Source organism: Candidatus Eremiobacterota bacterium (assembly GCA_031082125.1).
Lineage (GTDB): Bacteria > Vulcanimicrobiota > CADAWZ01 > CADAWZ01 > Ess09-12 > Ess09-12.
In genome coordinates this window covers 249,042-291,813 of the sequence record JAVHLM010000004.1, presented here as the reverse complement: position 1 = coordinate 291,813, position 42,772 = coordinate 249,042, and the positions used below count along the sequence as shown (strand labels likewise).

At 56.2% G+C, this 42,772-nt stretch carries 39 protein-coding genes; 13 read left to right on the top strand and 26 right to left on the bottom strand.

Translation table 11 applies throughout. The features are described 5' to 3' along the window. Positions 1–101 precede the first annotated feature (101 nt). The 4 genes from RDV48_06895 to RDV48_06880 all read left to right on the top strand — a co-directional run bounded on the left by RDV48_06895 (position 102) and on the right by RDV48_06880 (position 4,651). Positions 102–2,168 (top strand): serine/threonine-protein kinase, encoded by a 2,067-nt coding sequence (locus tag RDV48_06895; GenBank protein MDQ7822507.1) that lies wholly within the window; start codon positions 102–104, stop codon positions 2,166–2,168. Beyond that, complete coding sequence (locus RDV48_06890; GenBank protein MDQ7822506.1) at positions 2,169–3,518, top strand: serine/threonine-protein kinase; 1,350 nt, start codon at positions 2,169–2,171, stop codon at positions 3,516–3,518. Positions 3,519–3,535: 17 nt separating this feature from the next. Next, complete coding sequence (locus RDV48_06885; GenBank protein ID MDQ7822505.1) at positions 3,536–4,063, top strand: biotin transporter BioY; 528 nt, start codon at positions 3,536–3,538, stop codon at positions 4,061–4,063. Positions 4,064–4,129: 66 nt separating this feature from the next. Next, positions 4,130–4,651, top strand: a complete 522-nt coding sequence (locus tag RDV48_06880) for a hypothetical protein (GenBank protein MDQ7822504.1) — start codon at positions 4,130–4,132, stop codon at positions 4,649–4,651. A 556-nt stretch (positions 4,652–5,207) separates the two neighbouring features. On the opposite strand, the gene RDV48_06875 is transcribed toward RDV48_06880, so the two are convergent. From RDV48_06875 to RDV48_06855, 5 genes are all read right to left on the bottom strand, one after another. Next, on the bottom strand, positions 5,208–7,565 hold the full coding sequence (locus RDV48_06875) for an HNH endonuclease signature motif containing protein (protein ID MDQ7822503.1): 2,358 nt from the start codon (positions 7,563–7,565) through the stop codon (positions 5,208–5,210). A 315-nt stretch (positions 7,566–7,880) separates the two neighbouring features. Next, the gene (locus RDV48_06870) at positions 7,881–8,552 is read right to left on the bottom strand and encodes a hypothetical protein (GenBank protein MDQ7822502.1); all 672 of its coding nucleotides are present in this window, start codon (positions 8,550–8,552) and stop codon (positions 7,881–7,883) included. Positions 8,553–8,686: 134 nt separating this feature from the next. Beyond that, positions 8,687–9,010 (bottom strand): hypothetical protein, encoded by a 324-nt coding sequence (locus RDV48_06865; GenBank protein ID MDQ7822501.1) that lies wholly within the window; start codon positions 9,008–9,010, stop codon positions 8,687–8,689. A gap of 213 nt (positions 9,011–9,223) precedes the next feature. Then, complete coding sequence (locus RDV48_06860; GenBank protein ID MDQ7822500.1) at positions 9,224–11,275, bottom strand: hypothetical protein; 2,052 nt, start codon at positions 11,273–11,275, stop codon at positions 9,224–9,226. A 241-nt stretch (positions 11,276–11,516) separates the two neighbouring features. Continuing rightward, a complete protein-coding gene (locus tag RDV48_06855; GenBank protein ID MDQ7822499.1) occupies positions 11,517–13,184 on the bottom strand; it encodes an ATPase, T2SS/T4P/T4SS family in 1,668 nt (555 codons plus the stop codon). Between the two features lie 252 nt (positions 13,185–13,436). On the opposite strand from RDV48_06855, the gene RDV48_06850 reads away from it, so the two are divergent. From RDV48_06850 to RDV48_06830, 5 genes are all read left to right on the top strand, one after another. Beyond that, on the top strand, positions 13,437–14,804 hold the full coding sequence (locus tag RDV48_06850; GenBank protein ID MDQ7822498.1) for a clostripain-related cysteine peptidase: 1,368 nt from the start codon (positions 13,437–13,439) through the stop codon (positions 14,802–14,804). A gap of 158 nt (positions 14,805–14,962) precedes the next feature. Beyond that, positions 14,963–15,232: a hypothetical protein gene (locus RDV48_06845; protein MDQ7822497.1), complete on the top strand. Its 270-nt coding sequence runs from the start codon at positions 14,963–14,965 to the stop codon at positions 15,230–15,232. Between the two features lie 16 nt (positions 15,233–15,248). Continuing rightward, on the top strand, positions 15,249–15,425 hold the full coding sequence (locus RDV48_06840; protein MDQ7822496.1) for a hypothetical protein: 177 nt from the start codon (positions 15,249–15,251) through the stop codon (positions 15,423–15,425). A 360-nt stretch (positions 15,426–15,785) separates the two neighbouring features. Beyond that, complete coding sequence (locus RDV48_06835) at positions 15,786–16,613, top strand: formylglycine-generating enzyme family protein (GenBank protein MDQ7822495.1); 828 nt, start codon at positions 15,786–15,788, stop codon at positions 16,611–16,613. Positions 16,614–16,800: 187 nt separating this feature from the next. After that, positions 16,801–17,472: an NUDIX domain-containing protein gene (locus RDV48_06830; protein MDQ7822494.1), complete on the top strand. Its 672-nt coding sequence runs from the start codon at positions 16,801–16,803 to the stop codon at positions 17,470–17,472. 29 nt (positions 17,473–17,501) lie between these two features. Here the strand turns inward: RDV48_06830 and ruvB are convergent, their stop codons facing one another. The 10 genes from ruvB to RDV48_06780 all read right to left on the bottom strand — a co-directional run bounded on the left by ruvB (position 17,502) and on the right by RDV48_06780 (position 26,431). After that, the gene (gene ruvB, locus RDV48_06825; protein ID MDQ7822493.1) at positions 17,502–18,518 is read right to left on the bottom strand and encodes a Holliday junction branch migration DNA helicase RuvB; all 1,017 of its coding nucleotides are present in this window, start codon (positions 18,516–18,518) and stop codon (positions 17,502–17,504) included. After that, complete coding sequence (gene ruvA, locus RDV48_06820; protein ID MDQ7822492.1) at positions 18,515–19,114, bottom strand: Holliday junction branch migration protein RuvA; 600 nt, start codon at positions 19,112–19,114, stop codon at positions 18,515–18,517. Before ruvA ends, ruvB begins: the two co-directional genes overlap by 4 nt. Continuing rightward, a complete protein-coding gene (gene ruvC / locus RDV48_06815) occupies positions 19,111–19,596 on the bottom strand; it encodes a crossover junction endodeoxyribonuclease RuvC (protein MDQ7822491.1) in 486 nt (161 codons plus the stop codon). The genes ruvA and ruvC overlap by 4 nt, the downstream gene beginning before the upstream one ends. A gap of 3 nt (positions 19,597–19,599) precedes the next feature. Further along, the gene (locus RDV48_06810) at positions 19,600–20,346 is read right to left on the bottom strand and encodes a YebC/PmpR family DNA-binding transcriptional regulator (GenBank protein MDQ7822490.1); all 747 of its coding nucleotides are present in this window, start codon (positions 20,344–20,346) and stop codon (positions 19,600–19,602) included. Between the two features lie 33 nt (positions 20,347–20,379). Next, a complete protein-coding gene (locus tag RDV48_06805) occupies positions 20,380–21,081 on the bottom strand; it encodes a hypothetical protein (GenBank protein ID MDQ7822489.1) in 702 nt (233 codons plus the stop codon). A 27-nt stretch (positions 21,082–21,108) separates the two neighbouring features. Continuing rightward, positions 21,109–22,395, bottom strand: coding sequence for an asparagine--tRNA ligase (gene asnS / locus RDV48_06800; protein ID MDQ7822488.1), 1,287 nt, complete (start codon positions 22,393–22,395; stop codon positions 21,109–21,111). Positions 22,396–22,469: 74 nt separating this feature from the next. Beyond that, a complete protein-coding gene (locus tag RDV48_06795; GenBank protein ID MDQ7822487.1) occupies positions 22,470–23,699 on the bottom strand; it encodes a tetratricopeptide repeat protein in 1,230 nt (409 codons plus the stop codon). Between the two features lie 10 nt (positions 23,700–23,709). Further along, entirely contained in the window at positions 23,710–25,116 is a 1,407-nt protein-coding gene (gene rimO, locus RDV48_06790) for a 30S ribosomal protein S12 methylthiotransferase RimO (protein ID MDQ7822486.1), read from the bottom strand. Between the two features lie 25 nt (positions 25,117–25,141). Then, a complete protein-coding gene (locus RDV48_06785) occupies positions 25,142–25,783 on the bottom strand; it encodes a hypothetical protein (GenBank protein MDQ7822485.1) in 642 nt (213 codons plus the stop codon). Between the two features lie 24 nt (positions 25,784–25,807). Continuing rightward, positions 25,808–26,431 carry a site-2 protease family protein gene (locus RDV48_06780; GenBank protein MDQ7822484.1) on the bottom strand — a complete coding sequence of 208 codons (624 nt, stop codon included), beginning with the start codon at positions 26,429–26,431 and terminating at the stop codon, positions 25,808–25,810. 123 nt (positions 26,432–26,554) lie between these two features. On the opposite strand from RDV48_06780, the gene RDV48_06775 reads away from it, so the two are divergent. Beyond that, on the top strand, positions 26,555–27,607 hold the full coding sequence (locus RDV48_06775) for a radical SAM protein (protein ID MDQ7822483.1): 1,053 nt from the start codon (positions 26,555–26,557) through the stop codon (positions 27,605–27,607). A 27-nt stretch (positions 27,608–27,634) separates the two neighbouring features. Beyond that, positions 27,635–28,114, top strand: a complete 480-nt coding sequence (locus tag RDV48_06770) for a prepilin-type N-terminal cleavage/methylation domain-containing protein (GenBank protein MDQ7822482.1) — start codon at positions 27,635–27,637, stop codon at positions 28,112–28,114. Positions 28,115–28,121: 7 nt separating this feature from the next. On the opposite strand, the gene RDV48_06765 is transcribed toward RDV48_06770, so the two are convergent. Next, positions 28,122–29,924 carry a serine/threonine-protein kinase gene (locus RDV48_06765; GenBank protein MDQ7822481.1) on the bottom strand — a complete coding sequence of 601 codons (1,803 nt, stop codon included), beginning with the start codon at positions 29,922–29,924 and terminating at the stop codon, positions 28,122–28,124. Positions 29,925–30,095: 171 nt separating this feature from the next. On the opposite strand from RDV48_06765, the gene RDV48_06760 reads away from it, so the two are divergent. Further along, a complete protein-coding gene (locus RDV48_06760; GenBank protein MDQ7822480.1) occupies positions 30,096–30,923 on the top strand; it encodes a hypothetical protein in 828 nt (275 codons plus the stop codon). Here the strand turns inward: RDV48_06760 and uvrC are convergent. The 8 genes from uvrC to csaB form a co-directional block, all read right to left on the bottom strand. After that, positions 30,910–32,607 (bottom strand): excinuclease ABC subunit UvrC, encoded by a 1,698-nt coding sequence (gene uvrC, locus RDV48_06755; protein MDQ7822479.1) that lies wholly within the window; start codon positions 32,605–32,607, stop codon positions 30,910–30,912. The two genes, RDV48_06760 and uvrC, sit on opposite strands and share 14 nt — an antisense overlap. Before the next feature lie 8 nt (positions 32,608–32,615). Further along, positions 32,616–34,064, bottom strand: a complete 1,449-nt coding sequence (locus tag RDV48_06750) for a S41 family peptidase (protein ID MDQ7822478.1) — start codon at positions 34,062–34,064, stop codon at positions 32,616–32,618. Between the two features lie 40 nt (positions 34,065–34,104). Further along, the gene (locus RDV48_06745; GenBank protein ID MDQ7822477.1) at positions 34,105–35,670 is read right to left on the bottom strand and encodes a S41 family peptidase; all 1,566 of its coding nucleotides are present in this window, start codon (positions 35,668–35,670) and stop codon (positions 34,105–34,107) included. A gap of 115 nt (positions 35,671–35,785) precedes the next feature. Continuing rightward, complete coding sequence (locus RDV48_06740; protein MDQ7822476.1) at positions 35,786–37,015, bottom strand: peptidoglycan DD-metalloendopeptidase family protein; 1,230 nt, start codon at positions 37,013–37,015, stop codon at positions 35,786–35,788. Continuing rightward, on the bottom strand, positions 37,015–37,893 hold the full coding sequence (ftsX, locus tag RDV48_06735; protein MDQ7822475.1) for a permease-like cell division protein FtsX: 879 nt from the start codon (positions 37,891–37,893) through the stop codon (positions 37,015–37,017). The genes RDV48_06740 and ftsX overlap by 1 nt, the downstream gene beginning before the upstream one ends. Positions 37,894–37,896: 3 nt before the next feature. Beyond that, a complete protein-coding gene (gene ftsE / locus RDV48_06730; GenBank protein ID MDQ7822474.1) occupies positions 37,897–38,604 on the bottom strand; it encodes a cell division ATP-binding protein FtsE in 708 nt (235 codons plus the stop codon). Positions 38,605–38,671: 67 nt separating this feature from the next. Beyond that, the gene (locus tag RDV48_06725) at positions 38,672–39,349 is read right to left on the bottom strand and encodes a hypothetical protein (protein ID MDQ7822473.1); all 678 of its coding nucleotides are present in this window, start codon (positions 39,347–39,349) and stop codon (positions 38,672–38,674) included. A 71-nt stretch (positions 39,350–39,420) separates the two neighbouring features. Then, positions 39,421–40,551 (bottom strand): polysaccharide pyruvyl transferase CsaB, encoded by a 1,131-nt coding sequence (gene csaB / locus RDV48_06720; GenBank protein ID MDQ7822472.1) that lies wholly within the window; start codon positions 40,549–40,551, stop codon positions 39,421–39,423. A 148-nt stretch (positions 40,552–40,699) separates the two neighbouring features. Between csaB and RDV48_06715 the strand changes: the two genes are divergently transcribed. Continuing rightward, positions 40,700–41,011 (top strand): Ada metal-binding domain-containing protein, encoded by a 312-nt coding sequence (locus RDV48_06715; GenBank protein ID MDQ7822471.1) that lies wholly within the window; start codon positions 40,700–40,702, stop codon positions 41,009–41,011. Between the two features lie 8 nt (positions 41,012–41,019). On the opposite strand, the gene RDV48_06710 is transcribed toward RDV48_06715, so the two are convergent. Beyond that, positions 41,020–42,042, bottom strand: a complete 1,023-nt coding sequence (locus RDV48_06710; GenBank protein MDQ7822470.1) for a YCF48-related protein — start codon at positions 42,040–42,042, stop codon at positions 41,020–41,022. Between the two features lie 18 nt (positions 42,043–42,060). After that, on the bottom strand, positions 42,061–42,772 hold a 712-nt coding region (locus tag RDV48_06705; protein MDQ7822469.1), incomplete at its 5' end, for a hypothetical protein.

Below are 42,772 nucleotides of genomic sequence, written 5' to 3'. Positions count from 1 at the left end.
AAGTAGGCGCTTGGAGCAAAGCTGACAGATTGCATTTCATTGTGCAGGGGTCTCTGAAGGAATGGAGCATGGCAAAATGTAATGTATCGGGGGAGGGTCCTATGGCAGAACCGGAACAGGATGGCGCACTATTGAGGAACCGCTACCGCCTTGCCAGAGTTCTCGGCAAAGGCGGGTGGTCAAAGGTTTACCTGGCAGAGGATCTCAACCTTGGCGGGGCAAATAGGGCCGTGAAGGAAGTCTCTTTCGCCCAGGCGCCGCCGGGGGACCATGAGGCGCTCCTCTCCCAGCTCTCCAATGAAGTGGAGATCCTCTCGAAGATTACCCATCAGCGCCTGCCCCGCATTTATGACCATTTCACCGAAGGCCCCGTTCATTACCTCGTGAGGGACTATCTCGAGGGCGAGACCCTCGATGAGCTCATGAGAAGGAAGGGCGGCCCTCTTGATGAGGCATTCGTGAGGGAGTGCGCCCTGCAGCTCCTGGAGCTGCTTGTGTTTCTTCATGGCCAGGAGCACGGCTCCCTTATAGTCCGCGACATCAAGCCGGGAAACCTGCTGATGACCCAGAACGGCTCATTGCGGATCATAGACGTGGGAATCGCGAGGAAATTCGTGATGGGCAAGGGCCGCGACACTCTCATGATGGGCACACCGGGCTTTGCCGCTCCCGAGCAGTACGGAAGCGCCCAGTCTGACGAGCGCACCGATATTTACGCCTTCGGCGCCACCCTCCACTGCCTTCTCACCGCCCGTGACCCGGGCGAGGCGCCCTTCTCATTCCCGCCCGTGAGATCCCTCAATCCCTCCGTATCAGAGAAACTCGAGGCCCTCATCGCGAAATGCGTGGAGCTCTCGCCGCAGGCCAGGTTCCACAATGCCTCGACAGTCATGAAGGTTCTGCTGGGGGAGATCTCCCTGGAAGACGCAGGAGAGGCTCTCCCCCGCCCTGCCACCGATCTCAAGGAGATCGAGCTCTCCGATCTTCCCCGCAGCGGAAAGAAAGAAGCGGCATTGCGCCTTTACAACGCCGGAGGCGGGACCCTCAAGGCCAGGGTCCATTCATCGGCGCCGTGGCTTTCTGTCTCGCCCGGGGAGGTAGAGGGTAATGACACGGCCCTCTCGCTTGTGATTGATCTTGCCGCCCTGGTCCAGTCCAAAGAGGAGGAGGCGGCAGTCACCGTCACCACTGACCGGGAAAAGCGCTCAATTCCCGTAAGGGCACGGCTCACCCTTCCCTGGTATCACCGCATCTCCGACGGGGCGGTGGCATCAATCATCCTGGCTCTCCCCCTTGCGATCCTGGGGCTCAACATCGTATTCTTCAGCTTTTTCAACCAGACAGCGGGCCTTGGATACAGCACCTTCATGCAGCTCCTGGATCTCTCGATCTTTCCCACGATGTTTATTCCCTTTCTGCTTTACCAGACCATGCTCAACTTCTTCACGGACCTCCCGGGGCGGCAGAAGAAAACCCTTTTCCTCATACCCCACGTCTCTTTCTTTCTCTTCGCCATCATAATGGCCGTCTTCTGGCCTATCATCCTGAACGGCTACCTGAGCGGGCCTGCAGTCTGGGGACCCAATTTCATGGTGTCGGGTGCCGTCTTCATGGTGGGAAAAATGGCCTTCCCCCTGATACTCGCCCTTCTTTACGGCAGGCTTTTCCTCCCCTCCCAGAGGCGCTATGGCTTTCTCCTTGTAGGGCTGCTGATGCTTGCAATTCTCCCGGCTTTTCTTGGAGCTATACGCTCTCCTGATACGATGTATTTGCCGCCTCAGCACAAGGTGTACCAGGTAGCGGTGAATCTGCCTGCATATTTTGCCCTGCCCCTGCTCTTTCTCGTGTTTCACTTTCTTGTGACCTGCATGCTTCCCCGTCTTGCCGAGACGCAGAGCGATCTCAAAGGCGGCTTTCTGATCTTCACACTTTATAGCCTTCTCTCAGAGGGATGCGCCGACTTTTTTCTCACGCGCTCCCTGCCGTGCACAAACCAGTATCCCTCGTGGAGCATGGTTACCATGCTTCCCGAGGATTATTCTGCCTGCCTCAAGGTGGTCGTCATGCTTGCGCTCTTCTCCTTTCTTATCGCCCTGGCGCCTCTCTCCCTGATCAAGGACAAACTGCTGCTCCTCGCGGCAAAAAGCCGGAACAAGGAGCCTGCCTAAATGACGTCGCCCCTTGATGCAGGAGCGCTCCTGCAGGAAAGATACGAGGTGGTCTCAACCCTGGGCCAGGGCGGCATGGCCTCGGTGTACCGCGTGAAAGACCGGCGCCTCGAGGGCACCACCTGGGCCCTCAAGGAGATGAACTGTTATTTCACTGACCGTGAAGACCTGGAGAGGGCAGTGGAGCAGTTCAGGTTCGAGGCGAGCCTTCTCACCAGGCTCTCCCATGCCAACCTCCCCAGGGTGGCCGACTTTTTCGAAGAGAAGGGACGCTACTACCTCGTGATGGAGCTTATCGAAGGCGATACCCTTGACGAGGCCATCGGGAAGAGCCCCGGATTTCTGGACCTTGAAAAGGTGAAGGGCTGGGTCTTTGCCCTCTGCGACTGCCTCCATTACCTTCACAGCCAGAACCCTCCCATCATATTCAGGGATCTCAAGCCGGGCAACATCATCGTCACGGCGGGAGGGCACCTGAAGCTCATAGATTTCGGGATAGCGCGCCTCTTCACCCAGGGCAAGCAGAAGGACACCCTGATCCTCGGCACGCCGGGCTTCGCGCCGCCTGAGCAGTACGGCAGGGGCCAGACGGACATGCGGTCTGATATCTACAGCCTGGGAGCCACCATCTATTATCTTGTCACGAAGGATGACCCCTCGATGACGCCCCTCTCCTTCAGGATGCCGTCAAGCATAAACCATGCGCTCCCGCCGCTGTGGGACTCGGTGGTCCTCAAGGCCCTCTCGCTCGATCCTGAAAAAAGGTTCCAGAGCACCCTGGATTTGAGGAAAGCTCTCCAGTCAGGGGCGACGGCCCTCCTCTCCCACGAGTCAGTGCCCTCGACGGTGACTGCCAATCCCGTCGTCACGCCTGACAGGATAGATCTGGCCCTCAATGCGGTGCGCGATCCCGTGACAATACTATTCAAGGTGGAAAACAGGGGCGGCGGGACATTGGCGGCGTCCCTCTCTTCGAACAGGGACTGGGTGAAGCTGCTGCCGGCCCACTTCACCAGCAATCACCAGGTAATAGAGATAACAGTGGACGTGGGTGGCCAGAAAAAGGCCTTCAGCTACCTTGGCGATATCTTCCTTGAGTGGGAGGGCGATACGGTGCAGGTGCCCCTCAGGGTGAGGGTGGAGAGGAAATGGTGGGAGTTTGCCCTTCCCCGGGATGCCATGGCCTATTCCATGGTATCCATCGGCGTCATCCCCTTTGTGGGCATACCGGGCACGCTCGTCACCTATTTCCTGCTTTCCGACGACGAGCGCCACGAGCAGAAAAATTCCCTGGCGGCCTCGGTGGGCCTGGGTGTCGTCTCGAGCCTCCTCACGTGGTTTTTCCTGTAGCGTTCCTTGAGGCACAAATGAAGCTTTCCGCAAGAGATATCATCCGCACGGCACTTTTTGCGAGCCTCACGGCGCTCGGGGGATTTCTTTCGGTCCCTCTCCCCTTCGGCCTGGTGCCCCTCACCCTCCAGTCCCTCTTCACGATGCTGTCGGGCCTCCTGCTGGGGCCTTTTCTGGGGCCGCTCTCGCAGGCTCTCTACGTGGTGATGGGCGCCTTCAATTTCCCTGTTTTCTCGGGGGGCGCCGCGGGGCTTGCAGTGCTCTTCGGCCCTACAGGCGGCTATCTCTGGGGCTTCATTGCGGGGAGCCTTATCATAGGAGTCATCGCCGGCAGCAAAAATGACATTCCACGGCTTTTAGCGGCACTCATTGCGGGCACTGCGGCAATCTATGCATGCGGTGTGGCGCAGCTCGCCTTCGTGACCCACATGAGCTTCTCTGCGGCGCTGATGACGGGCCTTGTGCCCTTTCTCCCCGGCGATGCAGTGAAGATTGCCCTGGCCCTCGTGGTGGTGCGCCGCATCCCGGAGAATCTCAGGCGGTAATAAATGGTTTTACCCCCTGGCCGGAGAATCAGGATACTCCGTCTGCATGCAGAGACAGGAAAAGTGATGGATCGGATTGTGAGCGACAGGGACTTTGATCTGATAAGGAAAAGTTATTTTGAAGCGGGCCCGGATCATATCCCGCTTTTTCAGGCCGTCCTCTCCGCGGCGGAAAAAAAGGGGCTGGACAGCGCGCTCATGTATCTTGAGGAGTGCGTGACAGAGAAGAGGCTCTCATGGCTGGAAAAGAATCTGCCCCACCTTGAAAGAACAGGGGATCCTCTCGGTGACGGCTTCAGGATCTTTTACGAGTCATACCTGGGCGCCTCTCTCAGCGAGGAAGGTGAGGTTGTGGAAATGACGGCTGCGAGGCTCTGCTCGCGGTGGCGGAACCGCTGCCCCACCCTCGAGGCCTGTATAGCCCTGGGCCTTGATACAAGGGAGATCTGCAGGAAAGTTTATCACCGGCCGGTCCAGGCCTTCCTCTCAAAAGTTGACCCAAGGCTCAGGTTTGACAGGAATTACGAGGCCATAAGGCCCTATGCACCATATTGCGAGGAGAGCATATCGCTTCAGGAGATCGGCTGACGGCAGGGAGCCTGCCTGAGTTCTTGCACTCACGGCAGGCTTTTATGATGAGGCTGCTTGTTTTCCATGTAGGTCCTCCGGGTGGGGGCAACGCGTTTGCGTGCAGGTTCGGAGGACCATATCTCGACTTTTTTGTTACCCTTCTCATTCCCTTTCTCTGGTTTTATTATACCTCATCCCGGCCCGTTGTTCTGTGCCGGGGAGCACAGAGGGAATAGAGATTTTCCCTGAAAGGCGCAGAAAGGAGTTTCCCACACTCCGTCGCATATAATAAAATTGGTAATCTGAATAGTTACAAACGCTGCGCTTCCCCGGCCGGTATTTGCCCAGAGCATCATAAGGCCTGCCTAGGCCCCTGAGGGTGGGGGCTGGACCACGCAGGTCTGGGAGAACGGCGGCTTTGCCCTGTGTATGCCGCTCCTGCGGGATGGCACTCAGTCCAGAATATCCCTGTCCAAAAGAGGCTTACTGCGTGAATCCCTGTTGACGCTCGCCATATCTGGCCGTTATCGGCTCAGGATCGGTGTCCCTGTCTCTGACCTTTATCACCGGGAGCTTATGGAATCGCCGGAATCCGCGTCAGGAGCCCCTTTTCATAGACCAGGAAAGGGGTGCCTTCCGAGAGAGAGCCGAAGGTGAAGGTGAGGCAGTCGGGCGCCCTGCCCTTCACGGTGAGGGTCCGAAGTCCGTGGAGGAGGTGCAGATGGCAGGCTTCACAGAGCACGATGAGGTTCCACTCGTCATCGGTGCCGCCCTGGGAGCGCCTGATGATATGATGAACGTGGAGGCCCCGCCTGCAGCGGCAGCCCGGGATCTGGCAGCGGAACCGGTCCCTTTTCAGGATTTTGTGATGATGGGCCGCTTTTTTCAAGGTTCCCTCGGTCTTGAGATAGTCGGCAAGGAGCGCCGCAAGGAAATTTTCTTCAGGGCTCTTGAGGCTCTCGGCGCCTTCCGCCAGGGCAAGACGAGCGAGAAAGGCATGGGCTGCCAGGTTCCAGACCCTCTCAAGCTCCCGGGGGAGAAAGAATTTTATCATCATGGAGCCCCCTGCCGCCTGCGAGGGATTTCCCGCCGAGAGGATATCCACAAGGAAAGTCTCCTCGGGGCCCTCGCCCCGGGGCATGGTGCAGAGCTCCCGGGCCTTTTCAGCTGCACAGAGGGCTGACTCAGAATCCTGCCCCTGGTTCTGAGGTGCTGCGAGCCCCGCACACAGGCGCGAATTTCTTTCAATTTCATGGGAAGCCTCGGAGGCCCTCATCTCATCAACATCGTTGAAATACTTCCAGGGCGCATCAAAGCGCCTGTCGCGGGAAGCGACGAGCTCCTCGTCATCTGACTCAAGAGGCCACGAAGGATTGAGGGAAGGGCCTGTATACCAGGACCCGCTCCTTATGAGGACCTGCACCTCCTCCGGCAGGTCGTGAAACCTCTCGTCAGTGACATAGCGGAAGCCGGGAAGAATCATAAAATTGTGTGAAGCAAGGCAGTCATATTCCAGGATTCTCCCGATGCGCCGGGCTTCTTCCCTGAGGTCAACAGTGGGCACGCTTGCCGCATAGGCGATCCATTGCGATTCATTCCTGGAGTCAACAAGAGGCAGAATGAGGCGGGCCTGCTCCCTGGTGATGGTGCCCTCTTTAAAGGCCTTATCGGTGAGGGAGTGGCGGTGGAAGCCCTCGGCGAGCCTTATGAGCTGGCGGGTCTGGGCCATCGAGAAGCCGCAGCGCTCCCCGGCGTAGTCCTCGATGAACTGATAGCCGAGAAGGCAATGGAGCCGCCTCTCGTCCATTGCCCGCAGGAGCATCCCTGTCGCCACGTCGAGCCTCTGTCGGATTGAAGCGGCCCTGATGAGGCGATTCGCAATCGCCCTGGCGGAGCCCCCGGCCTCTCTTTCCGTCCGGACCTCTTCCAGCCACGATGGGAAATGGATGCTCCAGGGCAGCTCCCAGGGAGAGCCGCCGGTCTGCTCCCCGCCGGCCTCGTCGGGATCGCTGATGCGACGGTTTCCCATCCTCCTCTTTAAAAGAGGCACCCGGGAGAAGAGGGGGCGGTTCCCCTCGGCATCTAGCGCCGGAAGCTCCGGAGCGGCTTCCCCCGAGGCCAGGAAGTTTGCAAGGAGCGCCTCCACAAAGCCTGAGAGCGGCCCGTCATAATGCTCCCTGTCCCTGAAGAGGGACAGGGCGAAATCCCAGGTGAGGGCAAGTGAGGGCGCCACGCTGAAATACATCATCGTGCCCCCGTCACCGTCTTCGGAAGCATCGGCGGAAGGGGCCGCCAATGCGGCACTCCCAGAGGCGAGGGCCCTTTTCACTTCCCGCTCAAGACCGCACAGGGATCGCACCTCTGCAACGGCGAGCCACCAGGACTCGTTCTGAGGCGTGATGACCCTCGAGAGAGATCTCAGGGCGCTCTTCGCGATTTTTCCCTCAAGATAAGCCTCCCGGGTGAGGGGGAGCACCTTGAGGAGCCGGAAATTGTGCATCAGCTCCGACGCGGTGCGCCCCGAGAACGAGAGATGCTCCGTGGCGAAGACTCCCATGGAGCGGTATCCTAACTGATCAACCCCTTTCGTTTTAAGAGTGACAAGAAGGCCCCCAAGCACAATGTCCAGCGCCTGGCGGCCGCGGACTGCCTCACAGAGGGTGAAATCGATCCGTGATGCCCGCTCATCCCTGTCGATTGAGCCGAAGGTGATGTCCCCGGTGAGCCTTTCCGCTTCGGGGATGAGGCCTTCCCTGGTGATTTTGACGAGGTGCTCAGGCCTGCAGGGCCCCTCCGCGGGAAGCTCATAAGGCTCCGGGAGGAGGAGCATATCCTCGCAGTCCTGTGAAGAAAGCGAATCACCGAGGTGAAGAAGCTCTTCTTCATCAGGGAGGAACATATTGGAGATAGAATGGGTCTCATGTGTATCCATGATTATATGATATCATAACGATGATGAAATATCAAATAAGGCACCCTTTAAAAACCTTATCACTGCAACGATAAAAGGCCATTGCTGGATGCCCTCCAGAGGGCCTGAAAGGGGCGAAGAGGTCAAAAATGACTCCGAGAGCCATCAATCGTCGGCCAGCGAAGAACCAGGCCCCTTCCCATGGGGTTCAGATCCTGTCTGCCGCCGGGCGGAATGTTTTTTGGGTTGAAAAGATTTATGAGGCAGCATTCAAAGCGCTCGCGGTAACATTGCCCTTAAATTTTTAAGCGGAAAACGGTCATGTGAAGTGAGCGTCTACAGTCCCTCGTAGAGGGAGAGCATCTTCTCCATGGCCTTCATGCCCATTATGGCCGCATCGCGCTGCGGGAGCGACATGGCGTTCCACTGCTTCATCTGGTTTACCCTCTCGGCTTTCTGCTCTTTCGTGCCCCAACGGCTTTTCTCGGCGAGCTTCATCAGGGCCTCGCTGTAGCCTTTGTCACGGTGCTTTATGCAGTTGTCCAGCTTGTATCTGATATCCTGGAGCTTTTTCGAGGGCTCCTTCTTGTCCTTTGCCTCATCAGCCTGCTTTTTCTCATCGGCCGCCTTTGCTTCGCCGGCACCGGGCTTTTCTCCGCCGGCCTCTCCCCGCTCTGCCTCTGATGAACCGGGCTTCCCGTTCTCAGGAGCTTTTTTCGCCGCATCTCCTGAAGCCTTGTCATCCTTCGGTCTGAGCCAGCCCAGGCCCAGGTCGCCGCCTGGCTTTTTCTTATTCCCCGGCTCTTCTTTCCCCGTGGTCTCCCTCGAGAGGCTCACGGCATCACGGGGAGAAGCGGGAGCATCTTTGCCCGGTGTCTTCTTTTTCTCCGATGGTGACTCAGTGACGGGCTTTATTGAGTCCGCCATTTCTGCTCTCTGCGGCGCCTCCTGCGTGCGGGCCGGGGCGGCGCTGATTTCTTTCACCGTGCTGCTGTCATCCTGTGCCATAAGCTCACCTCATTACGGGGAAATTGCTCTTCACCTCATTATACCATCTGGCAGGAGAGCTTTACAGCCTGATTATTTTAACAATGTAAAACTATTGCTTCACTTTGTAAAAAGATTGAAGAGGCTTTTTTCTTCTAGTATCCTATTCCGGCATCGCAGTAATAATCGTCATAGCTGCTCTCAAGGCCGCCGTCGCAGAAGCTCCCCTCATCGCCCGATGAGGAGCTCCGGGGTACCGGACAGGGAAAAATGACAGGCAACACTGCAGCAATGAGGATGCCAAGAACTATGAAGCCCGGGATCACATTGCAGATTTCCTCGTACCCGGAAAAGAAAGCCAAATACAATACCAGGCTGATCAACAGGAAAGCCATGACGCCTGCAAAGGTTTTGCCGAGCGATCTCCATATGCCGGCGATCTCCTTGTTGATCTCCTTGCCGATCTGTGAGTTTTCCATGTTCGCGCCTCCTTTCTTGACCTGTCTCCATTATAGCAGTGATGGCGCTTTCCGTATGTGCTGCAGGGCACCTGATCGCTCTTCCTCCTGCTGATGCGAGTGCTGGAGATACTTGCCTGCGGGGAGAGCGGGAGTCTCGTGAGTCTCAGGGGCAGATTGGCAGAAACCCATAAGGTGTGAAAGAGGCATACGATCTGCCGGCCAGGGGACTTCTCATCGCCCGGGCGCCCTTCCTTCAAGAAGCACAAGGGCTTCCATGAGCACCTTGAAATCATTCCCTTGCTCCCGGCCTGCATGGTGCCTGATCAGGGGGAGGCTGGCCCGGTCGCCGAGCCTTGCCAGCACGAGGGCGGCGTAGGCTCGGTCCGAGCAGTTCAGATCCATCTCCCGGTGCTCAGTGTGGAACGCTGCCATTCCCCCCGGCTCAGTCTCTTCTTCTTTCCTGATGTGCCTGAGGGGAACCTCGTCCCTGAGGACCTGGCGAATCGCGTTGATGGCCTGGCCGCTGCCTAAAGCCTCGAGATTTAGAAAAGCTATATAGCGGCTCACCTTTCTGGGGTGGGAAAGCGCGCTCATGGCAAGCCCGGGGATCACCGCTGTGAGCGCGGCTTCATCAATGGACTCCCATCTCTTCCCGTACTGCTGATCGCCAAGAATCCACCGTGCCGCCCCTTTCAACGCCAGGGGATCACCGGCAGCCTCAGCCACGGCCCCGGAGAGCGATGCCCTGTCAATTGAGGGGAGCAGCTTTTCCAGGATAATGCCCTCAAAGCCGAAGGTAAGGTTCCACGAGTTCTCATGAACGCCGAGGAGCTTGAAAAAAAGCAATGCTCTTGAAAGGAGATCACCGGGAATGGAGCCGAGGACTGCTGCCGCCTGCTCCTCGGAGGCTGCGCAGGAGAGGGCTCCTTCAACCCCGGGGGGCATGAGCTCATACTGGCTTTTCAGGATGAAAATCCTGGCCCGCTCCTGGGCCATCGAGAGCTCAAGCTCCTCCAGGGCCTGGCGGTGCCCATGGCCTGCAAGCCAGCGGCTCAATGCAAGTCCGCTTTCCGCCGTGAGCATGCCGTCGCCTTCCCAGCCATCCCACCTCAGGCTCTGCCCATGATGCATGGTGACGCTTGCCAGGCACCGGCCTTCCCTGAGAAATTGAATCTGGCATGTGCCCATGCACATGCAGTGGAAGTTGCTCCTCTGCTCGTCAATCTCTATCATGGCAATCGCCTCACTCACCTGGAAGGGGTCATTCACCGCGACCGGCGGGCCTTCATTGAATGATTCAGAAATGATGATCTGCGTGGCGTCCCTGATCGCGCTCTTGAGAAGGCTTCCCCATGAATAGACAATCCTGCAGTGCGGGTTGAGGCGGCGGAAAGTGGACTCATCCCTGGAAGAAAGGGGATTTTCTCTTATGCGGATCTCCCTGAGCGAGGGAATGCTGTTCAAGGGGAGCTTCAGGCTGCCCTTGTTTGTTACGGTGAGACCCTTCAGTTTCCTGTGGCCGGAAAGTGCTGAAATATCTGAAATACTGTCGGCCCACAGGTCACATTCCTCGAGATTATCAAGATGGGCGGCCCATGGTATATCGACGAGCCCCCTGCATTCCCCGATGCTGAGAATCAGGAGCCGCGTGAAATGCCTCATCGCCTCGAAACCTTTCAGGTTTCCGTATGCCTCCAGATGCCTGAGATTGCAGCAGCCCTGCAGGTAGGCCAGATCAAAGTCGGCGCCGGCATAGTTGTCGATATGGAAATAAAGGAGATCCCTGAGGTCCCCGAGGGCATGGAAGTCCATGAAGGCCCGGCAGGAGCTGTGACTTAAGAAAAGCGAGCGGAGCGGCACGGGAAGGGAGGGAAAAGGAAGGAGCCGCAGAGGAGGCTCAAGCACATTGAAAGCAAGCAAGGTATGATTCGGGTCTGCAAGCCTGAAAAGTTCCTCCAGGCAGGGCTCCCAGCTGCTGAACATGATGCCGGCGAGGGGCCTTCCCGTGCCGCGGGGAAACCGGGTCACAAGCTCCCGGACCCGGTCGCGCTGGGGCCCCAGGCCTGCCGTAATCACTGCCGGAACGACCTGCCCTCCAGGAAGCTCCCGGTAGAGTATACCCTCTTCCCTGCGGAAAATGAAGCGGTACTCGCCGGGCTCGCCGAGGGTCATGAAGAAGCCTCCCATCTGGAGCATGTCGCCGGGCTCAGGCCGGTCAAAGGAGCTTCCCACCTTGGTGACTGACGCCTGCGCTTCCTGCCCGTCAATTGTGAAAGAATACACGGCCGCACCTCATTTCCTGTTATTCGTCCATTCCCGGCGAGCTCCCGGGAGATGTGCCGCGGGGTGATCTGTGAGGCCTCCTGTATTATACCCGGAGTCTCCTGGAAAGTAAACTGCCTGCTGGTCATCGCCAGCCCGTTGGGTTCCCCTTCGGTGAGGTAGAGGACCTTTTGGGGACCGCCATTAGTAAGGAGCATCTTAATCAAGTGCCGGTCGTTGCTGAAACGAGGGGCCAAGGCATTTAGCCTTGCGGCACCTCTTCGGCGACTTTCTGAATCATCCTGTCGAAATCCACGAAAAAACTTACACATTGGGGCAGGAAGCCCCGCCGTCTCGTTTCTTCAATGCGTCGCGAGAACTGAGAGGACATACCGGGCTCAATCTCCGCGGCACGCCGAAAGAACTCAGCATCGCTGTCGAGCAGAGATCGTGCCAGTCCTATGGCTTCTTCCACATATCCGAGCGTATGATCAATGTTTTTAAACAGGATGGGCAAGGCTCTTTCCACATCACAGTGGCTCCGGTAGAGCCACAGGGACTTATAAGCGTAAAGACGCACATCCGAGCGTGAATGTCCAAGCATATCATAGGGGACCTTTTCAGTTGCGTCGAGCTCCTCCCGGCCCTGGAGAATCTCCAGGCAGGCCAGCAGGGGAAACGCTCGAAAAGAACCCTGATAACGCAACGGCAGGTCTTGTTGAAGCGCATTATAAGCCTTCTCAGCCTGGTCGGCAGACTTCCAGGCCCGCCTCAGGGCGGAGCATGCCTGCTGTTCAGAGAGAATGCTCCAGTAGCGGGTGACGAGATAAAGGCATGCAAAGGCTATGTGATCAAGCTCGGGATTGACCTTGAAGCCTGCCCATATCAGGGGGCCGCTTCCGCTCTCCACAAATTCTATTGGCGAATTATCCCCGGACCATCCGGTCTCATAAATTTGCAGCAGGTTCTTCAGTGCCTGATCCGGATGAAATGTCTTGTACATCACTTTCTCTGGCCGGCGGCGCTCTCCTTGCCGGCTGAAACGCACCTGAGATCCTTTATCCAAAGCACGCATGACGGAGGTTTCATCGATGATTCTCATAAGAACCTTCTCCCCGTGGACACAGGGAACCGTAGAGATATGCAGGTAGAACTCCTTGCTGTCGTGGCGAAGATGGATCAGGCCGTCTTGAGGGACTCTCCTCTCTGCGATGTCCATATCAGCAATAATCTTGATACGTGCAACCATCGGTATCTGAATGTGCTTTGGAGGTTCTATTACATCGTGGAGCACGCCGTCCACACGGTACATCACACGCACTCTCTTCTGCTCCGGCTCTATGTGAATATCGGTAGTTTTATCGTTGATCGCCTGAGAGATGATGAGGTTCACCACACGGACGATTGGTGCCTCATCCATGAGCTCCTTAAGTTTGTCGAGCGCAATCTCCTCTTCAGCGGCATCTTCAACCTCAGCAGGACTGAAATCCATTGCACTGATGTCAGTGACTCCAAATTGCCTGTGTATCGCCTTTTCAATCGCCTCTTCAGCAGCTATGACCGGTTCAATGTCAAAGCCCGTAATGAGCCCTATATCATCGACCGCCTTGACGTTCAGGGGATCAGCCATCGCCAGTGTTAACCTGTTATTCTTCTGTGCGATTGGAATCACTTTATATCGATGAGCAAGATGCTCTGGAATCGAGCGGGAGATCGCACTGTCAAGCTCGAAGTTGTCGAGGTCAACAAAATGGACTCCCATATGCTTTCCTATAACCTCTGTGATATCATTCTCCGTGACAAATCCCATGCTGACGAGAATCTTCCGGACAGGCTCATTGACCTTTGCGGCCAGATCAGACGCTTCTTGAAACTGCTGCTCTGTGACAAGGCTATGCTCCACTAGAAGCGCCCCGATTTCCTTCTTCATTGATCTGTTACCCACAGCCTATAAGAAAAGAAAGAATTTATAATTCTCAGCTCAGCTCACTCTCAATGACTCTTCCAACGTGGCTATCCCTGAAGGAAAAAGAGAAAGACTTTGCTTTTCTGCCTGCCCACAAGTGTAGCAGAAAGAGGCCATCAATGCAAGATTTTTTGCTGAACACAATGAAAGCTGCCCATTTTCTTTTTGGTCTTTTCATGATACTATAAAGGTGATTTCAGAAAGGAGCCCCCCGCGATGGAGATAACCGGCAGCACTGCGATGAAACCGTCGGAAGGCCCGAGGTTCCAGCCCCTCAACAGGGAGGCTTTTGAGAGGGCTTCGGAAGCGCCCGACACTGCCTCACCCTGCGAGATCTTTGAACAAGGGGCGGAAAACTCCTGCACAACAAAGGCATCAGCGAAGAGCATCTTCACCAGTGAAGCGCCGTCGTCTTCCCTACCCCCCGGTACCGGCGGCATTGCCCGGTCTCACCGCCAGTGGACCGTCCTTTACTATGCCAACGGGAACTGCGACCTCCAGCAAGACATCGAGGAAAGCGTGAAAAATCTCGAATCGATGGGGAGTGACGACAGGATCGCCTTTGCCGCCCAGGTGGCCCATGGCGACCAGGGAGGCACCACCGAGAGGATTCTTCTTAAAAAGCCCACGTGGATGGGAATGAAGAAAAACTCCGAGGTCCTGGAAAACCTGGGGAGCACCAACATGGCCCACCCGCAGGTCCTCAAGGATTTCATCAGCTGGGGCATGAAGCGCTTTCCCGCCGAGCACTATGCCGTGATTCTCAGCGGCCATGGGATGGGCTTCATAGGCTCCATGCCCGACGAGGTCCATGATGACATTCTTCTCACCCCCGAGCTCAAATCAGCCCTGGACACGGCAGTGAAGGAGAGCGGCCGCAGGATTGACATCCTGGGCTTTGACTCCTGCCTGATGGCCAACGCCGAGACTGCTTACGCGGCCAGGGATGCCGCCGATTTCCTCGTAGGCTCCGAGGAGGTCCTCGTGAGCGGGAACTGGGACTACCGCGCCTTTGCGGAAAAGATGAAGGAAGAGGCCAGCGGCGACGGCCTTACCGTAGGCGAAGCCCTGGAGGCCATGGTGAAATCGCAGTACAACGGCACCCTTCTTACCTCATCGATCATAGACTGCCGCCAGATGCCGGGATTTGCCGGAAAGCTCAAGGATTTTTCCGAGAAGCTCCTTGCCACGCCCGCCTCTCCCTCAGCCGTGAGGCGCGCCTTCAGGGAGGCCCAGCACTACTGCCAGCCTGCCATACTGGCCCAGGCGGCCAATGGCGATATCAACACAAAGCCCATGGATCAGATGCGCGACGTCATCTCCCTGGCACTTTCCGTGATGAAAAGAGGGGAGATAGACGATGGCCCCCTCAAGAGCTCGGCGCGGGACCTCGCGAAGTTCATCGCCGACAAGGTGGTGATCTTTGAGATGCACAGAAAGAACTCCGGCCTTGGCGAGTCGTCGGGGATGTCCCTTTACGCCCCTGCCGGCGAGGCTGAGAAATACGCCGATTACTATTCCGGGAAGATCTCCCTCGGCCAGGACACCGGCTGGGGCAAGGTGATAAGAAAATACGGCCTCTGAACAGGTGGTGAAGGCTCTGGCAACATCACGCTCTTCTCACGCTCTTCTACCTTCTCACCCATGAAGATCCCGGGAGCTTCGGTTTTTCCTTTCCCCCTGTCAGGAAATTCAGCGGCAATGTGCCCCCTTTGCTTGAATCCATAATCGCCAGGTGTTTCATGAGAAACCCTGATGACCGCTACCAGGAGATGGCGTGCCTCAAGGACGACATTGAGGCGCTGAGGCTGAGCATGCAAGCCGTTGACGGCGGCTCGGGAGGTGATCCGCCCTCCCTCGTGATGATTGTTATCGGGGTGCTTGTATTTTTATTCTCACCGCTTATTTTCTTACCAGCCATGGCGGTCAAGGTCACTGCGGTAATAGCAATTGGAGCTATTCTTTCGGTGGTTCTTTCCGGCCTGTTGAGTAAGAGAGCCATTGCTCACTGAGCTCAAGAAGGATATTATGAAGGAAACCTCATTAATACTTGCTATATCAGCTCTGTTCATGGCACCTGCCGTGCCGGCTATCGAATATGGCTACAAGGTGAGCGCCGATGCGAAGGTCTTCACGGTTACCTGCGATCTCCCCCTCATGGCGACCGGTAATTATTGGTGCAGCTATGATTCCGTCCAGGGCTGATAGAGGGAAATGACCCGCGGCAGTGACCGATGGCGCGTAATATTTCCTCGTCTGGAGGAGCATGGTACCGTTCTGAAGAAACTATTCACAGTTCTCCATAATACAGAGAAAAAGGTTCTCTCCCTTTTACTTACCTGGAACTGCCCTTTATTTGACACAGACTCTCAAAGCGCTTCTGAAATTGAAAAGTCTTCAGCATGAGGGGGAACCATGGGGATAAGGCTCTTAAAAGCTTCTGGCGGTCTTCCGCCTCTTGCAGGCAGCGTGAGATAATGAAAGGAGGTGCCCCTCATAAGCAATTATCAATGCTTCGGGAAGGAATGATACATAGGATTAAATAAACAGGAAAGGCGGAATAAAATGACGCAAGCCGCTCAACTAGAGAAACTGTCCCTTGACCTGGGCAGCGGGGTGAAGCTGGAACTGGTGAAGTGCCCTGCGGGAAAGTTCATGATGGGCTCTCCTGAAACGGAAAACGGCCACAGTGTTTATGAAGGGCCCCGCCACGAGGTGAATTTTACCGAGCCCTTCTATATGGGAATCTATCCCGTGACGAGAGAGCAGTGGGTCCAGGTAATGGGAGGCGACCCCAGCGAAGGATCGAAGCACCACAAGGCCCGTTTCCTCCAGCCTGAGCACCTGGGCAAAATGGTGGAAGGCGATCCGAGCCAGTTCCCCGGCAAGCCCACCCAGCCCGTGGACAGCGTGAGCTGGAAGGACGCCCAGGAGTTCTGCAAAAGGGTGAGCGCCCTGACGGGCAAGAAGGTTCACCTGCCCAGCGAGGCGGAGTGGGAATATGCCTGCCGCGCCGGTTCGACAGCCCGCTTCTGCTTCGGCGACGATCCCGCGTGCAAAGAACTCACCGAATACGCCTGGTTCACCGCCAACAGTAATGATTACACCTATCCCGTGGGCCAGAAGAAGCCCAATGATTGGGGAATATATGACATGCACGGCAACGTGGTGGAGTGGATGCAGGATGGGCTTCACTATACCTATGAAGGAGCGCCCACCGACGGGAGCTCCTGGGAGGCCAATCACAAAATAACCCCATCAGGTGAATGCCGCATGATGCGTGGCGGCTGCAATAACAGCCACGGCGAAGGCTGCCGTTCCGCCGGCCGCGACTGGGGGCCAAAAAAGAACCGCTGCGGCGACGTGGGCTTCCGCGTGGCGGCTTCGATGTGATGATACCCGGGGGCTCAAGCTCTCTGCCCCCGTTTTTTTCCCGGCAGTTCTCCCCATGCCAGGACCATTACAAGGTCCTGGCATGGATTTCTTGACACGGCCCTCTCTCTGTGCTACTATTGTGTGGTGATAACACTATCATTCTCCTGATCCAGCATCACAATGTACCAAATACCAAGGAGCCGCCATGACCAAGAAAGAATACGACGCCTCGCATTATGAGCATCCCTCCGTCACCGTTGACATGGTGATATTCACCATCCAGGACGACGAGCTGAAAGTGCTCCTTGCGAAGAGAAAGAACTGGCCCTACAAGGACCGCTGGGCCATTCCCGGCGGCTTCGTAAGAATGAAGGAGTCCCTTGATGACGCCGCAAAGCGCGAGCTTTACGAGGAGACCCACGTGAAGGATGTCTACCTCGAGCAGCTCTATGCCTTCGGTGATCCGAAGCGCGACCCCAGGACAAGGGTCATCACCATCGCTTACTATGCCCTCGTGAAATCAGAGGATCTCACGATACTCGCCGATACCGACGTGAAAGATGTGAAATGGCACTCGACGGCAAAGCTCCCGAAGCTCGCCTTCGACCATGAGAAGATTGTCAGCTTTGCCCTCAGGCGCCTCCGCTCCAAGATACTCACGTCCAACATCTCCTTCCAGCTCCTGCCTGAGCATTTCACCCTCACGGAGCTCCAGAAAGTCTATGAGACTGTGCTGGGGAGGCCGCTCGACAAGCGGAATTTCAGGAGAAAAGTCCTCTCCCTTGGCGTGATAAAAGAGACTGAGGAGAAGAAGCTCGAGGGGCGCCACAGGCCCGCCCAGCTCTTCACTTTCAACCCGGAGGCCGACCTGGACTGAGCCAGCGGCTTTCCGGTGAAGCTCTATGCTCAGAGAGGCATCGGCACTCCCAGGTACTCGAAGGCGGGAGCCGTTGCCACCCTTCCCCTGTTGGTCTTGTCGATAAAGCCGAGCTGCAGCAGGTAAGGCTCGTACACTTCCTCTATGTTCTCCGGCTCTTCGCCCAGCGATGCGGCGATGGTTTCAATTCCCACGGGCTTGCCCCTGAACTTCACCACCAGGATCTCCAGGAGCTTCCTGTCAACGGAATCAAGGCCATGCCTGTCAATCCCGAGCTGCTCTAGAGCATGGCGGGCAAGCGTGATGGTGATTGTGCCGCCGCCTTTCACCTCGGCGAAATCGCGGAGACGCCGGAGAAGCCTGTTGGCGATGCGGGGCGTCCCCCGGGAGCGGCCTGCAATCTCGACGGCCGACTCATCCTCCAGTGAGACGCGGAGTATCCTGGAGGCCCTCGAAACAATCTGCCTCAGGTGGGCCGCCTCGTAGAATCCCATGGAAAAGATGATGCCGAAGCGCGCCCTGAGAGGCGACGATATGGCGCCTCCCCTGGTGGTGGCGCCTATGAGCGTGAAGCGGGGGATGTCGATCTTGATGGGCCGGGCAGCTACTCCCTTGCTCATCACGCGGTCAAGGGTGAAGTCCTCCATGGCGGGATAGAGAATCTCCTCGATGGGCCTCCTGAGGCGGTGAATCTCGTCAATAAAGAGGACATCGCCCTCTTTCAGGGATTTCAGGGTGATGATGAGGTCTATGGGGCGCTCGATGGCGGGGCCCGACGTGGAGCGGAGGTTCCTGCCGAGCTCGCGGGCAATGATGGCGGCGAGCGTCGTCTTTCCCAGGCCCGGTGCGCCGTAAAGGAGCACGTGATCGAGGGCCTCTCCCCTTTTCAGGGCCGCCTCCAGGAATACTTTCAGGTTTTTCTTTATGGATTCCTGGCCGATGTACTCTTCAAGGGTCCTGGGCCTTATGGACTCGTCATAGGCCAGCTCGTCATCGAGGGGCTTTGTTGAGAGGAGGCCCCCCGTATTGCGGCGCTCATCCTTCATTCATTCCTCCCGAGGATTTCGAGTGACCGGGCCAGGAGCTCCTCAGAGTCCATGGATTTCTTCCCCGCCTTTTTCAGGACCTTGCCGACGGCCTTCCTCGCCTCGGCGCCTGTGAGGCCCAGGTCCACCAGGGCCGCCACGACGTCTTCGGCGCCTCCCCCCCCGCGGGGCTTCCCGATACCTGCCAGGGCAATGAGCTCCCCCTTGTCTTTCAGCTCAAAGATGACGCGCTCGGCAATCTTGGGTCCCACCTTGGGAATCTTCTTAAGGAGTGCCAGGTCACCGCTGAGGATGGCGTGGGCCAGTTCGGGGGCCTCCACCGAGGAGAGCATCGCCATAGCCATCCGGGGGCCGATATTTTTCACCGCGAGGAGCAGCAGGAAGAGCTCCCGTTCATCCTCTGTAAAGAAGCCGAAGAGCTCAAGCCGCTCCTCTGAAGAATGGAGCCACGTAAAGATCCTGGCCTTCTGCCCCGCGGCAACGGGGAGCCCAAGGGGCCTCACGGGCACTGTCACCGCGAAGCCCACGCCGCTCACATCCATGACGACGGTGCCGTTTTTTATGGAATCAATGATACCGTTGAGATGAGCTATCATCTGATATCTCCCGTCTCGAGATGGAAAAGATGGCAGAGCGCCGTGGCAAGGGCATCGGCCACGTCGTCGGAGCCCTTGATTTTCTCCAGGCCGAGGTGAAGTTTCACGACTTCCTTCACGTCGCTCTTCGAAGCCCTTCCATAGCCCGCGAGGCTGCCCTTTACCTGGAGAGGAGTATATTCCTTTACGGGGAGCGAGCTCTGGGCCGCCGCAAGGAGGATCACTCCCCGGGCTTCGCCTACCAGGAGGGCGGTTTTCGTATTCTTATTGAAGAAAAGGAGCTCCTGGGCCATCACGTCGGGCCTCTGCTCCTCGATAACCTCGAGGAGAGCGCGGTGGAGAATGGCAAGGCGCTGCTCCCTCGGGGTGTCCTTGTCGGTCTTGATGCATCCGTACGCGACTGCCTCGATAGTGCCATTCTTTGATGAAATGACACCGTAGCCCGTACGGGCTGTGCCGGGATCAATGCCGAGAATCACCATAGGTCAGGCTCCAAGCTTATCCATTATTTCTCTGGGGATGTCAAAATTCGCATACACCTGCTGCACATCATCGAGCTCTTCGAGCTCCTCCATGAGCCTCAGCACATTCGCGGCATCATCTTCCTTCACCTGCACGGTGTTCTGAGGGATCCACGTGATTTCCGCCGACTCGTAGGCAATCTTCTTATCGTCGAGGGCAGCGCGGACTGCGCTCAGAGCGGCCAGTTCCGTCACTATCTCGAAGCCGTCGTCGGTATTCTGGAGGTCTTCGGCGCCGGCTTCAAGAGCTACGGTCATAAGCGTGTCCTCGTCAACGGCTCCGCCGCTTATGACAATAAGGCCCTTCTTCAGGAACATCCAGGCCACGCACCCTGTCTCGCCAAGGCTGCCGCCGTTCTTTGTAAAGATACGCCTCACTTCGGCCGCCGACCTGTTCCTGTTGTCGGTGGCGATCTCCATGATGAGGGCCACGCCTGCAGGGCCGTAGCCCTCGTAAATGAACTCCTCGTAGTCCGTTGAGCCTGACCCTGAGGCTTTCTCTATGGTGCGCTTGATGCTGTCGGCGGGCATGTTCACGTCCCTGGCCCTGCCGATTGCCACCTTGAGGCGGAAATTGTTATCGGGATCGGGGCCTCCTTCTCTCACGGCCATATGGATCTCCTTGGAGACCTTGGTGAAAAGCTTTCCGCGGAGTGAATCCATCTTCCCCTTCTTTATCTTGATATTGTGCCATTTTGAATGACCCGACATTGGAAACCTCCCTTTAGTAGAACATTATCTCCCTTATCCCCGGGGAAAAGCGATCTGCACCTTTCTGCTCCCTGCACTTCCCGGGGCCATGTGCCCCTTGAGCCTTTCCAGAAGCTTCAGGAAGCTCCATAAAAGGATATGAGCATCCATGCTCTTCTCATCGCCGGGCCAGGTCTCCCGTGCTGCCCTCTCGAAATGAGAGGCAAGATCTTTATAATGGGGCGTCTCTATGGCAAGGGTGAGCTCTTCCACCCCGTCTTCAAGCGAAATTGAGAGGTCGGTGCCCTCGGGGAGCCTGGTGAAAAGATAGGTGACAAGGCAGTAAAGAGCGTCACGGGCATCTTCCTCGAATGCCGTGACCTCGGAGCACGAGGGAGGATAGTCCTGTTCAACGTTCATACCGCGCCTTTCGGCATAATAAACAGTGTACAATATCGCTTCCTTCAGAAGCCCGGTAAAATCGACAGGTTTCAGTGCCGCGTCGCAGGCCTTCCAGAGGAATCCCATCTTTCTGATGGTATCCCGTGAGCGCCTGGAATTGCCCTCGATCTCCTTCAGCTCTTCCATAAGAGTGTCATCAAGCTCCTGGGCTTCCAGGGCAAGCTGGGAATAGCCCATGATGCCTGTCAGATAATTGTTGAGCTCATGGACATGGACTCTCACCACGGTAATCTGGTATGCCTTCCTGGCAAGCCTGAGAAAATACTCCTCTCCTGTAAAGGCCCGATCGCTCATCTGATGGTTCTTTCCCGCCGTCTGGCGCTATGGATAAAGACGGGAGAGCATTCTAGGATAGGGAATGCTCTCCCTGAGGTGCTCCAGCCCGCAGATCCATGTGATGGTCCGCTCTATCCCGATACCAAATCCGCTGTGGGGCACCGACCCGTATTTCCGAAGGTCCAGGTACCACTGGTATGCTTCTATCGGGAGGCCGTGCTCCTCGATTCTCTGCCTGAGAAGGCCGTAATCATCAATTCGCTGTCCCCCGCCTGTGATCTCGCCATATCCCTCGGGCGCGAGCATGTCAACGCAGAGGGCGAGATCGGGCCGCCCGGGATCGGGCTTCATGTAAAAGGCCTTGCACTTCACGGGGTAGCGGTGGACGAAGAAGGGCCTGTCAAACTTCTTTGAGAGGACTGTCTCATGCTCGGCGCCCAGGTCCTCGCCCCAGGGCAGCTCTACGCCTTCGGACTTCAGCAGTTTTATGGCTTCCTCGTAGTGAACCCTCGGGAAGGGAGCCTTCACGTTCTCAAGCGCCGAGGTGTTCCGCTCAAGGGTTTCCAGGTCCTGCCTGCGCCGCTCCAGAACCCTGGCGACGACGTAGGAGAGCATCTCCTCCTCGACCCTCATGTCCTCGTCGAGATCAGCGTAGGCCATCTCCGGCTCGAGCATCCAGAACTCCATCAGATGCCTTCTGGTCTTGGACTTTTCAGCCCTGAAGGTGGGGCCGTAACAATAGACCTTTCCGAAGGCCATGCAGTTGGCTTCATTGTAAAGCTGGCCGCTCTGCGAGAGGTAAGCTTTCTTGTCAAAGTAATCGGTCTCAAAGAGTGTTGTGGTGCCCTCGCAGGCGGCAGGGGTGAGGATGGGGGTGTCAATCCTGATGAAGCCGTCGCCCTGGAGGTAGTCTTCGCACGCTCTCACGATCTCGTTGCGGATCCGCATGATGGCCTGCTGTTTCGAGGATCGGAGCCAAAGGTGGCGGTTGTCCATGAGGAAGTCAACGCCATGCTCCTTGGGGGTAATAGGGTAATCTTCCGCCACCTGGATGAGTTCCACGTCGGTGACTGTCATCTCGTAGCCGCCGGGGGCTCGGGCATCCTGCCGCACGCTGCCCGTGACCACCAGGGAGCTCTCCTGCGTGGCTTTCAATGCCTTCTCAAAGGCCTCACCGGGGAGCTCTGATTTCACCGCCACGGCCTGGATGGTCCCGGAGCCGTCGCGGATCTGGAGAAACACGATCTTTCCACTTGAGCGTTTCTTGTAAAGCCAGCCCTTGATGGTCACCACAGCGCCCTCATGGGCACCTATGGCGCTGATCCTTACCACGGGGGGAGCGAGGGTATCTGACAAGGCACACCTCCTGAACTATGATGATAATAGGCTGCTGCCGGGGTTCCGTCTTACGGAGAGTTGCTGTGCAAGCGCCTTCTTGCTTCGAGCTCGTTGGGGCAGATGTCCAGGGCCTTTTTCCAGGCTTCCTCGGCCTTCTCACGCATCCCTCTTGCATAGTAGATGTCTCCCAGGATGATATAGGCATCGGCATTGAGGGAGTCGATCTCCAGGACCCTGTAAACTTCGCGGAGAGCCCGTACATACTGCCCTGCCTGGAAATAGGTGTTGCCGATGTTGAGCCTTATGTAAAGCGAGTCGGGATCGATCTTGAGGGCCTCACGGAACCTCTTTATGGCCTGGGCTGTCTCCCTTTTCCTGAGGTGGAGGTTTCCCAGGCTCACGAGGGCTTCAACGGACTTGGAATTGACCGAGAGGGCATGGGAAAGCAGCTGCTCGGCCTCCTTCAATTCCCCGCACTCCATCAGGATGTTGGCGAGAAGTATGGGAGTCTCCTCCATCCTGGGCTCAAGCGAGAAAGCGCTTCTGAGTATGGTGACGGCCTGCTGCCTTTCGCCCCGCCTGGCCAGGGCATATCCCAGGTTGAAGAGGGCCTCGGGAGAGGTCGGCGAGATCCTGATGGCCTTTCTCAGCTCGGTGATGGCAATGTCAAGCCAGCCCTGGTACATGTAAACAAGCCCCAGGTTGATATGGGTCCGGGCATAGGTCGGGTTGATTTTCAGGCACCACTTGAGGACTTCCACAGCCTGGTGGAACTCGCCAAGGTAAAAGAAGATGAGGGCCCGCAGGTTGAGGGCTTCCACATGGTGGGGTCTCAGCTTCAGAATCCTGTCGAGCTGCCTGAGGGCTTCCCCGTATTTTTCCATTTCGACATAAGCCTCGGCAAGGCTCAGGTTCAGCTCCAGGTCGTCGGGCGAGAGGCTCAGGGCTTTTTTCCAGGTCTGGAGGGCTTTTTCATACTCCTCCTGCTGGAAGTGCGAGAGGCCCAGGTAATAGTAAACCTCCAGAGAGAGGGGATCGTGCTTTATGACATTCTGCAGGTGCTTGCGGGCTTTCTCGTATTTTCCCTTGTCTATGTAGGCAATGCCCAGCTCAAGGTGCCCTTCCACGTTCTGCCTGTCAATGGATACGGCGCTCTGCCACTCTTTCATGGCTTCGTCGAGCATCCCCTTTTCCTGGAGCTGCCGTCCCCTGGCAAGATGATTCTCCAGCCTCCGCTCTTTCAGCTGGGGGAAGATCCTTATGATTTTCGGAGATTCCTTGATAAAAGTGTTTTTCATAGGAATGGCTTCACTTTATAGTCCCCAGGGCGTCATAGGCCGACACGGCCTCTATTCCTGCCTCCACTATGTCTCCCGGAGACGGCACCGGGCCTTCGCTGTGCTCCTTCGTTTTCAGGAGCACCACGCCATCGACGTCGGGGCTGTCCCACTCTGACCTGCCGATAAAGGCTATGTCATGGAGCATGAGTTTTCCCCTATTAGGATTCCCCAATTCTGCCGTAATTCCTTTTAAAAATGCCGTGTCTTGCTGTTCCCTCTTTTTTTCGATCATCACGGCCACCGTTTTGCCAAGCCTCTCATAGTTCACTTCCCCTGCAATCTTCCTTTGAAGCCTCATCGCCGCATCGTGGCGCCTCTCCTTTTCCCTGCCGGGGACATTGTCCTCATAGGAGTAAGCGCGGGAGCCCTCCTCCCGGGAGTAAGAAAAAAAGCCCGCCCTGGCAAGACGGGCATCTCTCAGGAAATCCAGGAGCTCCTGGAAGTCCTGCTGAGTCTCGCCGGGAAAGCCGGTGATGAACGTGGAGCGGAGGGCCAGGCCCGGCACCCTGCCCCGCAGGCCTTCTATCAGGGCAAGGAACTCATCCCTTCCCCCGGGTCTTCTCATCCTTTTCAGGACCTCCCTGCTCGCGTGCTGGAAGGGGATGTCGAGGTATCTTACCATTTTCACCGAGGATTCCATGAAGCAGATGAGCTCATCGCCGAGGGAATGAGGGTTGATATAGAGAAGCCTTATCCACCGGAGACCCTCTATTTCCTCAAGGCGTACAAGAAGCTCCGGGAGCCTCTGCCTCCCGTAAAGGTCCTTGCCATAGAGCCCTGTATCCTGTGCCACAAGCACGAGCTCCCTTACCCCGGCGGCCGCAAGCACCGATGCCTCAGCAGCAAGGGCTTCAATGTGCCTGCTCCGGTAGGGCCCCCTTATGGAGGGGATCACGCAGAAGGAGCACTGGTGATCGCAGCCATCGGCAATCTTGAGGTACGCCCAGTGAGAGGGCGTCACCTGCCTCCTTCCCTGGTAGGGAGTAAAGGTGCTGCCGGGAGGGCTCACGAGGATTGCAGGCCCCTCTTCAATGGGCTTTTCAATGAGCTCGCTTACCCTGGTGACCTCCTCAATGCCGAACCATCCGTCAACTTCGGGGATAAGGGAGAGGAGATCTCTGCCGTAGCGGGAGGGGAGGCACCCCCCCACGAAAACCCTGTAGGAATAGCGCTTCTTCTTCCTTGTGAATTCAAGGATGGTCTCTACCGACTCTGTCTTTGCCGATTCTATGAAGCAGCAGGTGGTGATGATCACGGCATCAGCAAGGTCTTCGCCTGTGACCCACTCGTGGCCGGCCTTCTCGAGGTGGTGTATGATGACCTCGGAATCCACAAGGTTCTTGGCGCATCCAAGGCTTACGAGGTAGAATTTCATAACAGCCCTTCCATAGGGGCCCCTCCTATTTCCCTTCCCCTTTGAAGCTTTTCAGGAGGGCCGTCATCTTTGCCTCCTTGGTGCCTTCTCTCCGCGTTGACTCCTCTTTCACCATCCCTATGCCCGGGGCGAACCAGCGGTTTATCTCGTACTCGAGCCCCCTGTCGTGTTTTCCCCTGATGATGATCTTGAAGCAGTCAAGTTCCCTGTCCAGGGCCTTTATCCTCTCGGTCTTCTCGACCTTGAACTGGTAAGAGGCCTTCTCGTCGAGCACTTTTCCCTGCCATTTCCATTCCTGCCCCACGGTGACCGGCGTCTTGAGCACGAGCTCGGGAGGCTCGCGCATCACTTCCTGATCGGGCCAGCATATCTTGAAAAGCGTCACTCCTTCACTGGTCTGGGCATAGTATTCCTTTTGAAGACTTTCCCCGCTTGAGTTCACGAAGCTCTCCAGGACAAAGCACTCGTCATTGTCAACCTTTTCAGTCCTGTTGATCTTCACTTCAAGCTTGATGGGCTGCTGGAGGCCCTCCACTTTTGTCTCGTAGAGCCACTGATAGCCTACCTTCATTGGGAAGTATTCGTTGTCTTTTCTCGCCTTCGGGCAGCCCGCGATGAGAAATGCGGCGCCTATGAGGGCTGGCAGTATGAGTAAAAATCGCTTCATCTGTTCCTCCTTGTTCTGGGGGCTTTACTGGCCTGTGAAAAGGCTGTAAAGGAGATTGTATGGCACCTGAATGAGAGGTCCCGCGGCAAAAGCCACTATCACGAGGACCACCATAAGCACACGGGGATCATTTCTCTCTACGGCATCCATATGCCGCGTCAGCGAATAAGGAAGGATGCCCTGCAGTATCTTCCAGCCGTCAAGGGGCGGCACGGGGAGAAGGTTGAAGAGCCCCAGCCCCAGGTTCACCATGGTGAAATAGGAGAGAAAAAGGCCGGGCAGGGTGCCGTAACCCACAATCCCCGCTTTGAGCAGAAAGCCTGAGCCCCCTGCAAGGGCAAAGCTTGCGAGAGGTCCTGCCAGCGCCACAAGAACCACGTCGGTCCTGGGGTTCTTCATGTATTCCGGTTTCACGTTGGGAGGCTTTCCCCACCCGAAGGTGAAAGGCATCACGATAAGGGTGAGCAGAAGAAGGCCTCCGCCGATGGGATCGAAGTGCGCCAGGGGGTTGAGGGTTACCCTGTTTTCGTACTTGGACGTGGGATCGCCGCACCGGAAGGCGGTCCAGGCATGGAAGAACTCGTGGACCGTAATGGCAATGATAATGGAGGGGATTCCGAAGATGATGCGAAAAAGCCTCTCCTCCACTTGTTTCCCTCCTTTTCCGGGCCTCACAATCATTCTCCAGCAAGCCTGACTTCTCCTTCCCCAGCCTGCAGAGGAAATCAGCCGTCTGCGGTGAAAATACACGCTATGGAATCAAAGCCTTTTATGATCTCCTGGAACACTACGGCGGCCTGCAACCTCTCGTGCCGCCACTGTTACCGTGATGCAGGCAGCAAGGGCTCCCGGGAGCTCACTACCGGAGAGGGATTCAAGCTTCTTGACCAGATCGCCGCCCTGGGGTTCAGGCTCATGATCCTGAGCGGAGGCGAGCCTCTGATGCGAGAAGATATTTTCGAGCTGGTGAGCCATGCCGCGGGGCTCGGCCTCAGGACCGTGCTGGGGACTAACGGCACCCTCATTACGGAAGACACGGCGAGGCACCTCAGGGCGGCGGGCCTTTCCAGGGTAGGTATCAGTATTGACAGCTGCAATGAAAGGGATCACGATGCATTCAGGCAGCATGAGGGCGCCTTTCGGGAGGCACTTGCCGGAATTGAGAGCTGCCGCGCAGCGGGCCTCCCCTTTCAGATTCACACCACGGTGAGAGATGAGAACCGCCGGGAGGCAGGCGGCCTGACCGATATGGCAGTGAGCCTCGGGGCAAAAGCCCACCATATTTTCTTCCTTGTCCCTGTGGGGCGGGCGGCATCAATGGAGGAAGAGCAGCTCAAGGTGCGAGACCATGAGAAGCTTCTCTCCGCAATCGTGGACAAGGCGAAGGAATGCCCCATCGAGCTCAAGCCCACCTGTGCCCCCACTTTCATGAGGATAGCAAAGGAGAAAGGCCTCGCCACCAGGTTCACAAGGGGCTGCCTGGCAGGGCTGTCTTACTGCGTGATCCTTCCCGAGGGGGACGTGCATCCCTGCCCCTATCTCCCCCTCTCGGCGGGAAACGTGAGGGAGCGCACACTTTCCGAGATATGGAACAGCTCGGAAGTGATGAGAACCCTTCGCATGGAGGAATACAAAGGGCGGTGCGGCTCGTGTTCATCAAAGGAGCTCTGCGGAGGCTGCAGGGCAAGGGCATATTTCGCGGCGGGCGGGGATTACATGGCAAGCGATCCCTGGTGCCTGAAGAAAAGGGACATGGGGCCGGAGAAGAAGGATAATCTCCCCGCTGAGGGAGAAAATAATGATCCAGGCCCCGGAGCTCTCTGAACGGATATTCTGATGGCAATGACATCAATGAAAAAAAGAAAAGGATTCTCCCTCATCGAGCTTCTCATGGTGATGGTCATCATCGTGATGCTTGTCACTATCTTTCTCACTTTTCTTGAGATGCGCCACAGGACGGTGGTAAAGGCAGCCGTCGTGGTGTTCATAGAGAACGTGAATGCCTGCAAGAAAATTGCCCTCATGTCGCCCAAGAAGAGGGCAGGAGTGATTTTCCGGCCCGCAAAAGGCCCCTACACGTCCTATACCATCTCCTCCGACATTCAGCCTCCCAGGCTTTTCAAGCTTCCTGCAGGCGTCAGGATCACCGACTCCAACAACATAGCGAGAGCTGATGTAATAAGGGTTTCCGAGTCAGGGGATCTCATCGACGAATTCGGGCAGGAGGTGAAGGTACCCGACCCCGGCATCCTGATCTTTTCAAGCGCCGAGACAGACAAGACTTACAGGGTGAAGTTTTCCCTCAGCCGGGGGCAGATATCCTTCGACTGAGAGGCTGTCACCTCGGCGATATCCTGAGTTCCCGCGCTTCCGCCCGCGATGAGGGAAAGGCCTCGTCTCTATCGAGCATCATGCCGAAATAGCGTATTTTTTCAAGACCCGGCGGGAGATCAAGGGCGCACAGCCGGTCATCGTTCAGGAGAAATACCGCTTCGGGTCTTTCGCCGCGGAAGCTGATTTTCCACCTCATGGCATCTTTGAGAACCTTATCAGAGGGATAGGATCCTTTGCTGTCAGGACCTTCCGCCGGGTTGAAGCCCATTCCGGTGAGGAGCTGATCCTTCGCGGCTTTGCGGAGCTCTTCAAAGGAGAGGCCCTTTTCATAGTGCACAAACCTGGCGGAGTATTTCCCCGCTTCCTCAATGCCCCTGGTATCGATGAGCTCAACGCCCAGAGAGGGGCCCTCTTCGGAGCCCCAGAAAAAGATGAAGGTGCCGGCCTTCTGCTCGCTAAACCGCAGTTTGAAGGTGATTTCTCCGGGAGTGAGAGCTTCCCGGGAAGCGGCAAAGACAAAGGCTGAGCGGTGATAGCCCATCCCCGCCCCCTCGCTTTTCGGGACCAGGAGCACCAAGCCCCTCTCGTCATTCTGCACTTCACCGTATTCGCCGAGAAAATCCCAGAGGTCTGCTGCCATCTCTCTATCAAGGGCATCGAAGAGGGTGTACATGGCGCGATCCTTTTTCCCGGCCACTCCCCCATGCCCCGCCGTCAATTTCACCAGGAACGCCGCCAGGAGAAGCACAAGCAGCAGAGCGCCGGCCGCGAGATAATTCCTGGCAGTCCACCATCCCGACGTTCCAACCGCAGCTTCCTTACTCCCGGCAGGCCGGACGCGCTCATCAATAGAATCATCGGCGTAAGTCCTGCCATCATGGCGGAGGGCAGGCTCCATTCTCTTTTCGGCGGCGACCTTTGTGGGAACCCCGTTTTCCTCATTTCGGGGCGCCTTTTCCGCGTCATCGGCTTCCATCTTCCTGAGGGCCGGCAGCACCTCCACGAGGGCATCCTTGAAGTCGAGCACTGTCTGGAAGCGGTCGTCGGGATTTTCCGCGATGGCCCTGTCCACTATCGCTGCGAGCCTGCTGTTGGCCTGGGGATAAACCGATTCAAGAGGCTCAATGGCCAAAGGCGCCGGCCGTTTCCCTGAAATAAGATGGTGCATCGTTGCGCCCAGGCCGTAAATATCGGATCTTGTATCGGGCTTTCCCTTGAACTGCTCCAGGGGGGCATAGCCCACGGTGCCCACAAGCGTCTTGGTGCTCAGGGACTGGCTGTCAATACCCCTTGCGAGGCCGAAATCCACCAGGAACACCTCCCTGGACTTCTTGTGGAGTATGATGTTTCCGGGCTTGACATCCCTGTGGATGATGGGATTGGGCTTGTGGCTGTGGAGGTAGTGAAGGACCTCGCATATCTGCACGGCGTATTCAGCTGCAAGGTATTCGGGCACAGGCTTTCCAGTGAGGCTGAGGTATTCATCGACAAGCTTTTCCAGGTTTGTTCCCTCGATGAAATCCATCACGATATAGCATACGCCGCTCACGGTGAAATAATCTATCACCCTTGGGATACCACGGTGATTCAGTATCACAAGGATGTTGGCCTCTTCCTCGAATTTCTTTTTCACCAGCTCAAAGGTCTCCTGGGAGGAAAACTCCTGGAGCATCTCCTTGAGTGCCACCTCGCGGCGCCGGAAATGCGTGTCAAATGCCTTGTACACAGCGCCCATCCCCCCTGACTTGATGGGGGAATCGACCTCGTACCGCTCGTTCACAAGAGAGCCTTTTACCAGTTTCATCATACCGCCTTCCTTCCCCATTCTCCCCCCGGGTGGCAAAATTCCTTCTCCTGTGACGCCTGTGAAGGGAATGACCCTTCCCCTGTCAAATAGAGAAAACAGGGGAGCGGGTACCCTGAGCGACTGACCTCAGGCCGACGATAGCGAGAGGCTCCCAAAGAGGAGGAACACGGAATGGATGAAGTAAAAGGAACCGATGAAATCCCCAGGGAGAGCGAAGGAGCGGGAGCGACACTTACCCTTGCGGCAAATTTCCTGTCCCCGGAAAATATTCTGCAATGGCTTACCTACCCTCTTTTCCCCGAGGTGCCAGGCCACATTACCGTGTCATTCATCGCTTTCGGTGAGATACCCCTCCTTTTCTGCACAAAGGGCATGGTCCTGCGCCTCCCCGCTGTTGAAGGCGAGGCTTATCAGTTAAAGGGGCAGACCGCACCCTTCAACACGAACCTCGCCATAAGAAAGGATGCCGAAGGATATTTCTTCAAAGGGATCCTCCTCGGTGAGACGGCAGATTACTCGATCAGGAAGGAGGGCCGTTCCTTCGCGGTAGTGGGCGATACAGGCAAATTCCGCACGAATTACCGGATAACTTCCATGGAGGAAGGCTTTGACCTGGAAGGCGACACGGGACAGTATAATTCCAAGGTGCTCATCACTCCTGAAGGCAAGGGCTATGCCGTCAGGGGCCTCCTGGAGAGCAAGAAGATCGATCTCTCCCTCTTCGAGGAAGAAGGGAAATACCATTACCAGGGCACTGTCGAAGGCGCCTCCCACGATATTGTCGTGGAGCAGGAGACACCGTCGATCATCAATGTCTCAGGGCCGCAGTGCTCACTGAGAACAGAGTTCCAGATCATGGGAGAGAATAACGAAGTGAGGATTACGGGCGCTTTCAGGGGCGTGAAGGGGCATCTCACGGTAACTCTGGAAGAAGTCATCATCCACGTGGCCGGCGGCTTTGACACCTCCCGCGTGGGGTACAGCATCACGAAGGCCTGACGGCAGTTTTCCTGAAGAGAGCGTGCAATTCCCTGGACCGGAGCTTTCTGTGGTAGGTAACGGCGAAGCGGTGCGATTCATCGCGCATGTGCTGCATGAGGTGCAGGAGCCGGGAGTCTTTTGGAAGGATAAGGGGCGTATCTCCGGGGGAGCGGTAAAGCTCCTCGTTTTTTTTTGCAAGGGACACCAGGGGTATCTCCAGGGCCATCTCCTCAAAAAGCGACATTCCCATTGAGAGCTGGCCCTTTCCGCCGTCAAGGAGCACCAGGTCGGGGAGGCTCGCTTTCCAGGCTTCCTTGCCGTCAGCCCCGTCTTTGACGGTGAAGCGCCTCTCGAGCAGCTCCCTCATCATGGCCACGTCATCGGGAGTCTCCTTGCATCGTATCCTGAAATGCCTGTAAGAGGCCTTGTCAGGGCCCCCTCTGGTGAAGACCACCATTGAGCCTGTGGCGAATTTGCCCGAAATGTTGGATATGTCATAGGTCTCAATACGCAGTGGCAGGGACGGGAGCCCCAGAAGCTCCTTGAGCTCCTCCAGGAGCGCGAGCCGCTCACTGCTCTTTTTCAGGGCTGTCGCCTTCTCCATCTGCAGGTGCTCCACGGCATTCTCGCGTGCCATCGCCAGGATTTCCGCGCTTTTTCCGCCGGGAGCCTGAACAATGCGGACTTTTCTTCCCGCGCCGGCGGTGAGCCACTCCTCAAGAAGGTCATGCTCCGTCACAGCGGTATCCATGTGGATTTCCGGCGCCGGAGAAGTGCCACGGCCATAATAATGGAGGATGAAGATCCTGGCCAACTCTTCGTCGGGTGAGTCCTCCGGGGCTGAGAAGATGAAATAATGCTCGTCCATCAGCCGTCCCTCCCGCACGAGGAGCACCTCGGCGCAGACATTTTTCCCCATGGAGCTGAAGGCGATATAGTCGCGATCCAGGGTTTTTGCAAACAGGACCTTGCGGTTTGCTTCCACTTTTTCAATTGAGCGGATGTGGGACAGGATGAGGGTGCATTTTTCATAGTGGAGCAGCCTTGACTCCTCGTCCATCTGGCGGTACAGGCTCCTGAGCAGCCTGGAGGAATGGCCTGAGAGAAACATCATGGCTTTTTCCACCTGCCTGCCGTAAGCTCCGGCGCTTATCAGGCCGGCACAGGGACCGCTGCACTGGTGGATCTGGTAGTTGAGACAGGGCCTCTGCCTCTTCGGACTGTGGTCCTTGCAGGAGCGTATAAGGAAATTTTTCCTCAGCACCGTGAGGACTTTCCGCACTGCCCCTGAATCGGTGTAAGGGCCGAAGACCCTGTTTCTTTTCCCCGTCTTTTTCCTTACGAGGTGCACCCGCGGGAAGTCATCATCGAAGGTCACCTCGATGAGGGGATAACGCTTGTCGTCCTTGAGCCTCACGTTGAAATGGGGCCTGTATTTCTTTATCAGGGTGTATTCCAGTATGAGGGCCTCAAGCTCATTTCTGGTGACAATGAAGTCCAGGTCTCTTATCTGCCTCACCAGATAGGAGATCCGGGGAGCATGATCCCTTGACTCCTGAAAATAAGAGGATACGCGGTTTTTCAGTGATTTTGCCTTGCCCACGTAGATGACGGCGCTGTCCTTGTCTTTCATCAGATACACGCCGCTCGAATCGGGCAGATTACTGAGCTTCAGCGTCAAGGCGTCGGAGATCTCTTCCATGGCACGTCTCAGGATCTGCAGGTTTCTTTGAGCTTCGCCTTGATGATGGTAAGGGCTTTCTGCAGCTGCAGATCGCCTGTGCCTCCCACCTTGTCGGGATTCATTTCCACCTGCACATCAGGTATTATCCCCTTCTTGTTGATATCGGTGCCTTTAGGCGTGAGGTACTTTGCAATGGTGTACTTGAGGGCGCCGCCGTCACGGAGCTCATGAATGGACTGCACGCTTCCCTTGCCGAAGGTCCTCACTCCCACAAGTATCCCTGTGTTGGTGTCCTTGATGGCCCCCGCCGTGATCTCCGCGGCGCTTGCCGAGAGGTCATTTACCAGGACCACCATAGGCATCGTGATCTGCTCGTAGCCATAGGCCTTATGGACTTCGGAGCGGCCTGTCCTGTGGTTCACCACTGACACGACAAGGGTTCCGCTCTGAAGTATCTTGCTGCATACATCAATGGCCGCCGATATATACCCGCCCCCGTTGTTTCTCAGATCGAGTATGAGTCCCTTGCCCCCCTGGGTCCTGACCTGCTCCAGGGCCTTGGCGAACTCACCGTCAGTCTCATTGCCAAAAAACCTTATTCTTACATACCCGATATTCCCAGGCTTCATTTCCGAAGTGACGCTCGACACATGGATAAAGTCGCGCTTCATGCGGTAGTCTTTGAGGGCGCCGCCTTTCCGCTCTATGGTGAGAACAAGGGTCGATCCCACTTCCCCCCTGATTCTCTGGGCTGCCACCTCGAGATCAATGCCCTTTGTGGAGAGGCCGTTGATTTTCTTTATGATGTCACCGGGTTTCAAACCTGCCTTCTCTGCAGGGCTCCCCTCGATGGGCTCCACCACCGTGAGCTGGTTCCCGCTCTTCTTGGAGAGCTCTATGTAAACGCCGGCGCCGCCATAATTCCCGCCGCTCATCTGCTCGTTCAGCAGGCTGTACTCCTTCGGTTCGAGGGCCACCGAGTAAGGATCACCCAGGGCATCCATCATCCCGATGAGGGCCCCGTAAGCCAGGTCAGCCTCCTTGACCTTTCCCCCGTAGAGTGCAAGAAGCTGTGAGTAAGTCTTTTTCAGTGTATTGAGCTGCTCCTTTTCATTTGTTCCCTGGGGGAGGGGCTTTATCATATCGGTCTTGAGCTTGTGCGAGGCCACCCTCTTCCTGAGGCCTTCAAGTGCACCGCTTAACAGCTTCCGTGAATTGATGTCATCGATGTACTCTTCCTTGAGCATCTGGAGGGCCTTGTCCACCACGGTGATATCTACCTGGAATACCGATTCCAGGTCATTTTCTCCCATGGAGACAGTGATCTTCGATGCCTGGGTGCTGGCGGCATTCACCAGTGGTTTTGAGGGCGCCACCCCTTTGGTGTCGCCGGGCGAGCTGAGCCTTGTCCCCACGAGAAATCCTGTGACTCCCACGAGGAGCCACAGGAGAAAAAACATGAGCTTTCGTTTCACGGGCTGTCAGGCCTCCTTCTGCTCCCGGCCGGGCTGGCCGTCAGAGCAGGTCATGTAGGTCAAATATGACGGTCTTTTCGCCATCACCGCTGTCAATGGTTACCCTGTCATAGAACTGCCCCTTTTCAAAGACAAGCACGTTCTTTTTTATCCTGGCCTTCTCGCCGTATACTTTCCTGAGGTAGGAATACTGCTCCTCAAGGTTTCTCACATGGATGGAGTCCTTGTAGACGCTCCTGTCGAGGCGCTCAAGCTCCTTCTTTTTCATCTCCTCGAGAAGGAAGGCTTTAGCCGCTTCAAGCTGCGGATCCTTCTCACTGGTTGCGGTCTTCTCTTCGATGAGCCTGTCGGGAGATATGCCAATCTTGTTGATGTTCCTCTTGTTCGGCGTCACGTAGTGGGCCGTCGTGAGCTTGATGGCCGAGCCGTTCGGCATGGGGTATATCTTCTGGACGCTGGCCTTGCCGAAAGTCTTTGTCCCCATCACGACGCCGGCATGGTGATCCTGGAGGGCTCCCGCAGTGATCTCCGATGCGCTGGCGCTGTACTTGTTGACCAGGTTCACCAGCGGCGCCTTGGTCCTTATGTTCGGTATGCTCTGGTAGGGGATATCGGGCACTCCCTTCTTGATAATGGTGACGACGTTGCTGCCCGTGGAGAGGAACTCGCTGCACACGTTGAGAGCGGCATTGACATAGCCCCCTCCATTATTCCTCAGGTCCAGGATATAGGCCCTGGCCCCCTTCTTCTCAAGGTCCTCAAGGGCGGCTTTCATCTCGTGACTCGTGTTGTCGCCGAAAATCATCAGCTTGATATAGCCGACATTGTTGTCCAGCATCTTGGAGCTGAGGGAGCGCACCCTTATGGTATCGCGGACCACCTCGATATCAAAAGGCTCCTTCACGCCGCTCCTCTGCACGGTGAGCACCGCTTTTGATCCCACATCGCCCCTCAGCAGTTTCTGTGCATCCTCAATCTTCAAGCCCTTGGTGGATTTTCCGTTCACCTTGAGGATGAGGTCCCCCGACTTGAGGCCTGCCTTGTGCCCCGGTGTGCCTTCGATAGTCTCGACCACGGTGAGCTGGTTCCCTTTATCCTTGTCCATTTCTATATAGATCCCTATTCCCCCGAAGCTCCCGCCCTTCATCTGCTCCATCAGGCTTGCGTATTCCTTGGGATCAAGAAAGACCGAGTAGGGATCGTTGAGGGTTTTGAGCATCCCCTTTATGGTATAATATGAAAGCTGCTCCTTTGCTCCCGGCGCGGCCTTGGTGAGAGCTTTCCTGTAGATCTCGTTGAATTTTGCCACTGCCTGCTTATAGGGAAGGTTCCCCGGAATGTCCTTGACGAAGGCACTGTCCTTTTTCTGTTTCTTGAAGTAGGCCCTTATGCCTTCAAGTCCGCCGTTTATCAGGTCAATCTGCTTGATGTGCTTCACATACTCGTTGTTCACAAGCGTGAAGATCTCATCGATTGACTCGAGGCTCACTCCCTTCTCTTCTTTGATGGCGCCGATCACTTCCTTTGCAGCGGCGCTGCTGTGGAGCAGAATAGCTGCCAGGACCAGGGAAAGCAGAACTAAGCGAATTCCAGATCTCTTCTTCATTTAAACCTCCATATCTTGTAAGCCAGGGGCTTCAGGGCTCCCCGGGATTTATCTGTTTTCTGCACTTCACGCTCTACTATTGTAACAGAAGAGGCCGCATCATTTCAAGATGTTTTCAAAGTTTTCCTCTCGGGTCTATGGGCACGCCGTTCTGCCTTATCTCAAAATGGAGGTGCGGTCCCGTGCTCATCCCCGTGCTCCCCACCGAAGCGATAAGAGAGCCCTGTGAGACTTTCTGCCTCTTCACCACGTAAAGAGTGGAGCAGTGGGCGTAGAGTGACGAGTAGCCTCCTCCGTGGTCGATGATAACGGCGTTCCCATAACCGCCGTACCAGCCTGAATATATGACTATCCCGCTGGCTGCGGAGACAACAGGGGTTCCGTAGAGAGCGCCGATATCTATCCCGGAATGAAAGATGACAATTCCACGGATTGGATGCATCCTGTACCCGAAAGCCGAGGTGAGAAAGCCTTTCGCAGGCCAGATGTACCTCGCCTCGCTTCTGATGGGCCCCTCCTTCGTGTTGTTCTGGTTCATGGCCTGCTCTTCTCTTATGAGGCCTTCAAGCTGGGATTCAAGCTCCTTGGTGAGCAGCTCCATTTCATAGACATTGTTTGCAATCTGGTTGCGCTGTAGACTGACCTCGGCCAGGATCCCGCTTCTTGTGTTCCTGAGGCCCTGGAGGGAATATTGTTTTTTTCGCTGCTCCTTCTCCATTGCCACGAGCTCGCTCTCGAGCTCCTCGAGCCGGGCCTGTTCATTGCTGAGCTTTTTCTTTTCGGCCTTGAATTCGGCAATCATCTCCGTGTCTGCCTTTACAATCCTCTGGAAAAACTCGACCCTGTTGATGAAGTCGCTGAAATTTTCAGATTCCAGGATCACCGAGAAATAGTTTATCTCCCTGTTGGTATAGATATCCCTGAGCCGGAGCAGGAGATGCTTCTGTTTTGAATCGAGGCGGTCCCGGAGCACTTTGATCCTGGCCCGGAGCACTGCAATCTCATCGGTGACTCTCACCCTCCGGTCATTCAAGTTCCTTATGGCCTCTTCAACGCTCCATAGGTTGGTCTCCGTTGTCTGGAGCTGCGCCGACAGGTCTCTTTCCCTTCCATTCATCACCGAAAGGCGGAATTTTTCATAGTGGAGGCGGCCCTGGCTCTGCTGGATGAGCTTTTTCTTCACATCCATCTTCATTCTGAGGGTCCTCAGGTGCTCCCCTTTATTCTTTACCTCTCCCTCGCCATGAGAGGCCGAAGTGGCAAGCAGGAACAGCAGGGCCGCCGCCACGGTGACGTGACAGGGGCGCTTCAGTTTTTGGGCGAGATGGTTCATGAAGCCTGCCATTATTGCAACCTGAGGAACTTGTTCACCGAGATGAGGCTCCCTGCGGCTCCCACAATGAAGCCCGTTCCCAGCAGCGTGAGGGTGACCAGGGCAATGAGGGAGTGGGCAGGGACCATGATAAGGAAAGGAAGTGCCATATGCACTTTGGGGATCAGATACCCGTATGCCACCTTGAGGAGGATGACGGAGATAAGAGAGCCTATGACTCCCTGGAGCACCCCTTCCAGGATGAAAGGCCAGCGGATAAACCAGTTCGCTGCGCCCACAAGCTGCATGATGGATATCTCCTTGCGCCGAGCAAAGACTGTTATTCTTATGGTGTTGCTCACGATGAAGATGGTGGATATGAGCAGGGCGCTCACAATGATGATGCCCACCCAGTGAACGGCCTTGTTGATTGATATGAGCTTGCTGGTGATGTTTTCACCATATCTTACCTTCTCTATTCCGGGGTAATGCCGGATAAGCGATGCCACGTGGGGGATCTTGCCGGGCTCACTGACAGTGATCTCGAAAGAGTTGGGAAGAGGATTCTTGCCTATCTCGGAGAGCTCAAGCTGGTTTTTAAGCTTCTCCCTGAGTTTTTTCAGGGCCTCGTCCTTGGGAATATAGGTGATGGTGGAGACACCGGCCGTCGTCTCGAGGGAGCTCTTGAGAACCTTGATCTGCCTCTCGTTGAAGTCGTCGGAGATATAGACCACGATCTGGAGCTGTTTTACCAGGTTTTCGCTCCAATAGTTCAGGTTCATCACTATTATTATAAAAAAGCCGAGCATCAGCGAGAGAATCAGTACAGTGGATATGGAAGCCGCGCTCATCAGCACGTTTCTTTTCATATTGATATATACTTCCCTGAAGAAGTAAGAGAAATTGGACATCGGTCACTTCTCCTGTTGCGCTTCACCCACGATGGGAAAGTAAGAGCCCCTCTCCTGGTCCACGGAGATCCTGCCCTTTGAGAGAACCACTACTCTTTTTTTCATCAAGTCAACTACCTCGCGGTTATGGGTCGCCATGAGGACCGTCGTTGCCTGCTGGTTGATCCTGTGCAGGAGCTGCATGATTTCCCATGAAGACTCGGGATCCAGGTTTCCCGTGGGTTCATCGGCAAGAAGGATGAGGGGGGAGTTCACAAGAGCCCTTGCAAGGGACGTGCGCTGCTGTTCGCCTCCCGAGAGCTCGCCGGGGAACCTTTTTGCCTTCCCTTCAAGGTTTACAAGCTCGAGCACCTTGTGGACCCTTGGCGCTATCTCTTTGCCCTTTGTTCCCGTCACTTCAAGGGCATAGGCCACATTCTCATACACTGTCTTCTGGGGGATGAGCTTGAAATCCTGAAAGACCACTCCAAGCATTCTCCGCAGGTAAGGCACTTCACGCCTCTTCATGTCGGTGATGTCCCTGTCATTGACATAGATGTCCCCCGAGGACGGCACCACTTCGCGGTAAATGAGCTTCAGGAGGCTTGATTTCCCTGAGCCGGTGGACCCCACGAGGAAGATGAACTCGCCCTTTTCCACGTAAAGGTTGATATCTGAAAGTGCCTGGACCCCGTTGCGGTAAACAAGGTTGATGTTGTGCATTTCTATCATTGAGAATGATCGCTCCAGGGAGTTGACAGTGAGAGAATCCAGGCTCTCCACCGCGGGGGCGGTGCCCTCAGCCGATCAGGACCGTGGGCTTCCCTCTCATCTTGGAGGCTCCGGAAAATGCATGAAATATTGATTCCATATCCTGGAAGTCAGCCTCCTCGATGTGCCATCCCAGGGTGAACCAGTTGTGGATGATATCTCCCCTGTAATGTCCCTGCGGTATTCTGAGGACGGTGACAATGTTCTGAAGCTGGGCGAGCGCCGTGGAATATATTATTTCCAGGAACCTTGCCTCAGAGAGGCTGTCAAGGACGGCATAGACCTTGAACTCCGCCTGGATGGTTCTTGCCCAGAGGGCTATCCCGTTGGCTATTGTCATCGCCATGTCAGGCGAAGAGGCGATGATGTCGGCGCCCGGCGTATCGACAATAAGGTTCTGATCACCTCCATATATGCGCGACAGCAGAGTATTTGCCTGGTTCCATCCAAAATATTCCATCTCGGCAAGAACGGCGCACTGACTTGCTGTCTGCGGGCCTTTTGTGGTGACCACCCGGTCCCTTCCCTCCCAGCGGGAGTCAAAGGGCCTGTGCTGAAGCTCATGATAATAAAGAAGCGTGAAGAGATTGATGGATCCGGAATCAGCCAGTCTCCTGTAATCAGGAAAACAGTATTCCATTTTCTTGGTGATCTCCGCTGCTTTCCTGGCAACGTCACCCATAATGCTCTTCTTGGTAAGAACCATAAGAATAACCCTCCATCGACTCCACTGATTTTTAAACTGCAGATCACGATTCATGAGAGACAGGTTCCCCGCTATGCTTCCTCCAAAGCCCTCGCGGGAAAGCCTTCGATCAGTTTCCCTGCAAGCTCGGCAGTCTTGAGCGCTTTCTCCCGAAGCAGCCCGCTTGAGAGACCGAGCTTTTTCCTGAGCACTTCCCTCCCTTCATTAAGTTCACCTACAAGCTCGATAATACCTTCTGCGTTTACCTCATCGAGAGGAATGCAGGGAATCTCAATCAGCTCGGAAAAAATCTTCACTTTCGGGTCATAGACTATGCCGATCATCGGTATGTTCTGCGTGCAGCCGAAGATCAGCGAGTGAAGACGCATCCCGATGATTAGGTCCATGGTGCCCATAAGACCCAGGAGCTCTTCCGGGGTATAACTCCCCCTTACAAGGTGGGCTTTTCTCTTCATTGCCCCCCTTGCCTTCTCACAGACTTCCATATCCTGTGATATCTGGAAGGGTATGAAGACTATCTCGGCATTGTACAGCTCGATAAGCCTGTCTGCAAGCTCGGCCATTATGGCGGTGTAGTCCACGGCAGACTTCCAGGGTCTTATTGAAATGGCGATTTTCATCGACGATCCCACGGGAAGGCTTTCCTCCCTGGTAATTTCATCTATCCTGGCCTGAGGCGACGGCTCAAGGGCAAGTACCGGGTCCGCGGTGACCACGATGGGAGGCTTTTTCACCCCCATCCTGATGAGCTCCTCTTTGGACTCGCGGTCCCGCACGGTGATGAGATCTGCCTTGTCGGAGATCCAGCGGGTGTACCATTTTCCCCTGTCGGTGTTCACCGGCCCGATGCCCTGGGCATAGTACATCACCTTCTTGCCCATGAGCTTGGCAAGCATCACCATTCCCAGGTAATACTGAATGGTGCTCACCCCTGTCACATCCTGTATGAGTCCGCCTCCGCCGCTGATGAAAAGATCGCATCCCAGCATCGCCCTGAGGAGGTGGAGATAATCCTTTCTCAGCACGGGGATTACAGTGAAGCTGGAAGGGGTGGCAGGCATCTTCTGCACAATAACTTTTATCGAGAGCTCGGGCACAAACCTGTTGAGCGCTTTTATCATTGATGAGAGAATTGCCTCATCTCCCATATTGCCGAAGCCGTAATAGCCCGATATAAGAACGCTCTTGCCCTGTCTGCCCATAGAAAAGGTTATTTTACGTCATCATGTTTTTTCCTCCCGGAATTCATGGCGAAAAAGGAATTATCAAATGAGTTAAGAATAAGTAATATTTTATGGGGGGATGCCCCCCGTGAACTGATCTCTGGCAGGAAGTCAAAGAGGAGGAGACATGAGGAAAGTTCTTCTTGTGATAGCGGTAATGATAGTCTTTGGATTTTTCCTGGTATGGCTGAGCGGGTGCGAGGAAACAGCCCAGTCCAAGCCCAACGCCCCCATCGCCCAGCAGATAAATTTTGTCGGTGACAGCAGCACTCGGATTTATCACATGCCGAAATGCAAAAAATGTCCCCATGAGAGCCAGATAGTCCCCCTGGATTCCCCACTTTCAGCGACACAGGCAGGATTCAAGCCTTGCAAGTACTGCAAGCCTCCCCATGAGGACTTGCCGGAAGGGATGCCAAAACCTCAGCAGAACCGTTAACGGTGCGGTTACCAGGGGCGGACCACGATTTTTGTGATATTCTCCGAGCCGGGAAGCATGCCTTCAAGCTGTTTCCAGTTTTTTCCGCTGTCACCTGACACATAGATGTTCCTGAAAAGAGTCTCCGTGCCCGACATCTCCATGGTGCTGTGCCCCAGGTAATAGACTTTACTTGAGTTTGCGGGATTGACTGCAAAAGCCCGTATTTCTTCCTTGTGGGCGATGGTGGTCCAGGAGTCGCCGCCATTGCTGCTCCTTCTCAGGAAGCCGAAGCCGCCCTCCTTCTCGTCCACTGACAGCATGTAAGCCACGTCAGGGTTGCCCTGGCAGTAAAGTATTTTTTCAGACTTGATCCAGTCTTTTTTCGTAATTTTTTTCTCCCACCAGGTTCTTCCCCCGTCATTGCTCCTGTAGAGGCCTTCGGATGTAGAGAGAAAGATCTCATCGCTCCTGGACGGGCTCACTGCCATATCCCTTATGTTGATGGCCCGCGGGAGGCCGGAAGTGATGGACTGCCAGGTGAGGCCGTTGTCCAGGCTCCTGTAAATCTTGCTGTTGTTGCAGAGATAAATCTTGTTCCTGGCGCTGAATGCCGCGATACAGCAGATTCCTTTCGCCGGGAGAGCCAGGGATTTCCAGGATCTGCCCCTGTTGGGCGAGTAGTAGAGGCCGCGGGGCTCTACCGCATAGATTGAGGAGCTGTCATCGTTGCTTACGGTAATAAGATTGACGGAAGCGGGCTTCCCCGAGGGGTGGAGCCTCTCCCAGTTGATTCCTGAATCGGCGCTCTTCATGAGGGCATTCCCTGAGGCGACATACATGACGCGGTTCCTTGCGTCAATGGCTATATCGTTATAATGGAGAGGGAAATCGCTCTCTATGTAAAGGCAGTCCCAGGAAGCGCCTCCGTCGGCGCTGAAATAGACCTGGTCAGTCGTGAGGGATAAAAGGTAATCATGACCTTCCGCAGGGGAAGGAAAGGTTATCCACGAGAGCAGTATCAGCGCCGCGATAAACAGCCTGTATTTCATCTTGTGACTGATTTATCCTTAACGGTTTCCTCCAGGATTCATTCCTTGCGTGTACTGGCCCGGCCTCTGGCCCTGCCCGTACCCCTGCTGGCCGCCCTGCATGCCGCCCTGTTGCCCGCCCGGACCCATCATGCCGCCCTGCTGGCCGCCGGGGTCCTGCATGCCGCCCTGCTGTCCGCCGGGGCCCATCATGCCGCCCTGTTGTCCGCCGGGACCCATTCCGGGCCCGCCCTGGCCCTGCTGTCCGCCCTGCATCATGCCGCCCTGCTGTCCGCCGGGGCCCATTCCGGGTCCGCCCTGGCCCTGCTGTCCGCCCTGCATCATGCCGCCCTGTTGTCCGCCGGGCCCCATCATGCCGCCCTGCTGTCCGCCCTGCATCATGCCGCCCTGCTGTCCGCCGGGGCCCATCATGCCGCCCTGCTGTCCGCCGGGGCCCATCATGCCGCCCTGCTGCCCGCCGGGGCCCATCATGCCGCCCTGCTGTCCACCCTGATATTGAGGATATCCGCCGCCCTGCTGGGTGTTCGTCTTCTTTTTCCCCGTCTTGCCGCCCTGGTATGTCGGGTATCCACCGCTCTTCTGTCCGCCCTGGGACCTGTTACCCTGCTGTCCGCCCTGCATCATGCCGCCCTGCTGTCCGCCCTGCATCATGCCGCCCTGCTGTCCGCCGGGGCCCATCATGCCGCCCTGCTGGCCGCCCTGCATCATACCGCCCTGCTGGCCGCCCTGC

Coding starts and splice junctions, on each gene's coding strand:
- RDV48_06710 (MDQ7822470.1), bottom strand. CDS start 42,042: ATGAAATACAGGCTGTTTATCGCGGCGCTGATACTGCTCTCGTGGATA.
- RDV48_06850 (MDQ7822498.1), top strand. CDS start 13,437: ATGGAGATAACCGGCAGCACTGCGATGAAACCGTCGGAAGGCCCGAGG.
- ftsX (MDQ7822475.1), bottom strand. CDS start 37,893: ATGTCCAATTTCTCTTACTTCTTCAGGGAAGTATATATCAATATGAAA.
- RDV48_06760 (MDQ7822480.1), top strand. CDS start 30,096: ATGGATGAAGTAAAAGGAACCGATGAAATCCCCAGGGAGAGCGAAGGA.
- RDV48_06865 (MDQ7822501.1), bottom strand. CDS start 9,010: ATGGAAAACTCACAGATCGGCAAGGAGATCAACAAGGAGATCGCCGGC.
- rimO (MDQ7822486.1), bottom strand. CDS start 25,116: ATGAAATTCTACCTCGTAAGCCTTGGATGCGCCAAGAACCTTGTGGAT.
- uvrC (MDQ7822479.1), bottom strand. CDS start 32,607: ATGGAAGAGATCTCCGACGCCTTGACGCTGAAGCTCAGTAATCTGCCC.
- csaB (MDQ7822472.1), bottom strand. CDS start 40,551: ATGGGCAGACAGGGCAAGAGCGTTCTTATATCGGGCTATTACGGCTTC.
- RDV48_06745 (MDQ7822477.1), bottom strand. CDS start 35,670: ATGAAGAAGAGATCTGGAATTCGCTTAGTTCTGCTTTCCCTGGTCCTG.
- RDV48_06725 (MDQ7822473.1), bottom strand. CDS start 39,349: ATGGTTCTTACCAAGAAGAGCATTATGGGTGACGTTGCCAGGAAAGCA.
- RDV48_06740 (MDQ7822476.1), bottom strand. CDS start 37,015: ATGGCAGGCTTCATGAACCATCTCGCCCAAAAACTGAAGCGCCCCTGT.
- RDV48_06855 (MDQ7822499.1), bottom strand. CDS start 13,184: ATGAAGAAGGAAATCGGGGCGCTTCTAGTGGAGCATAGCCTTGTCACA.
- RDV48_06770 (MDQ7822482.1), top strand. CDS start 27,635: ATGAAAAAAAGAAAAGGATTCTCCCTCATCGAGCTTCTCATGGTGATG.
- RDV48_06840 (MDQ7822496.1), top strand. CDS start 15,249: ATGAAGGAAACCTCATTAATACTTGCTATATCAGCTCTGTTCATGGCA.
- RDV48_06880 (MDQ7822504.1), top strand. CDS start 4,130: ATGGATCGGATTGTGAGCGACAGGGACTTTGATCTGATAAGGAAAAGT.
- ruvC (MDQ7822491.1), bottom strand. CDS start 19,596: ATGGTGATTCTCGGCATTGATCCCGGCACAGCCCGTACGGGCTACGGT.
- RDV48_06845 (MDQ7822497.1), top strand. CDS start 14,963: ATGAGAAACCCTGATGACCGCTACCAGGAGATGGCGTGCCTCAAGGAC.
- ftsE (MDQ7822474.1), bottom strand. CDS start 38,604: ATGATAGAAATGCACAACATCAACCTTGTTTACCGCAACGGGGTCCAG.
- RDV48_06830 (MDQ7822494.1), top strand. CDS start 16,801: ATGACCAAGAAAGAATACGACGCCTCGCATTATGAGCATCCCTCCGTC.
- ruvA (MDQ7822492.1), bottom strand. CDS start 19,114: ATGATAGCTCATCTCAACGGTATCATTGATTCCATAAAAAACGGCACC.
- RDV48_06795 (MDQ7822487.1), bottom strand. CDS start 23,699: ATGAAAAACACTTTTATCAAGGAATCTCCGAAAATCATAAGGATCTTC.
- RDV48_06890 (MDQ7822506.1), top strand. CDS start 2,169: ATGACGTCGCCCCTTGATGCAGGAGCGCTCCTGCAGGAAAGATACGAG.
- RDV48_06810 (MDQ7822490.1), bottom strand. CDS start 20,346: ATGTCGGGTCATTCAAAATGGCACAATATCAAGATAAAGAAGGGGAAG.
- RDV48_06885 (MDQ7822505.1), top strand. CDS start 3,536: ATGAAGCTTTCCGCAAGAGATATCATCCGCACGGCACTTTTTGCGAGC.
- RDV48_06875 (MDQ7822503.1), bottom strand. CDS start 7,565: ATGGATACACATGAGACCCATTCTATCTCCAATATGTTCCTCCCTGAT.
- RDV48_06805 (MDQ7822489.1), bottom strand. CDS start 21,081: ATGAGCGATCGGGCCTTTACAGGAGAGGAGTATTTTCTCAGGCTTGCC.
- RDV48_06835 (MDQ7822495.1), top strand. CDS start 15,786: ATGACGCAAGCCGCTCAACTAGAGAAACTGTCCCTTGACCTGGGCAGC.
- RDV48_06895 (MDQ7822507.1), top strand. CDS start 102: ATGGCAGAACCGGAACAGGATGGCGCACTATTGAGGAACCGCTACCGC.
- RDV48_06765 (MDQ7822481.1), bottom strand. CDS start 29,924: ATGATGAAACTGGTAAAAGGCTCTCTTGTGAACGAGCGGTACGAGGTC.
- RDV48_06785 (MDQ7822485.1), bottom strand. CDS start 25,783: ATGAAGCGATTTTTACTCATACTGCCAGCCCTCATAGGCGCCGCATTT.
- ruvB (MDQ7822493.1), bottom strand. CDS start 18,518: ATGAAGGATGAGCGCCGCAATACGGGGGGCCTCCTCTCAACAAAGCCC.
- RDV48_06775 (MDQ7822483.1), top strand. CDS start 26,555: ATGATCTCCTGGAACACTACGGCGGCCTGCAACCTCTCGTGCCGCCAC.
- RDV48_06870 (MDQ7822502.1), bottom strand. CDS start 8,552: ATGGCACAGGATGACAGCAGCACGGTGAAAGAAATCAGCGCCGCCCCG.
- RDV48_06715 (MDQ7822471.1), top strand. CDS start 40,700: ATGAGGAAAGTTCTTCTTGTGATAGCGGTAATGATAGTCTTTGGATTT.